Annotated in this window: 45 protein-coding genes and 2 pseudogenes (2 of these 47 only partly in view); 28 read left to right on the top strand and 19 right to left on the bottom strand. The window is 57.0% G+C overall.

The window, feature by feature from the left end:
- The 3 genes from AC1MEE_RS22125 to AC1MEE_RS22115 form a co-directional block, all read left to right on the top strand.
- On the top strand, window positions 1–675 hold the 3' portion of the coding sequence (locus AC1MEE_RS22125) for an efflux RND transporter permease subunit (RefSeq protein ID WP_480411674.1). The gene continues 2,400 nt to the left of window position 1, outside the view; only the last 675 of its 3,075 coding nucleotides appear in the window; the start codon falls outside the window, past its left edge; its stop codon occupies window positions 673–675.
- A 24-nt stretch (window positions 676–699) separates the two neighbouring features.
- Window positions 700–2,001, top strand: a complete 1,302-nt coding sequence (locus tag AC1MEE_RS22120) for a sensor histidine kinase (protein ID WP_480416299.1) — start codon at window positions 700–702, stop codon at window positions 1,999–2,001.
- A 188-nt stretch (window positions 2,002–2,189) separates the two neighbouring features.
- The gene (locus tag AC1MEE_RS22115; RefSeq protein WP_480411673.1) at window positions 2,190–3,386 is read left to right on the top strand and encodes a Fic family protein; all 1,197 of its coding nucleotides are present in this window, start codon (window positions 2,190–2,192) and stop codon (window positions 3,384–3,386) included.
- A 90-nt stretch (window positions 3,387–3,476) separates the two neighbouring features.
- On the opposite strand, the gene AC1MEE_RS22110 is transcribed toward AC1MEE_RS22115, so the two are convergent.
- Complete coding sequence (locus tag AC1MEE_RS22110) at window positions 3,477–3,821, bottom strand: cupin domain-containing protein (RefSeq protein ID WP_480411672.1); 345 nt, start codon at window positions 3,819–3,821, stop codon at window positions 3,477–3,479.
- Between the two features lie 298 nt (window positions 3,822–4,119).
- Between AC1MEE_RS22110 and mdaB the strand changes: the two genes are divergently transcribed.
- The 4 genes from mdaB to AC1MEE_RS22090 all read left to right on the top strand — a co-directional run bounded on the left by mdaB (window position 4,120) and on the right by AC1MEE_RS22090 (window position 8,059).
- Window positions 4,120–4,704: an NADPH:quinone oxidoreductase MdaB gene (gene mdaB / locus AC1MEE_RS22105; protein WP_480411671.1), complete on the top strand. Its 585-nt coding sequence runs from the start codon at window positions 4,120–4,122 to the stop codon at window positions 4,702–4,704.
- A gap of 187 nt (window positions 4,705–4,891) precedes the next feature.
- Window positions 4,892–5,788 carry a LysR substrate-binding domain-containing protein gene (locus AC1MEE_RS22100; RefSeq protein WP_480411670.1) on the top strand — a complete coding sequence of 299 codons (897 nt, stop codon included), beginning with the start codon at window positions 4,892–4,894 and terminating at the stop codon, window positions 5,786–5,788.
- A gap of 112 nt (window positions 5,789–5,900) precedes the next feature.
- On the top strand, window positions 5,901–7,040 hold the full coding sequence (locus AC1MEE_RS22095; protein WP_480411669.1) for an alpha/beta hydrolase: 1,140 nt from the start codon (window positions 5,901–5,903) through the stop codon (window positions 7,038–7,040).
- 125 nt (window positions 7,041–7,165) lie between these two features.
- Window positions 7,166–8,059: an NAD-dependent epimerase/dehydratase family protein gene (locus AC1MEE_RS22090; RefSeq protein WP_480411668.1), complete on the top strand. Its 894-nt coding sequence runs from the start codon at window positions 7,166–7,168 to the stop codon at window positions 8,057–8,059.
- An 80-nt stretch (window positions 8,060–8,139) separates the two neighbouring features.
- Here AC1MEE_RS22090 and AC1MEE_RS22085 read toward each other — a convergent pair whose 3' ends face one another.
- A complete protein-coding gene (locus AC1MEE_RS22085) occupies window positions 8,140–9,474 on the bottom strand; it encodes an IS110 family RNA-guided transposase (protein ID WP_480411667.1) in 1,335 nt (444 codons plus the stop codon).
- A gap of 591 nt (window positions 9,475–10,065) precedes the next feature.
- The gene (locus AC1MEE_RS22080; protein WP_480411666.1) at window positions 10,066–11,649 is read right to left on the bottom strand and encodes a peptide chain release factor 3; all 1,584 of its coding nucleotides are present in this window, start codon (window positions 11,647–11,649) and stop codon (window positions 10,066–10,068) included.
- Between the two features lie 332 nt (window positions 11,650–11,981).
- On the opposite strand from AC1MEE_RS22080, the pseudogene AC1MEE_RS22075 reads away from it, so the two are divergent.
- The 12 genes and pseudogenes from AC1MEE_RS22075 to AC1MEE_RS22020 form a co-directional block, all read left to right on the top strand.
- Window positions 11,982–12,694, top strand: a pseudogene (locus AC1MEE_RS22075) (ABC transporter permease).
- 15 nt (window positions 12,695–12,709) lie between these two features.
- Entirely contained in the window at window positions 12,710–13,642 is a 933-nt protein-coding gene (locus AC1MEE_RS22070) for a glycine betaine ABC transporter substrate-binding protein (RefSeq protein ID WP_480411665.1), read from the top strand.
- Window positions 13,639–14,292, top strand: a complete 654-nt coding sequence (locus AC1MEE_RS22065) for an ABC transporter permease (RefSeq protein WP_480411664.1) — start codon at window positions 13,639–13,641, stop codon at window positions 14,290–14,292. The genes AC1MEE_RS22070 and AC1MEE_RS22065 overlap by 4 nt, the downstream gene beginning before the upstream one ends.
- A gap of 14 nt (window positions 14,293–14,306) precedes the next feature.
- Window positions 14,307–15,479: an osmoprotectant ABC transporter ATP-binding protein OsmV gene (locus AC1MEE_RS22060; protein WP_480416298.1), complete on the top strand. Its 1,173-nt coding sequence runs from the start codon at window positions 14,307–14,309 to the stop codon at window positions 15,477–15,479.
- Window positions 15,480–16,162: 683 nt separating this feature from the next.
- Complete coding sequence (locus tag AC1MEE_RS22055) at window positions 16,163–16,915, top strand: sulfite exporter TauE/SafE family protein (RefSeq protein ID WP_480411663.1); 753 nt, start codon at window positions 16,163–16,165, stop codon at window positions 16,913–16,915.
- 34 nt (window positions 16,916–16,949) lie between these two features.
- Window positions 16,950–18,476 carry a 4-hydroxyphenylacetate 3-hydroxylase family protein gene (locus tag AC1MEE_RS22050; protein WP_480411662.1) on the top strand — a complete coding sequence of 509 codons (1,527 nt, stop codon included), beginning with the start codon at window positions 16,950–16,952 and terminating at the stop codon, window positions 18,474–18,476.
- Window positions 18,477–18,566: 90 nt separating this feature from the next.
- Complete coding sequence (locus AC1MEE_RS22045; protein ID WP_480411661.1) at window positions 18,567–19,616, top strand: aromatic ring-hydroxylating dioxygenase subunit alpha; 1,050 nt, start codon at window positions 18,567–18,569, stop codon at window positions 19,614–19,616.
- 15 nt (window positions 19,617–19,631) lie between these two features.
- Window positions 19,632–21,002, top strand: a complete 1,371-nt coding sequence (locus AC1MEE_RS22040; protein WP_480411660.1) for a diaminobutyrate--2-oxoglutarate transaminase family protein — start codon at window positions 19,632–19,634, stop codon at window positions 21,000–21,002.
- Window positions 21,003–21,011: 9 nt separating this feature from the next.
- Window positions 21,012–22,319 (top strand): SidA/IucD/PvdA family monooxygenase, encoded by a 1,308-nt coding sequence (locus tag AC1MEE_RS22035; protein WP_480411659.1) that lies wholly within the window; start codon window positions 21,012–21,014, stop codon window positions 22,317–22,319.
- A 17-nt stretch (window positions 22,320–22,336) separates the two neighbouring features.
- A complete protein-coding gene (locus AC1MEE_RS22030) occupies window positions 22,337–22,966 on the top strand; it encodes an FMN-binding negative transcriptional regulator (protein WP_480411658.1) in 630 nt (209 codons plus the stop codon).
- A gap of 31 nt (window positions 22,967–22,997) precedes the next feature.
- Window positions 22,998–23,393, top strand: coding sequence for a tautomerase family protein (locus AC1MEE_RS22025; RefSeq protein ID WP_480411657.1), 396 nt, complete (start codon window positions 22,998–23,000; stop codon window positions 23,391–23,393).
- A 44-nt stretch (window positions 23,394–23,437) separates the two neighbouring features.
- Window positions 23,438–23,695 (top strand): annotated as a pseudogene (locus tag AC1MEE_RS22020) (CBS domain-containing protein); the annotation flags it as partial.
- A 119-nt stretch (window positions 23,696–23,814) separates the two neighbouring features.
- On the opposite strand, the gene AC1MEE_RS22015 reads toward AC1MEE_RS22020, so the two are convergent.
- Entirely contained in the window at window positions 23,815–24,984 is a 1,170-nt protein-coding gene (locus AC1MEE_RS22015; protein WP_480411656.1) for a YbfB/YjiJ family MFS transporter, read from the bottom strand.
- On the bottom strand, window positions 24,981–25,874 hold the full coding sequence (locus tag AC1MEE_RS22010) for a LysR family transcriptional regulator (RefSeq protein ID WP_480411655.1): 894 nt from the start codon (window positions 25,872–25,874) through the stop codon (window positions 24,981–24,983). The genes AC1MEE_RS22015 and AC1MEE_RS22010 overlap by 4 nt, the downstream gene beginning before the upstream one ends.
- Window positions 25,875–26,395: 521 nt before the next feature.
- Between AC1MEE_RS22010 and AC1MEE_RS22005 the strand changes: the two genes are divergently transcribed.
- Window positions 26,396–27,559 carry a type III PLP-dependent enzyme gene (locus AC1MEE_RS22005; protein WP_480411654.1) on the top strand — a complete coding sequence of 388 codons (1,164 nt, stop codon included), beginning with the start codon at window positions 26,396–26,398 and terminating at the stop codon, window positions 27,557–27,559.
- A gap of 109 nt (window positions 27,560–27,668) precedes the next feature.
- Here AC1MEE_RS22005 and AC1MEE_RS22000 read toward each other — a convergent pair whose 3' ends face one another.
- Together AC1MEE_RS22000 and AC1MEE_RS21995 are read right to left on the bottom strand one after the other, a co-directional pair.
- The gene (locus tag AC1MEE_RS22000) at window positions 27,669–28,418 is read right to left on the bottom strand and encodes a tetratricopeptide repeat protein (protein ID WP_480411653.1); all 750 of its coding nucleotides are present in this window, start codon (window positions 28,416–28,418) and stop codon (window positions 27,669–27,671) included.
- 3 nt (window positions 28,419–28,421) lie between these two features.
- On the bottom strand, window positions 28,422–29,102 hold the full coding sequence (locus tag AC1MEE_RS21995; RefSeq protein WP_480411652.1) for a Fe2+-dependent dioxygenase: 681 nt from the start codon (window positions 29,100–29,102) through the stop codon (window positions 28,422–28,424).
- Window positions 29,103–29,318: 216 nt separating this feature from the next.
- On the opposite strand from AC1MEE_RS21995, the gene AC1MEE_RS21990 reads away from it, so the two are divergent.
- Window positions 29,319–31,613, top strand: coding sequence for a TonB-dependent receptor (locus tag AC1MEE_RS21990; RefSeq protein WP_480411651.1), 2,295 nt, complete (start codon window positions 29,319–29,321; stop codon window positions 31,611–31,613).
- A gap of 208 nt (window positions 31,614–31,821) precedes the next feature.
- Here the strand turns inward: AC1MEE_RS21990 and AC1MEE_RS21985 are convergent, their stop codons facing one another.
- The 12 genes from AC1MEE_RS21985 to AC1MEE_RS21930 all read right to left on the bottom strand — a co-directional run bounded on the left by AC1MEE_RS21985 (window position 31,822) and on the right by AC1MEE_RS21930 (window position 49,661).
- Window positions 31,822–33,156 carry an IS110 family RNA-guided transposase gene (locus AC1MEE_RS21985; RefSeq protein WP_480410955.1) on the bottom strand — a complete coding sequence of 445 codons (1,335 nt, stop codon included), beginning with the start codon at window positions 33,154–33,156 and terminating at the stop codon, window positions 31,822–31,824.
- Window positions 33,157–33,810: 654 nt separating this feature from the next.
- Window positions 33,811–34,782: a peptide ABC transporter ATP-binding protein gene (locus AC1MEE_RS21980; protein WP_480411650.1), complete on the bottom strand. Its 972-nt coding sequence runs from the start codon at window positions 34,780–34,782 to the stop codon at window positions 33,811–33,813.
- Complete coding sequence (locus AC1MEE_RS21975) at window positions 34,782–35,750, bottom strand: ABC transporter ATP-binding protein (RefSeq protein WP_480411649.1); 969 nt, start codon at window positions 35,748–35,750, stop codon at window positions 34,782–34,784. The genes AC1MEE_RS21980 and AC1MEE_RS21975 overlap by 1 nt, the downstream gene beginning before the upstream one ends.
- A 10-nt stretch (window positions 35,751–35,760) precedes the next feature.
- The gene (locus tag AC1MEE_RS21970; RefSeq protein WP_480411648.1) at window positions 35,761–36,672 is read right to left on the bottom strand and encodes an ABC transporter permease subunit; all 912 of its coding nucleotides are present in this window, start codon (window positions 36,670–36,672) and stop codon (window positions 35,761–35,763) included.
- A 9-nt stretch (window positions 36,673–36,681) separates the two neighbouring features.
- Complete coding sequence (locus AC1MEE_RS21965) at window positions 36,682–37,692, bottom strand: ABC transporter permease subunit (protein ID WP_480411647.1); 1,011 nt, start codon at window positions 37,690–37,692, stop codon at window positions 36,682–36,684.
- Window positions 37,693–37,767: 75 nt separating this feature from the next.
- Window positions 37,768–39,363, bottom strand: a complete 1,596-nt coding sequence (locus tag AC1MEE_RS21960) for an ABC transporter substrate-binding protein (RefSeq protein ID WP_480411646.1) — start codon at window positions 39,361–39,363, stop codon at window positions 37,768–37,770.
- 93 nt (window positions 39,364–39,456) lie between these two features.
- A complete protein-coding gene (locus tag AC1MEE_RS21955) occupies window positions 39,457–40,833 on the bottom strand; it encodes an OprD family porin (RefSeq protein WP_480411645.1) in 1,377 nt (458 codons plus the stop codon).
- Window positions 40,834–40,998: 165 nt separating this feature from the next.
- The gene (locus AC1MEE_RS21950) at window positions 40,999–42,597 is read right to left on the bottom strand and encodes an ABC transporter substrate-binding protein (RefSeq protein WP_480411644.1); all 1,599 of its coding nucleotides are present in this window, start codon (window positions 42,595–42,597) and stop codon (window positions 40,999–41,001) included.
- 303 nt (window positions 42,598–42,900) lie between these two features.
- Entirely contained in the window at window positions 42,901–44,529 is a 1,629-nt protein-coding gene (locus AC1MEE_RS21945; RefSeq protein ID WP_480411643.1) for an ABC transporter substrate-binding protein, read from the bottom strand.
- A gap of 267 nt (window positions 44,530–44,796) precedes the next feature.
- Window positions 44,797–46,395, bottom strand: coding sequence for an ABC transporter substrate-binding protein (locus AC1MEE_RS21940; RefSeq protein ID WP_480411642.1), 1,599 nt, complete (start codon window positions 46,393–46,395; stop codon window positions 44,797–44,799).
- A 104-nt stretch (window positions 46,396–46,499) separates the two neighbouring features.
- Window positions 46,500–48,083: an HET-C-related protein gene (locus AC1MEE_RS21935; protein WP_480416297.1), complete on the bottom strand. Its 1,584-nt coding sequence runs from the start codon at window positions 48,081–48,083 to the stop codon at window positions 46,500–46,502.
- Between the two features lie 864 nt (window positions 48,084–48,947).
- Complete coding sequence (locus tag AC1MEE_RS21930) at window positions 48,948–49,661, bottom strand: SIMPL domain-containing protein (protein ID WP_480411641.1); 714 nt, start codon at window positions 49,659–49,661, stop codon at window positions 48,948–48,950.
- 208 nt (window positions 49,662–49,869) lie between these two features.
- On the opposite strand from AC1MEE_RS21930, the gene AC1MEE_RS21925 reads away from it, so the two are divergent.
- From AC1MEE_RS21925 to AC1MEE_RS21895, 7 genes are all read left to right on the top strand, one after another.
- Window positions 49,870–51,132: an ATP-binding protein gene (locus tag AC1MEE_RS21925; protein ID WP_480411640.1), complete on the top strand. Its 1,263-nt coding sequence runs from the start codon at window positions 49,870–49,872 to the stop codon at window positions 51,130–51,132.
- Window positions 51,125–51,685: a response regulator transcription factor gene (locus AC1MEE_RS21920; RefSeq protein WP_480411639.1), complete on the top strand. Its 561-nt coding sequence runs from the start codon at window positions 51,125–51,127 to the stop codon at window positions 51,683–51,685. Before AC1MEE_RS21925 ends, AC1MEE_RS21920 begins: the two co-directional genes overlap by 8 nt.
- Window positions 51,686–51,783: 98 nt before the next feature.
- Window positions 51,784–53,520 (top strand): ABC transporter ATP-binding protein/permease, encoded by a 1,737-nt coding sequence (locus tag AC1MEE_RS21915; RefSeq protein ID WP_480411638.1) that lies wholly within the window; start codon window positions 51,784–51,786, stop codon window positions 53,518–53,520.
- A gap of 97 nt (window positions 53,521–53,617) precedes the next feature.
- The gene (locus AC1MEE_RS21910; protein ID WP_480416296.1) at window positions 53,618–54,367 is read left to right on the top strand and encodes a FadR/GntR family transcriptional regulator; all 750 of its coding nucleotides are present in this window, start codon (window positions 53,618–53,620) and stop codon (window positions 54,365–54,367) included.
- Window positions 54,368–54,654: 287 nt separating this feature from the next.
- Window positions 54,655–55,566 carry a 5-dehydro-4-deoxyglucarate dehydratase gene (gene kdgD, locus AC1MEE_RS21905; protein WP_480411637.1) on the top strand — a complete coding sequence of 304 codons (912 nt, stop codon included), beginning with the start codon at window positions 54,655–54,657 and terminating at the stop codon, window positions 55,564–55,566.
- Window positions 55,567–55,643: 77 nt separating this feature from the next.
- The gene (locus AC1MEE_RS21900; RefSeq protein ID WP_480411636.1) at window positions 55,644–57,089 is read left to right on the top strand and encodes an aldehyde dehydrogenase family protein; all 1,446 of its coding nucleotides are present in this window, start codon (window positions 55,644–55,646) and stop codon (window positions 57,087–57,089) included.
- Between the two features lie 175 nt (window positions 57,090–57,264).
- On the top strand, window positions 57,265–57,671 hold the 5' end (the start) of the coding sequence (locus AC1MEE_RS21895; protein ID WP_480411635.1) for an MFS transporter. The gene runs 967 nt beyond the window's last position; the window shows 407 of its 1,374 coding nt (coding positions 1–407); its start codon is at window positions 57,265–57,267; its stop codon lies off the right edge, out of view.

Below are 57,671 nucleotides of genomic sequence, written 5' to 3'. Positions count from 1 at the left end.
CCGGCGATCACGCTGTCGTTCGACCTGGCGCCGGGGCATGCCTTGAGCGAGGCCGTTACAGCGATTCAACAAGCATCACTGGCGGTGGCGCTGCCCGACAGCGTCGTGGGCAGTTTCCAGGGGGCCGCCCAGGCGTTCCAGGACTCGCTCAAATCCCAGCCATGGCTGATTCTCGCGGCGATCTTGACTGTATATATCGTGCTGGGCGTGCTGTACGAAAGCGCGATCCATCCGCTGACGATCATCTCGACGTTGCCATCGGCGGGCTTCGGCGCACTGTTGGCGTTGATTATTTGCGGACAGGACCTGTCGGTACTCGGGATGATTGGTATCATCCTGCTCATTGGCATCGTCAAAAAGAACGCGATCATGATCGTCGACTTTACCCTGGCGGCGGAAAAGCAGGGCTTGTCGCCTCGCGAAGCCGTACGTGAGGGTTGTCTGTTACGCTTGCGGCCGATCCTGATGACTTCGCTGGCCGCGTTGCTGGGCGCAGTACCGCTGGCGTTCGGTCATGGCGCAGGTTCTGAGTTACGTCAGCCGCTGGGTATCGCCATCGTCGGCGGTCTGGCGGTCTCGCAATTTTTGACGCTGTACACCACACCGGTCGTTTACCTCTGGTTCAACCGCCTTCGAACTCGACCGGACGTTCTCCCCGCACTCGTAAAAGTCTGAATGTCTCTAGAATTCTGGAAGTCGATGGACATCAAGCACAGCCTGAAGCAGCGAATCGTCATGGTTTTCGCGCTGATGAGTGTCTTGGTGGCCGGCGTTTTTGCCGTTGGCATTATCGTGACCGTACACGTGGTCGAGAAAAAACTGAACACCGTCAGCCTTGGGCGGGATCTGCACCGACTGTTGATCATGGACTATGTCTCTAACTGGAGTCATAAGCCGGAAAAAGAAGAATTGTTCTATGTCGAGGGCGGCATGGGCGATCTCGCTATGGACGAAGATTTGACAGAGCTGACAACGGGTTTCCACGAAGTGCACCGTGGCGAAAAGGCGTACTACGCCATGGTGGAGTCGGTTTCCGGTCGCAAATACGTATTGCTGCGCGATCAGCGCAACTTTGAAAAGCGCGAGCGAATTCTGCTCTCGATTGTGTTCGTTGGTTTCATTCTCAGTATTCTGCTGGCCATTCTGTTGGGGAGGCTGTTGGCGCGCCGAGTCATGGCGCCTGTCGTGCGCCTGTCGCAGCAGGTCCGATACCGCGATCAAATACTGGAGCTTGCCCCGGCGTTGTCTCCCGATTATGCCCGTGATGAAGTCGGGGAACTCGCCGTGGCATTCGATGCCACTCTGGGGCGCCTGCGTGCGGCGCTTGTTCGCGAAAAAATGTTCACCAGCGATGTCAGCCATGAACTGCGCACCCCGTTGATGGTGCTGGCCAGTTCCTGCGAACTGTTGCTGGAAAACCCTGGCCTCGACGAGCGTTCTCGCGGTCAAGTGACACGCATTGCGCGAGCCAGCACAGGCATGAGTCAGCTGGTCGAAACGTTCTTGATGCTGGCGCGAGTGGAGGGAAACGAAAGTCGCCATGGTCCGCGCGCCACCCTTTTGGAGGTCGCAGACGAGTTGGTCGACCTCTGGAAAAAGCCAATAGCGGAGAAGGGGCTGGAGCTGATCTATATCCCTGGCAACCCATTACCGACCCTTTACAACGTGACGCTTTTGCATTCGGTGATGGGTAATTTGCTGCGCAATGCCTGGCATTACACCGACTCGGGCTTTATCCGTCTAACCTTGAGTGCGAGCGGTTTTTCGGTCGAAGACAGCGGCATCGGCATCCCGGAGGAGTGGCATCAAGCGATGTTCCAGCCTTTTGTTCGGGGTGACGAACAGCGTGGAGAAGGACTCGGGCTTGGCCTCTCACTGGTACAGCGCATCTGCGAGAACCAACGCTGGCGTGTAGCGCTCAGGAGTCTGGAGCCGAATGGGTGCTGCTTTGAGGTGGCGTTGGACCCCATGCCGATATTTGCCCTTGCAGGTCCGCTGTGAGGGCTGTCTTGCTTTAGCTGTTTTGCTTCAGAAACGCGCAACGCGACTTCAATCAGTTAGACGACAATTTCGCAAAAAAATCCGCATTAATCGTCGATAAATAGGTACGATTAATCGCAGAGGCCTTTCGGTGTGGGGTTTCCAGGCGGATTTAAATCCGCGAAAAAATCCGCTGATTTGGAGTAGATATGGCCGTCGCATTGGTCGCGGGAATTAACTGGCTTGAGCCTCTCATGCCTACCTTTCCCGCTGAAATTTTGAAGCTGGCCGAGGAGGTTCCATTTCAAGCCGGCAAACTGACCGGCATGATCCCGCCGGAGATGGCTTCCCGCGTTGGTGGTTTGCTGCGGGTGACCAGCAGCTTTTACAGCAACTTGATTGAGGGACAGTTTACTGAGCCGGTCAAGCTGGCGCCTTCCGCACCGAAGCGAAGTCGCAAGGAGCTGTCAGAATTGGCCATGACCCATATCGGCGCTCAAGAAGCATTCGAGAGGGCTCTTGCTGTTCACGGCGACACTCAATGGAGCGCGGTTTTCGATCCCAGGTTTATCTCTCGCGTGCATAAGCGTCTTTTTGATGGTGTCACCGAAGACCAGTTGCGAATTGCAGACGGTAGTTTATTGGTTGCTGGTCAATTGCGTGACGAAGCGGGAAAAGACGTCATGGTCGGTGACCACGCAGCTCCTTCGTGCACAGTTGTCACTCCAATGCTTACGCGCATGCAGCAGGTCTATGGGCGATTCCCCGATTCGCGTAGTCGCTTACTGGCGACCATGGCTTATCACCACCGTCTTGCATGGGTTCACCCATTTGTTGACGGTAACGGACGCACAATCAGGCTAATCACTCACCTTCAGCTCCATAAGCTTGGCTTGGCATCGCCACTATGGTCACTTTCACGAGGGTTGGCTCGGCAGCAAAATGAGTACTACGCCCGCCTGTCAAACGCGGACAAACCTCGGCGTGGCGATCTTGATGGCCGCGGCCAGCTAACTCAAGCCGGGCTGTTTGAGTTCGTGGGATTCATGCTTGAAACGTGCCTTGATCAAATGCGCTACACAGAACAGGCAATGAATGTTTCCAGCATGAAGGAGCGTCTCGACATCATCTTCAAATGGGAGCCGCGTGTTCGACAGTCCGGATTGAAATTAGAATCCGCACGGGCTCTCCAAATCCTTCTGTCGCAAGGGACGGTGAGCCGTGCTGACTTCAAAGTTTTTACGGGTCTTTCTGATCGAGTTGCGACCGATCAACTAAGAACGCTGGTTGAGCTAGGGTTGGTAGAGAGCCTGACTCCTAAGGCGCGGGACCTGTATCCCGGCTTGCCGATCTGGTTTGCTCAACTTCTATTTCCGGATCTGCATCAGCGAATGGTGCAGGTCTAAGTGACAGGTGCACTTTACCCAGCCACCAGTTTTCGGGTGGCATAGGCGGAATGGAAACCGCCATGCGCTTTTATGTTGAAAAAATAGCTGTCAGGCAAAAACGAAGTACTTACGCACCGTCTCGACCACTTCCCAAGTTCCTTTCATGCCCGGTTCAACGATAAAAATGTCACCGGCTCTAAGGTGGATCGGCTCCATGCCGTCCGGGGTGATGATGCAGTAGCCTTCCTGGAAGTGGCAGTACTCCCACTTCACGTAGTCCACTCGCCACTTGCCTGGGGTGCAGATCCAGGTGCCCATGATCTTGCTGCCGTCTTCGGAGGTGTAAGCATTGAGGTTGACGGTGTGCGGATCACCTTCGAGCTTTTCCCATTTGCAGGCATCCAGCACAGGGAGCGGGTGAGTATCGCGAAGGACGGTAATCGGCATAGTCATGACAACTCCAAAAGGTGGGCGCGCGGTTATCAGCGCGCGGACACCATAGGGCTGTTGCGCGAAGGTCAGTTGTCTGTGCTCGACACTGGGGTATCCAGAAGCGCATCTCAAATGAAAGCTTGAAAATTCTACGGCAACAATCCGGGCGCTATTCGTGCGTTTGGATCAAATGTATTTTGCCCGCCTGCGGCTTATTCATCCGTTCGCTCATCGATATTCTGCGGCCACTGAATTTCTAACCTTCTCAATCAAGCCAGTCTGCACAGCGGCTTGCCATTGAATGCTGATGAGACCTGTGATGAAAAAAATTCTGTTGCTGAACGGCGGCAAAAAATTCGCGCACTCCGAAGGCCTGTACAACGCCACCTTGCATGACACCGCGCTGGCCTTCCTGGACCGTACCGGGTTCGACGTCAAAGAGACGCAGATCGGTGCCGGCTACGATGTAGCGGAAGAAGTGGCCAAGTTTGTCTGGGCCGACGTGATCATTTACCAGATGCCGGGTTGGTGGATGGGCGCGCCGTGGACCGTGAAGAAATACATCGATGAAGTGTTCACCGAAGGCTACGGCAGCCTGTATGCGAACGACGGCCGCACCCGTTCCGATGCGTCACAGAAATACGGCAGCGGTGGTCTGTTGCAGGGCAAGCAGTACATGATTTCCGCCACTTGGAATGCTCCGCAACAGGCGTTTGATGACCCGACGGATTTCTTCGAAGGCAAAGGTGTGGACGCGGTGTACTTCCCGTTCCACAAGGCCAATGAATTCCTTGGTCTGACCGGCTTGCCGACCTTCCTCAGCGTCGACGTGATGAAAGTCCCGGCCATCAAAGCTGATGTGGCGCGTTATGAGGCGCATTTGGCGAACATGTTCAGCGTCTGAACTGCAGAAAAGCACGGCCGCTTTGCGCCCGATCGCAGCCTTCGGCAGCTCCTACAAGGTATGCATTGAAGCGCGATCGTGTAGGAGCTGCCGAAGGCTGCGATAAGGCCGGAACGGCCTTCAAAAGGTGACTGTCCTTTGCTCAAAATGTGGCTAATATCCAGTCTGTTTTGAGCGGAGGACAAAAGTGAAAGCCAGATCAGATGAGTTGCAGGTATTCGTTTTGGTGATCGAAAGCGGTTCGATTTCAGCGGCTGCCGAGCAAGTGGGGCAAACCCCGTCGGCCATCAGCCGGACCTTGTCGCGGCTTGAGGCGAAGCTGGAAACCACGCTGATCAACCGCACCACGCGACGCATGGATCTGACCGAAGAGGGCAAGTTCTTCCTCGAAAAAGCCAAGCAGATTCTGGCGCAAATGGACGACCTCGAAGAGCGCTTGTCCCTGCGCCAACAGGCTCCCGCCGGGCGATTGCGGATCAATGCGGCGTCACCGTTCATGTTGCACGCGGTGGTGCCTTATATCGCTGAGTTCCGCGCGCAGTACCCGGACATTCAGTTGGAGCTGAACAGCAACGACCTGATTATCGATTTACTCGAACAAAGCACCGATGTGGCGATTCGCATTGGCACCCTGGCCGATTCCACGCTGCATGCGCGCTCGTTGGGCAGCAGCCCGCTGAACATTCTCGCCAGCCCCGCTTACCTCAAACAGCACGGCACGCCGACCACGGTGGAGGCGCTGGCCGGCCACGCCTTGCTCGGTTTCACCCAGACCGAAAGCCTGAACCATTGGCCGTTGCGTCATGCCGAGGGCGATCGGCTGCAGATCCAGCCGGCAGTGTCCGCCTCCAGTGGCGAAACCTTGCGTCAGTTGGCGCTGGCCGGGGAGGGCATCGTCTGCCTGTCTCACTTCATGACCCACGAAGACATCCGCCTCAAGCGCCTGCACGTGATCCTGGCTGAAGCCAACAGCGGTTATCGGCAGCCCATCCACGCGGTGTATTACCGAAACTCGCAGCTGGCGCTGCGCATTCAATGCTTCCTTGATTTCATCCAAAAGAAACTCGCGAGGTATGCGGCGTGAGGATGAGCCTTTACCCATTCTTTACCGAACGCTGCTCCATGCTGGACCCCAGCCCGGTTAGGCTTGCCCGTTATAGCCCGAGCCAACTGATAGGGATGAACCTGTGAGGCGTATGAACTTCCAACCTGGAAACTGGCTTGCTGCCGCTGTGTTACTCGGCACCATCGGACTGATTTCGGGCTGTGCTGGCGACCCGCCGGACCCGCGTATCAAATTTGCCGAACAGATCAATCTGGATCTGGCCACCGCCTATCAACCGTCCCACAGCGCTATTTCCGACTGGGACGCGACGTGGCAGTTGGGCAAGCAATCGGTCGATGTCTCCTGGCTGGCACCGGCCACCCATGAACGTTTGCCGCTGATCATTTACCTGCCGGGTCTTGGCGAATCGGCCACTGCTGGAGAGGAGTGGCGCATCGCCTGGGCGAAAGCCGGGTACGCGGTGCTGTCTATTCAAGGACAGGCCTACGGCCCCTCGATCTATTCCACTAGCCAGGCCCAGGCAGGCGTCTTCCGCGAGCTGGCGAGTGACCGTTACTCCAGCAATGCCCTGCACGACAGGCTGGCCACCTTGCAGAAGGTCCTGACCGAAGTGCGGGCGCGTGCGGCGAAAGGGGACGCGCAACTGGCCTCCATCGACTGGGATCAGGTCGTCGTGGCCGGGTTCGATCTGGGGGCGCAGACCGCAGCGGCGGTGGCCGGGGCATTGGAACCCGGTACGACCTCGGGCGTCGCCGTGCAGCCCAAGGCCGTGCTTTTGCTCAGTCCTTACGTGGAGCCCGGGGCCAGGCCGGAAGTGTTCGCACAGATTTCTTCCCCGGTACTGTCCATGACCGGCCCGGATGATGAGGACCCCTTCAATTGGGTCAGTTCCTACCACCAGCGACAGATACTGGGTGAGTCGGTGACGGTTGCGGGCAGTTATCAACTGGAGCTGACCAGGGCCACCCACAAGACCTTGTCCGGCTCTGACCTGGTCGATCGCCCCAAAGCGTTCAAGGCTGAAAGCAAGCCACCAGGCGATGAACACACCCCAGGTGGCAAAGCGCATGCGAAAGGAAAAGGCTCCCATTCCGAAGGCACCCATGGTCCGACAGCCGCCGAACCCCCGACAGACCCGAAACAGGTCGCTGCCATCCAGGCCATCAGCCAGGCCTTCCTTGATAGCTACGTCAAGCACAGTCCTGCCGCCAGCGAATGGCTGCAAAAAGGTGCCCCGGGCTGGTTAGGTCAAGCGGGTCGGCTGCAATAACGGCTGTTGAACGGCGATCATTCGTGATCTCGGCGCAACAGTCATTTGGGCAACGCCGCCTTTTTCATGGGTAATAACTCCTCAATACTGGGTCTACAGTTTTCACACCCATTCAGGAGTTACCCATGAATATCTTCATCACAGGTGCCGCAGGTTTTATCGGTGGCTCCATCGCTACCGGTCTTGTCAAAAAAGGCCATCACGTCACCGGTCTGGTGCGCAGCGCCGGGCAGGCTGAAGAAATGATCACACTGGGTATCACGCCCGTCGTCGGCACTCTGGACGACAGCGCGCTGTTGACCGAGCAAGCGCGCAAGGCCGATGGCGTGATCAATGCCGCCAGCAGCGACCATCGTGGTGCAGTCGAGGCGTTGATCGCCGGCCTCAAAGGCTCGAACAAGCCCTTATTGCATACCAGCGGCTCGAGCATCGTCGGTGATGCGTCCGGTGGTAAATCCAGCGATGTGATTTATTACGAAGATCAACTGCCTGAACCGACGGTCGACAAGGCCGCTCGTGTGGCCATCGACAACCTGGTGCTGGACGCAGCGAAACTGGGCGTGCGCTCAGCGGTGATCTGCAACACGCTGATCTACGGTCACAGCCTGGGTGTGAAACGCGACAGCGTGCAACTGCCACGGTTGCTGAAACAGGCACAAAAAAGCGGCATTGTTCGCCATGTAGGGCCGGGCCAGAACATCTGGTCCAACGTGCACATCGAAGACGTGGTTGAGCTGTATGCGTTGGCGCTGGAGAAAAATCCGGCCGGTACTTTCTATTTCGTGGAAAGCAGCGAAGCGGCGTTTGTCGACATGAGCAACGCTATTGCCCAGGCATTGGGTCTGGGCCAGGCGCAGGACTGGCCGCTCAAGGATGCCGAAGCCGAGTGGGGTTATGAAATGGCCAACTATGGCTTGGGTTCCAACAGCCGGGTGCGCGGCAAGAATGCCCGTGAACTACTGGGCTGGGTGCCGAAGCGCACTTCGGTGATTGATTGGATCGTCAATGAAATGATCTGATGGGGTCAGTTAGACCGTATCAGGGCATTCGCAAGCCTGCTCTCATCAAACAAAAAATAACGCATTGTTTTTTATGCCTTTTATTTGGCCATAACTAACTGCATCCCAAGCTTGTGTGCCTTGCGTTCCAGGGCACGCAGTTGACGGTGTCGACTCTCGGCTTCATAGGCTTCCATACCTCGCTCCACGTAGGGTTGGCCTTTGGTCAACATGACGTAGATCAGGCGGGCCAGTTGATGCGCGGTGGCTTTGATGGCGCACGCGGTATCCATGCGCGCCAACCGGGCTCGATGGCTGGCGCCGATGAAGCTCTTGTCGTTGCGCGCGTTGGACGCGGCCTGCTTCAAGGCCTGCGCGGTTCGATTCGAGACCTTTGGCGGACTACCAGGCAGCTGCCTGCCGCCGGATATCCGGGTCGCAGGTGCCAGGCCGAGCCAGGAACAGAAGTGTTGTTGCGTGGGAAATCGCGATAAATCAGGCCCGATTTCGCTCGCCAGTGCCAAAGCGGTTTCGACGCCGATGGTGGGAATAGCGGTCAAATCAACGCCCATTATTTTTCCCAGCGCACGGTGCAAACGGGCTTGCTCGGCTGACGAGCGGTGCGGGCTGCGCAGTGTCTTGGCCGGCGGCATAGGTTCATCGTTCAATACCGGCAGTCGATCAATGGCGTGAGCGATGGCCTGATCGCATTCGGCAATTTGCTGTTCCAGAAAATCATGCGTCGCCATTTCCTGAGCCAGGGCATGCAGATGCTCGGTTCGCCAGTTACCGCGCAGGCTGCGGGCAATGGTTTCATGATCGGCCTTGATGTGACCGTTTCGAAAACCGGCCAATACGTACGGATCACGCTCGCCGCCGATGATCGCGTTGAGGATTTTCTTGCCCGTCAGGCCGGTGATGTCACTGATGACAGTGGCTAGCTGGATGTTCATCTGGGTCAAGGCTTTCTGCATGCGATTGACGCTCTTGGCCTGATCGCGAACTTTCATTGCGCGCTGGCGAACCAGAGAGCGCATCGAGCAAATGTCGTCGGCGGGCCGAAAGGCGCCTCTGAGCAAGCCGTGGGTCATGAGCTGCCAAATCCACTGGCAGTCCAGCACATCGGATTTGCGCCCGGAGGTCTGGCGGGTGGCGCGGGAGTTCACCAAATACACCTCGAAGCCCCGTGCATCGAGGATTTCAAACAGCGGTATCCAGTAGACCCCGGTTGCCTCCATGGCCACGACATTGATCTTCAACGCTTCGAGCCAATCGGCTAATGCGAGCAACTCGTCGGTGAACGTTTTAAACGAGCGGACAGGGGTGTCGCTCTGGTCGGGGTTGACCCCCACCCAATGCTCGCGACTGCCAATATCGATACCCGCACAATGAGGGTGAACCACTTCAAAACGTTTCTGCTGGTTCTTGCGCGCCATGACAATTCCTCGCAGGATTGAGGGGCGCGCGGGGAGCACGGTGGCGAATGGATTCACTCTCTCATACGTGGTCACAGCTTGCTGTGCCGACAACGACTCCACGCCGATACCGTGCGGACCACTCTCCCATGCGGGTGCGTACACACCAGTGATGGCTACGGTCTTGGTCCCCGCGCGCACTTCGATTCTACGACGTGCCCCTGTTTGCTGCGCGACAGCGCGGCGTCGAAGACGCGGCGAGGCCTCCCATCAAACAACGCATAAATCATTGAAAATAAAGCATAATTTTTATGCAATTTTCAGCCTAACGCTGACCCCCTGTAGGAGCTGACTTGTCTGCGATCCAGTGCGAAGCGCTGGCAAAAATGGTGAATCCACCATCGTCGGAAGGTCCTTCGGCCCTTTTCGCAGACAAGTCAGCTCCTACGCCCTCCGGGCAGAATCGCGACCGAGTTTGCTGCGCGACAGCGCGGCGTCGAAGACGCGGCGAGACCTCCCACAGAGATTTGCATCAGTCACAGATCATGTGTCTGCCACAAATCCCCTGTGGGAGCAGGCTTGCAACTACGCGTCCCGCTGCGAACAGCGGTCTTAATGATGCTCGCGAGTCGCGCGGAATTTCACGTCGGGCCAGCGTTCTTCCATCAAGGCCAGGTTGACCCGGGTCGGTGCCAGGTAGGTCAGGTGACCGCCGCCATCGACTGCAAGGTTTTCCACGGCTTTGATCTGGAACTCTTCGAGCTTCTTCTTATCGCTGCAGTCAATCCAGCGGGCTGACCACACGGTGATCGGCTCGTAGGCGCATTCGACCTTGTATTCCTCTTTCAAGCGGCTGGCGACCACATCGAACTGCAGCACGCCGACGGCGCCGAGGATGATGTCGTTGCTGCGCGTCGGGAAGAACACCTGGGTGGCGCCTTCTTCAGCCAGTTGCTGCAAGCCCTGACGCAGTTGTTTGGACTTGAGCGGATCTTTCAGGCGTACGCGACGGAACAGTTCCGGGGCGAAGTGCGGGATACCGGTGAAGCCCAGGTTCTCGCCTTCGGTGAAGGTGTCGCCAATCTGGATCGTGCCGTGGTTGTGCAGGCCGATGATGTCGCCGGCGAAGGCCTCTTCCAGTTGCTCACGCTCGGAAGAGAAGAACGTCAGCGCGTCGCCGATCCGCACTTCTTTGCCCAAACGCACATGGCGCATTTTCATGCCCTTGTCATAGCGGCCCGAACAGATACGCATGAAGGCGATACGGTCGCGGTGCTTGGGGTCCATGTTCGCCTGGATCTTGAACACGAAACCGGTGAATTTTTCTTCGACCGGCTCGACTGTGCGCTCATTGGCGACTCGCGCCAATGGCTTCGGCGCCCAGTTGACCACGGCGTCGAGTACGTGATCGACACCGAAGTTGCCCAACGCAGTACCAAAGAACACTGGGGTTAACTGGCCGTCGAGGAACTCCTGCTGATTGAATTCGTGGCAGGCGCCTTGCACCAGCTCAAGCTGATCGACGAAACGGTTGTACTCGTCACCCAGGTGGGCGCGGGCTTCGTCCGAGTCGAGCTTTTCGATGATCTTGACGTCGGTACGTTCATGGCCGTGACCGGCGGTGTAGACAATGATGTAGTCGTCGGCCAGGTGGTACACGCCCTTGAAGTCGCGGTAGCAACCGATGGGCCAGGTGATCGGCGCAGCCTTGATCTTGAGGACCGCTTCGATTTCGTCGAGCAATTCAATCGGGTCGCGGATGTCACGGTCGAGTTTGTTGATAAAGCTGACAATGGGCGTGTCGCGCAGGCGGCAGACATCCATCAACGCGATGGTCCGTGGCTCGACGCCTTTACCGCCGTCGAGGACCATCAATGCCGAGTCCACTGCCGTCAGGGTGCGGTAAGTGTCTTCGGAGAAGTCTTCGTGGCCCGGGGTGTCGAGCAGGTTGATCATGTGGTCGCGATACGGGAACTGCATGACCGAGGTGGTGATGGAAATCCCGCGCTGTTTCTCCATCTCCATCCAGTCGGACGTCGCATGGCGGTCGGATTTACGTGATTTCACCGTGCCGGCGATGGAAATGGCCTTGCCCATCAACAATAGTTTTTCAGTGATGGTGGTCTTGCCCGCATCCGGGTGGGAAATGATGGCGAAAGTGCGGCGTTTCGCGACTTCGGCGGCCTGGTTGGTCATGGGAAATCGCCTGGCAGGTGATCAAAAAAAGGGCGCAGATTATAGCTCAAGTGGATGCAATAACCGAACCGTTCAGTCGATCAAGGGTGGCCAAATAGTGTCTTACGTGGGAACCTTTCAGACCGTGGAGACGTCCACTCCCCTGTAACAGCTAGTATCAGGGGCTGATAAATCAGCAAGTTAGCTTGACGAAGCTGCGCTTATGGCTTGTGTTTTCGCCGAGGTTAATTCCTTACCGGCGACCACCCGCTGCTCTTCGCGAACGTTAATAAAGGCTGCCAGCAATGGCCAGTCACGCAACGCGTTCGCCGACTGAAATAAGGAGTCCGCCTGTGGCTAATCGCTATGGCAAGGGGCTATTGGGAGGTGCGGTTGTCATTGCACTTCTGGCCCTGCTGGTCCATTGGATCGGCATCAATACCCTCTCACAGTACCAAGACGATCTGTTGTTCTATCTGCAAGCGCATTTGATTCTGGTTGTAGTTTCAATGTTGGCGGCCCTGGTGGTTGGTATCCCGGCCGGCATTGTTCTAAGTCGACCAAACATGGTTGGCCGCGCCGAACGCTTCATGCAGATCTTCAATATTGGTAACACCGTTCCACCTCTCGCCGTACTGGCCATTGCCCTGGGGATTCTCGGGATTGGCAGCGGACCGGCCATCTTCGCTCTGTTCCTCGCCCGCTGTTGCCCATCGTGCGCAACACTTACGAAGGCCTGAAAAACGTCCAGGGTTCACTCAAGGAAGCCGCCAAAGGCATCGGTATGACACCGACCCAGGTCTTGCTGCGCGTCGAGTTACCCAATGCGGTGCCGATCATTATCGGCGGCGTGCGTGTGGCGCTGGCGATCAACGTCGGCACTGCACCGCTGGCGTTCTTGATCGGTGCCAACAGTCTGGGCAGCCTGATTTTCCCCGGCATCGCCCTGAACAATCAGCCGCAACTGCTGCTCGGCGCGGCCTGTACTGCCTTGCTGGCATTGCTGCTCGACGGCCTGGTGACACTGGCCAGTCGCATCTGGCTGGAACGCGGTCTGACCCGCTGAGCGAAAGGAATTCCAATGAAAAAATTATGCTTATTTATAGGCTTTGCCTTGCTGTTCTCGGGTTTTGTCCAAGCCGCTGAGCCCACCCCTGAAAATCCGGTCATCCGCATCGGCGCCCGGGTGTTTACCGAGCAGACGATCCTCGCGGAAATTACTGCGCAGTACCTCAAAACCAAAGGCTACGACGTTCGCGTCACCGGCGGTCTGGGCAGCAATCTGGCACGCAGCGCCCAGGAAAGCGGGCAGCTGGATCTGCTCTGGGAATACACCGGTGTGTCGTTGGTGGCTTACAACCATGTTGATGGAAAGCTCGACAGTGCGCAGACCTATGCGCGGGTCAAAGTGCTGGACGTGAAGAAGGGGCTGGTCTGGCTGGCGCCGTCGAGGTTCAGCAACACCTTCGCGCTGGCACTGCCGAAGAACGTCGCTGATGCCTATCCGCAGATCAACAGCATCAGTGATCTGACCAAGGTCCTGAAGGATGAGGCGAAGGAAAAGCACATCGTCGCGCTGGACACCGAGTTCGCCAACCGTTCCGACGGGCTGGTGGGTATGGTCAAGCAATACGACATGAACCTGAACCGCGAAAGCATCCGCCAGATGGATGCCGGGCTGGTCTACACCGCACTGCGCAACGGGCAGGTCTTCGCCGGGTTGGTCTACACCACGGACGGGCGCTTGAACGCGTTCCATCTCAAGCTGCTCGAAGACGACACGCATTACTTCCCGGACTACACCGCCGCGCCGGTGATTCGCAAGGACTACCTCGACGCCCATCCGGACCTCGCCGCGCAGCTCAAACCGCTGGCCGAACTGCTGGATGACAGCACCATGCGTGCGCTTAACGCGCGGGTCGATGTCGATCACGACAGCCCATCCGTGGTGGCGGCCGATTTTCTGCGCGATCACCCGCTGAGCGCTGCACCGCAAACCAAGGAGAAGACATGAACATCCTGAGTACCTTCTCCCACCTGGACTGGCCGCTGGTCCTGCACCTGACCTGGCAACACATCACGCTGGTCGGGATCGCCGTAACCCTGGCGATTCTGGTCGGCGTGCCGCTGGGCGTATTGATGACGCGCTTCTCGGCGCTGGCCGGTCCGCTGCAAGCCAGTGCCACCGTGCTGTTGACCGTGCCGTCGATTGCCCTGTTCGGGTTGTTGCTGCCGTTCTATTCGAAGTTCGGTCAGGGCCTGGGGCCGATGCCGGCGATCACTGCAGTGTTTCTGTACTCGCTGCTGCCGATCATGCGTAACACCTATCTGGCGCTGACTGGCGTCGAGCCGGGTATCCGCGAAGCCGCCAAAGGCATCGGCATGACCTTCGGCCAGCGCCTGCGCATGGTTGAACTGCCCATCGCCGTGCCGGTGATCCTCGCCGGGGTGCGTACCGCCGTGGTGATGAACATCGGCGTCATGACCATCGCCGCGACCATCGGTGCCGGTGGTCTGGGTGTCCTTATTCTCGCTTCAATCAGCCGCAGCGATATGTCGATGCTGATCGTCGGCGCCGTGCTGGTCAGTCTCCTGGCCATCTTCGCCGACCTGCTTCTGCAATGGCTGCAACGCACGCTGACTCCAAAAGGGCTATTGAAATGATCAATCCAAAGCAAATGATCGAACTGCAGAACCTGACCAAGGTTTTCAAGCAGAGCAACGGCAAAGAAGTCCGCGCGGTGGATTCGGTGAACCTGACCGTCAACGAGGGTGAGATCTGTGTCTTCCTCGGGCCTTCGGGGTGCGGCAAGAGCACCACGCTGAAAATGATCAACCGTTTGATCACACCGTCCTCCGGCAAAGTATTGATCAACGGCGAAGACACCACCGGCCTGGATGAAGTGACCCTGCGTCGCAACATCGGCTACGTGATTCAGCAGATCGGTCTGTTCCCGAACATGACCATCGAAGAAAACATCACCATCGTTCCGCGCCTGTTGGGCTGGGACAAACAGAAATGCCACGACCGTGCTCGGGAATTGATGAGCATGATCAAGCTGGAGCCCAAGCAATATCTGACTCGCTACCCGCGTGAACTGTCCGGTGGCCAGCAGCAGCGAATCGGCGTGATTCGCGCACTGGCCGCCGACGCGCCACTACTGTTGATGGATGAGCCGTTCGGCGCGGTCGACCCGATCAACCGCGAGTCGATCCAGAACGAGTTTTTCGAGATGCAACGGGCCCTGAACAAGACCGTGATCATGGTCAGCCACGACATCGACGAGGCGATCAAACTGGGCGACAAGATCGCCATCTTCCGCGGCGGCAAGCTGATCCAGTTCGATCACCCGGACACCTTGCTTGCGCACCCGGCGGATGACTTCGTCAGCAACTTCGTCGGCCAGGACAGTACCCTCAAGCGTTTGCTGCTGGTGAAAGCCGAGGATGCAGCGGACAACGCTCCGTCGGTCAGCCCGGAAACCCCAGTGGCCGAAGCGCTGGAACTGATGGATGAACTTGACCGCCGCTATGTAGTGGTAACCGATGCCGAGAACAAAGCGCTGGGCTACGTCCGCCGCCGCGACCTGCATCGCCAGCAGGGCATGTGTGGGCAATACCTGCTTGAATTCAACGCCACCGCCGCGTTCGACGAACACCTGCGCATCCTGCTGTCGCGCATGTACGAGTTCAATCGGTCATGGCTGCCGGTGATGGATGCCGAGCGGGTATTCCTCGGGGAAGTGACGCAGGAATCGATTGCCGAGTACCTGAGCTCGGGGCGTTCGCGGGGTGGGAAGACCAGTATTATTTCGCCTGCGGAGTTGGCTGAACAGGCTGGCGCGGTGTGATCTGACGCTTTCATCGCGAATAAATTCGCACAGATGCTTCGCCGGTTTCTGTGGGGGCGAATTTATTCGCGAATGAGGAGGCGCGGTTTTCCTGAAAAAATCACTATCAGAGATTTTAGATTTATAAGGTGGAAAACCTGTTTTGTTGTTGGGAGTGGTGTCAATAATTAATATTTAAATCAAGGGATTATGTATGTTTAAGTTTTGACATTTTATGCGCATAGGCGCCGGAAGAGGATGTTTCCTACAGTGTTTTGAGAAGGCATCCTACGGTCTATTCCTTGACCGATAAAATGTTGGCTGATATTAATGAATGCAAGAGATGAGTAGATTTTTTGATGTTCGTAACCCCGGAGTTATTTGATGCTGAGTGAGGCTGGGTATCTAAATGCTCTAGGAAGTTAATCGTCCATCGTCAGGTGGTTGACTATTTTTTGATGTTTGGTTTGTAGTGAGGTCGCGGTTTTGAGTGCTTGTATATGAGCGCTTTAATGAATGCTGTTAATAATAAGTAAAACTCGGCATCGCGGATGGTGAAAGGTGGCATCTGGCGGTGTCTCGTTGGAGAGATTGGCGCGAGCATTTCTGTAATATACATGCTGTCGTTATTTTTTGGCAAAAATAGAGGTGTTTATTTCTTGCCTTTACATGCTTTGAGTCTCTATTCAAATGGATGCCTGACGATGCCTGACTTCATGGGGTTAAGCTTTTTAAGCTACGCTATTGTTTTTTGCACTCTGCTATTGGCGTATATCATTTTCGGTATGGCCGGTTTCGGCACCGCGCTGGTGGCTAGCCCAATAATGGCGCTGTATTTACCTATTGTTCAAATTGTCCCGCTGCTTGCTTTAATGGACATGTTTGCGGCCTTGGTCAATGTCAGCCGCGATGGCCGTAAAGCCAATTGGAGTGAGCTCAAGCGTTTAGTGCCGCTGATGGTCATCGGCTGTCTAGTTGGCGCAGCGATATTGCTCCAAACCAAACCTAAGCAACTGCTGCTGGTGCTGGGATTATTCGTTGTTTTCTATGCGCTTTACTCTCTGAGTGGAATCAAATCCAAACGTACTTTCACACCTTCAGCGGTACTGCCATTTGGCTTGGTCGGAGGGGTGTTTGGCGCTTTGTTCGGTAGTGGCGGCTTCCTGTATGCCATTTATCTGAGTGGGCGCCTTAAGGATAAGGAGGCCCTACGTGTCACGCTAACGACCTTGATCGGCTTGAGCACACTAACCCGAGTAATATTGTTCGCTCTGGCCGGCATTTATCTAAACACAGATTTGTTGTTCCTTGCCTTAATGCTAGCTCCGGCCATGCTATTGGGGATTACTATTGGGCGGCATATCACCTTGAAAATGGATCGTGAACAGTTTTTAAAAATAATAAATTTGATTATATTGGTATCGGGCATCATGTTGATTGCTAGATATTTTTACTAAAACAATAAAAATAAAATAATAAAGGTGGTCGGCTGTGGATGATATTGGTCGTAATGAAATGATGACTTCCAAAGACTATATTGAGAATCTGGATGATGGTCGTGAAGTGTATATTTATGGCCGGAAGGTTAAATCCGTCAGTGAGCATCCGGCACTGCGAAATAGCGCGTTCTCAATATCTCGTTTGTACGATGCCTTGCATGACCCAGCGACAAAAGAAGTCATGACCACTATCGATCCCGATGGCTATCGCACCCATCGTTTTTTTATGCCGGCACGCTCTGCCGACGATCTGCTTAAGGCCCGCGACGCCATCGCCCACTGGTCGCGCCTGTCGTATGGTTTCATGGGGCGTACGCCGGACTACAAAGCAGGCTTCACCGCCACTTTGCATTCCGACCCCAGCCTGTATGCGCCTTTCCATGACAACGCTATGGCTTGGTATCGAAAGACTGCACGCAAGGTTATGTTTCTCAACCATGTGCTAGTTAATCCTCCGGTCGGCAAGGCTCGTCACATCGCCGACATGCGCGACATTTATCTGCATGTAGAAAAAGAAACTGACGGCGGCATCATCGTTAGAGGTGTGAAAATGGTGGCGACTAGCGCAGCGCTCTCCAATGCCACCTTTGTCGCACAGAACAGCGCAACGCATCATCAGCATGGCCACGAAGAAGATTTTGCCTTGTGTTTCATTCTGCCGATGAACGCACCTAACCTAAAAATCATGTGTCGACGCTCGTTCGAAGCTTCTGCGCTAAGCCCGTTCGATCATCCATTGTCCAGCCGTTTCGATGAGAACGACTCCGTGCTGATTTTTGACGGTGTGTTCGTACCATGGGAAAACCTGCTGATCTACCGCGACATCGAGCGCGCGCGCAATTTCTATTCAGCCTCCGGATTCCTCAACCGCTATCCCCTGCAATCCGGCACTCGGCTGGCCGTGAAGATGGATTTTCTCTGCGGTTTGTTGGCCAAAGTCCTAGCGTCCAATGGTTCTGGTCAGTTTCGAGGGGGCCGGACGAGGCTAGCCGACGTCATCGCTTTGCGCAATTTGATGTGGTCATTAACAGAAAATCTTTGTCACGCCCCGGTAAGTCGCGGTGATGGTTCCGTGGTGCCGCGCCTGGAGGCCGCTGCTACGGTGCGCTATTTCGGAACGCAAATGATGAGTCAACTCAAACCGGTATTTAATACCATCCTTGGCGGTTCGCCGATTATGCAAGTAGCCAGTTGGTTAGATATGGAAAATCCGCAAATCCGGGACCTGATCGACAGCTACTACCAAGGTACCGATCAGAGTGCCCTTGAGCGCATGAAGTTGATCAAGCTGTTATGGGATGCACTGGGAAGTGAGTTCGCCGGACGCCATGAGCTGTATGAACATAACTACGCAGGCAATAACGAGCAGGTACGACTGGATATGCTCAAGCACTGTGAAGCCGCCGGTGTACTGGGTCAGTGTACCGATTTGGTCGACCAGTGCCTGAACGATTACGACTTGAGCGGTTGGTCTAGACAAGGCTGGCGCTTCGAGCCGCACCAGCGTGAAACCTTTTAATTCCACGAGCGACCTATGAGTAAAAGCCAGTAGAAGGCAGTGAGCTCATTTCACTGTCCGGCTTTCATTGTCTGAAGAAAGGAGAAGCCGATGTTGTATAGCGGTGAATGGAGTCGAGACGAAATAGACTACCGGGCGCTTGTCAATCAATGGCATGTAGTGGCTAGATCTGAAGAGGTTGATTTGCTACAACCTAAAGCTATTCGCCTGCTTGGTGAGGAGCTAGTGTTATGGCGGGATTCGCAGAACAGAATTCAGGCGTGGAAGGACTACTGCGGTCACCGTGGTGCACGCTTGTCATTGGGCTGTGTGAAGAACGGTGAAATCGAATGCCCGTACCACGGCTGGCGCTATGACGCCCAAGGTTATTGTACTTTGGTGCCCGCTCACCCGGATCGCGTTACGCCGTCATCAGAACGCCTGATCTTCAGGCACTTCGCCGAGGAGAAATACGGGTTTATTTGGGTCAGCCTAGAAAAGCCCCTGCGCCCTCTGCCGCACTTCCCTGAATGGGCAGACGCGGCCTATCGCAAGGTTTATGCTGGCCCTTATCACTACAAGGCCAATGCTCTTCGCGCGCTTGAAAATTTCATAGACGCTGCACACTTTCCTTTCGTGCATGCAAATCTCAACGGTCTACCCGATGCCCCTGAGCCACTGAAAAAATACACAGTAAGGGAAGATATAACGGGGTTGCACTCGTCACAGATCAGCGTTTTTCAGCCTTACGGCGATCATCGTGGCATCCCGGTCATGGCCCAGTACAACTATTCGGTACTGAACCCTAGCACCGCATACTTTAAGAAAAGAACCGGGGAGGTCGAACGCTTCTGCACATTCTTCAACGCAACACCTGTGGATGAGGCGCAATGCACGATTTGGCTGATTGTGGCGATCAACTTCGGGTTTGACCTGAGTCGGGAGCAGATCCTGGCACGGCAAAATCTTGTATTCGAACAGGATCGCCATATCGTCGAATCTCAACGACCTGCGCGCCTACCGCTGGATCTCAAGGCCGAAATGCATGTCAGCAGTGATCGAATGGGGGTGAAGTATCGACGGTGGTTACGAGTCCTGGGCGAACGCGGTGTCACTGAACGTAGTAATCAGCCCGCGCTGATCGAAACCATCAACGTATGATGCAGGAGCGAACTAATGAACACTTCTCATGACATCTTGAGCCTGCTGAGCAAGCGTGAATCTAATGCTCGCACCTATTCGCGTAACATCAAAAAAATTTTGAGTCTGGGGTATCTAGCGGAAGTTGAAGATAGTGAGGGACGACGTTATATCGACTGCTTGGCCTGCGCAGGAGCGTTGCCGCTAGGCCACAACCACCCTTTTATTCAACAGCGTGTCATCGAGTTTCTGCAGTCGGGCCAGTTGCAACAAGCTCTAGACTTGGCGACCCCCGCCAGAATTAACTTCATGGATGAGCTGTTCCAGGCTTTACCGCAGAACTTTTCCAACCAGGCTAAGGTACAGTTTTGCGGCCCAAGCGGGGCAGATGCTGTTGAGGCGGCCCTCAAATTGTTCAAGACTGTAACTGGGCGCAGATCGGTAATCGTGTTTCAAGGCGCCTATCACGGCATGACCCATGCGACGCTAGGGATGATGGGGAACCTTATGCCCAAGCAGGCAATTAGCGGCGTGCCTGCCGAGATCCACTTTCTTCCTTACCCCTATACGTTCCGAAGTCCCTTCGGCGTCCAGGTAAATGCCTGCGACACCGAGCGTTTGAGCTTGGCCTGTCTGGAAAACCTGCTCAACGATCCGGAAAGCGGTGTCGGTAAACCAGCCATGCTGCTGGTCGAGGCGATACAAGGGGAAGGTGGATGCATACCCGCTAGCGCCGAATGGTTACGCCAAGTTCGGGAGATCACTGCGCGCCATGACGTGCCGATGGTTATCGACGAGATTCAAACCGGCATAGGACGCAGTGGCGACATGTTCGCCTACGAACAAGCTGGCATCGTACCGGACGCCTTGCTGCTATCTAAGGCCATAGGCGGCGGCTATCCCTTGTCGTTACTGGTGTACCGCAGTGAATACGATAAATGGGAGCCCGGCGCTCACGCGGGCACCTTCCGTGGCAATCAGATCGCGCTGATCAGCGGTGCCGCCACCTTGCACTACATGCGCAACGAAAACTTGCTAGAGCATGTCAGGGAGGTCGGTGATTTGCTGCGCAATTCGCTGCTGCAATTGCAGAGTCAGTACCACTGTATCGGCGAGGTACGCGGCAGAGGGTTGATGCTCGGCATGGAGCTGATCGATCCGCTGTGCGCTCCGGATGCCTTGGGACACCCGCCAGCCGACGGGGTATTAGCCCGGCGGATAAAGAAGGCCTGCCTGGATGAAGGGTTGATTATCGAAACCGGTGGTCGTCACGGTGCCGTATTGCGGTTACTGCCGCCCCTGATTATTACGCCAGCAGAAGTGCTGGCTATTACCGAGCGACTGGAACGCGCTTTCGCCAATGTCTGCCCAACTACATCCCCCACTCGGCCGAACACCCCAGCCTAAGGACCACGCATGAACACCTCATTGACACCGCTTTATGATGTTCTGGGTATCGGTTTCGGGCCTGCGAATATTGCTCTGGCCATTGCTCTGCAAGAGGTGGCTCCGCATCTGTCAGCACATTTTATCGAGCGCCAGCAGGGCCCTTGCTGGCAACCCGGTATGTTGTTGTCGGGTTCAGACATCCAGAACCATCCACTGCGGGATCTGGTTACTCCACGTAACCCGCGCAGTCGCTATTCGTTCACCAATTTCCTGTTCGAGAATCAGCGGTTGTATGAACATTTGAACTTACCACTGCATTACCCGCTTCGCCTGGAGTACGCCCATTATGTGAGTTGGGCCGCAAATTTCTTCAGCGCTCAAGTCGACTACAGCTGCGAGGCCCGGAGCGTTGAGGCAGTCTTGGATGTCGGTACCCACCAGATCAGCCACTATCGCGTAACTACCGAGAAAGGAGAACAGCTTCAGGCCAGATGTATTGTTCTTGCACCGGGTCGTACGCCATTCATCCCGTCACCCTTCGACCATGTGGACGACCCGCGAGTCGTCCACATGAATCATTATCTGCCAGCCTTGGAAAAGGCCAAGGCTGACAGTCGTACTTTGCGTTTGGCTGTCATTGGCGGCAGCCAGAGTGCGGTAGAGATTCTCTTGCACGCCAGTTCCCAACCCGAGGTGCAAAGACTGGTCGGCATTACCCGTAATTTCGGCTATCGCCAAAAAGATACCAGCCCCTTTTCCGATGAGGTTTATTTTCCACAGTTCGTCGATACTTTTTATAATGCTTCGCCAGAACAGAAGGCGCGACTGCGCCGTGAGTTGATGCATACCAACTATTCGTCGGCTGACATTGATGTGTTGAACCAGCTCTACGTCAGACGCTATGAAGATAAACTACTTGGCCGTCAGCGAATTGAGCTGTTGACCTGCCACGAATCGCAGCGATGCGAACCCAGTAATGACTGCATGCACTTGGAGAGCAGTAACTTTCTTACCGGTGAGATTCAACGTAACTCTTTCGACCTGATAGTGTTAGCGACAGGATTTTTCGACCTGGGCACGGCTGAGCGTCAAGAACCCTGGCCGCGTCTGTTGGCACCGGTAGTGCAATATCTTGCAGGCGTAGGCACAGGCTTAGCCATCGATAAAGATTATCGTGCCAGATTTGAAGCAGACATGGATGGCGGCTCGCCGCTTTATCTCAACGGCTTGTGCGAGTCCACGCACGGGATGGGTGACGCTGGTTCCTTCAGTCTATTGGCATTGCGCTCACAGGCAATTGTCCATTCGTTGAGTCAGCAATTGCGTACCCCCTAAATTTAAAGGTATTTAAAGTGACACATTGTCCCTTTCATTATTCTGAATACACCTGCACTGATCCAGATTTGCTGAATGATTTCATTGATGCTTTTGCCTTGGCGCTGATTACCCGCTATATGGACCGGCGCTTCATTAGTAGTCATGTGCCCTTGCTGCGTAATCCAGACGGTACATTGTTAGGGCATGTGGACAAGCGCAATAAGCAATTCAGCAATCTTGAGAGCTTTGATGCCGAACTTGTTTTCATGGGGCCAGACAGCTACATCCCTCCTGAAGCTTACTGCAATTCTCAACTACCAACTTGGAATTACTTGGCCGTACACATGCACGCCAAGGTAGAGGTCATTTGCGATACTGCAAGCAAGCTCGACATTCTTCGTCAGAGTGCCGAGCGTTTTTCCGAACGTGGATCCAGTTATCGAGTAGAGGGTACTGATCCGCGAGTATTAAAAAATCTCGATCATATTCTCGGCCTGCGAATATACCCTTCATATGTGGAGGGACGCTTTAAAATGTCTCAGGACAAATCCAAGAATGATCATGAGGCAGCGATGAGTTGGTTTGCCGAGCAGCATGATCTTGGTCGTCAGAAACTATTTCAGCGCCTGAAAATTTTCCTATCCCCTGATACAGAGCGTGTTTGACTGAATATTCAAAAAAAGCGAGGTCGCCACCATGCCCATAGTTTGTATTGAAGAAGTCACCGGCCGGACAGATGACGAAAAACAGGCCATTATCGAAACTACTTTTGATTGTTTGAAATCCGTACTGGGTGTCAGCGATGAGGAACTCCAAGCTCGTTACCGGGCTTTTACTTCGGAGGACTTTCGTCCGCCGAAAAATATGAAACACTACCTCCATATCCATATCCAGATCACTTTATTCGAAGGGCGAGAACTCCACACCAAAAAACAGCTTTATTGCCTAATCACCGAACGCCTTTCATCGTTGCTAGGCATCCTTCCCGGTTCGATCTTGATTTTATTAAGCGAACATAGGGCCGAGAACTGGGGGATGCGGGGAGGGATCCCTGCCTGCGATATCGATTTTGGTTACCCCATATTGGTTTGATCTACTGCCTTATGGATTAGCCTCTAAACACATTGGCGACAGCTGATTGGAAAAGCCAGCAAGGCACCTGCGTGCAATACCTGTGCGAGTTCAACGCCACCGCCGCGTTCGACGAACACCTGCGCATCCTGCTGTCGCGCATGTACGAGTTCAATCGGTCATGGCTGCCGGTGATGGATGCCGAACGGGTATTCCTCGGGGAAGTCACTCAGGAATCGATTGCCGAGTACCTGAGCTCGGGGCGTTCGCGGGGTGGCAAGACGAGCATTATTTCGCCGGCTGATCTGGTAGCGGAAGCCTGAAGGTGACGGTACCCCTGTAGGAGCTGACTTGTCTGCGATAAGGGCCGAAGGACCGTCCTGCGATATCGTGTCCAGCCCGTTTACGACTACTTCGCAGCCGATCGCAGACAAGTCAGCTCCTACAGCCATTTACCTCGTAAACGCACGCAAAGAATGGCCGCCAGTGCCAGTGCTGCGCTTGCTACCTGCAATGAAGCCGAGAACGATTGGCTACCGGTATACAGTGCGCTGGCGACTAACGGGCCGATGATTTGGCCGACGCCGAAAGAGGCGGTCATGGCTGCCAGGATATTGGAGCGCACGGTATGGGCGACGCGCCGCGCCGCGAGCATGGCAATGGTGGCCGTGCCCATGAAGGTTCCGCCGACGATCAGTGCGCTACCGAGGTAGCCCATGGCGTTTGGACTGATCACCGGCAGGATTACCCCGACAGCCTGCAGGGTCAGATTCAGGAATAGCGCGCGGTGGGTGCCCAGGCGCATGTGTACGGCGTGCCAAACGAAGCAGGATGGCACGGCGCCCAGGCCGAACAGCGCCCAGACCTGAATGGGATTGACAGGGCCGAGCGCCCCTTTGACGAACAAAGGCAGGTAGGTCGCGGTAATAATGTAGCCAAAGCCTGCAAGGCCATAGAGCGTAATAAGGCGGCCAGCCCCGAGCGGCGCAAGCGTAGGGCTTTCCGACGGAGCGGCTGGCTGGAGGTCTTCATTTACCGGACGAGCATCCAGCCCCGGGATAGCGATCGCGCTCAGTACCAACGCCCCGCCAGCGAGCACGAGCCAGAGTCCTTGGCTGTGCAGTCCGAAGGCCTGGCCTGCGGTCAGCAATTCGGATGACATTACAATACCCAGGCCCACGCCCGCGTAGAGCAAGGGTGCCCCGCGCGTATGTCCCCGATGTTGCAGCAGCCATAGCGATGCGGCGACCATCGCCAGCGCACTGACCGCTCCGGTCAGGCCCCGAACCACGATGATTAGCCAGGGAGTGTGTAGCAGCGCCAGCACGGCCACACAAACCACCGTGGCCACCAACGCCCATAAGCACAGCCGATGCGAATCTTTGGAGTGAATGCGGGTCGCCAGTAGCGCCCCCAACAGGTAGCCCGCATAGTTGGCCGAAGCGGCCAAGGTGCCGTCATGCACTGTCAGTAGACCATCGCTCACCATCACCGGGTAGATTCCCGTGAAGGCGAAGCGCCCGAAACCCATACCCACCGCCATCACCAGCGCGGCAACCAGCGCCGACGCTCCATGGCTGGCGCTTGGCGAAAGGGGGCGGTCATTGCTCATGCCAATGTCCCCTCTATTGTCGGCCGCGCCAATACCTCGCGCAGTGCGGTGAAGGCGGCTGTGTCGTAGCCGTGGCGCCAGACCAGCCATGTATCAACCTCAGCCACCGAATGGACTTGGATATCCGGCAGCTCGCGCAGTAATTCCAGAACGCTGCGCGGTAGCAAACACACGCATGTGCCAGAAGCCACGCAGGCGAGCATGGTGTGATAGGACCCCACTTCTTGGGCGGCGAAAGACGAGGCCTCGGCGCCTAGCCAGTCCTCCACCAATGCCCGGTAGCTACAGCCCTGCGCGAAAGCGGCAAGCGAACGCACGATCACGTCCGCAGGCCTTTGAACAGGTGGGTGACCGGGGGGGAGAAGCAGCACGAGCTCCTCGCGGAATACTGGTTCGCCGTGCAGCCCCATTGCTTCCAGATCGGACGCTGATGCCATATTGCCGCATGGGGGAAGCGCCACCAGCGCGCAATCCAGCAGACCACTGAGTACCTGCTCCAGCATTGGCCGCGAAGGCGCGGTGGATATCTTGAGTTGTACCTGCGGCCACTGACGGTGGTAGCGCGCCAAGGGTTCGGGCAGTCGGCTGGCGGCCGTGCTTTCCATCGTGCCCACCCTCAGGACGCCCACCGGCGCCTGCGGGTGTAGCACCTGGCGGGCTTCCTCGGCCAAGGCCAGCAAACGATTGGCGTAATCCAAAAAGCGCTCGCCCTCGGCGCTCAGGCTCAGACGGTTGCCATCGCGCCGGAACAGCGCCACGCCCAACTCTTCCTCCAACTGCTGGATACGGGTGGTGACGTTCGACTGCACTCGGCCCAGGCGCTTGGCCGCACGAGTGATGCTCAGTTCCGCAGCCACGGTGCGGAAGATATCCAGGGTTATGTGGTCCATCTGAATTCTCAATTAAAGAATATATAGATAACTATATTCCTTTTTTGAGATTGTTTTCCAGCGCTCTTTACTTCCACCCCAGAGATTGGCGATGACCCCCATAGGTCCGCATAGGCCTTTGTGGGAGCAGGCTTGCAACTACGCGTCCCGCTGCGAAGAAGGTAACGGTCGTCCAAATTTTCCCCGGCCAGGGAACATCAACCTGTCATGTAAGGTCCGTTACATAAGCCTGTAGTCCTCGTCTGGCGACGGGCGTGTGCAAAAACGCGACATTTTTTGTTGATCTCAAGCCCCTCAGGTCCTAAAGTTCGCGCCGAACGTCCACGCTGGAAACGATCCATCCGGCTCAAGTACTGACGACGAGACAGCAAGGTCACTCCAAAGCCCGCTGACAGGGCCTCGGCTGACCTTTTTTGCTTTCGGCGGAACAGCCTTGGGAAGTAGGCGAACCAAAGTGGGGATACGGAGGGCGTTCATTTGCACCCATTGATAATTTCAGTTTGCCAGTAGGAGTTCCCAGCATGCCGATCCAGGTCGAAGACTATTTCGCGCGCGATACCTTCAACAAAATGAAGGCGTTCGCCGACAAGCAAGAAACCCCGTTCGTGGTCATCGACACCGCGATGATCAGCAAGGCTTACGATGACCTGCGTGCAGGCTTCGATTTCGCCAAGGTCTATTACGCCGTCAAAGCCAACCCGGCGGTGGAAATCATCGATCTGCTCAAGGAAAAGGGCTCGAACTTCGACATCGCCTCGATCTACGAGCTGGACAAGGTGATGAACCAGGGCGTTGGCCCGGACCGCATCAGCTACGGCAACACCATCAAGAAATCCAAAGACATTCGCTACTTCTACGAGAAGGGCGTGCGTCTGTTTGCCACCGACTCCGAAGCCGACCTGCGCAACATCGCCAAGGCCGCGCCGGGTTCGAAAGTCTACGTGCGTATCCTGACTGAAGGCTCGACCACCGCTGACTGGCCGTTGTCGCGTAAATTCGGCTGCCAGACCGACATGGCCATGGACCTGCTGATCCTCGCCCGTGAACTGGGCCTGGTGCCTTACGGCCTGTCGTTCCACGTCGGTTCGCAGCAGCGCGACATCAGCGTCTGGGATGCCGCCATCGCCAAGGTCAAAGTGATCTTCGAGCGTCTGAAAGAAGAAGACGGCATTACCCTCAAGCTGATCAACATGGGTGGTGGCTTCCCGGCCAACTACATCACCCGTACCAACAGCCTGGAAACCTACGCTGAAGAAATCATCCGCTTCCTCAAGGAAGACTTCGGCGATGACTTGCCGGAAATCATTCTGGAACCGGGCCGTTCGTTGATTGCCAACGCTGGCATCCTGGTCAGCGAAGTGGTGTTGGTAGCGCGTAAATCGCGTACCGCCGTCGAGCGATGGGTGTACACGGATGTGGGCAAATTCTCCGGCCTGATCGAAACCATGGACGAAGCCATCAAGTTTCCGATCTGGACCGAGAAGAAAGGCGAGATGGAAGAAGTGGTCATCGCTGGTCCTACTTGCGACAGCGCCGACATCATGTACGAGAACTACAAGTACGGCTTGCCACTGAACCTGGCCATCGGTGACCGCCTGTACTGGCTGTCGACCGGCGCCTACACCACCAGCTACAGCGCCGTTGAGTTCAATGGCTTCCCGCCGTTGAAGTCTTATTACGTGTAAAGGCTGTTTGCCCGCTTTTTTTGTAGGAGCGCGCTTGCCCGCGATCAGCTTGACGCGGTGTGTCAGGCCTGACGCCATCGCGGGCAAGCGCGCTCCTACAGGATTGGCGTCAGCTCAATTCCGCTGCTCGTTGCTGATACGCTGAAGCCAAGGCACAAATGTCCGGGTGTTTGGCCTCCAACAACGCCTGCCCACTGACCCGCAGGAAATTCAGATTCCCTCCGTCGAGTGCGGTCTTCAGCCAGCCTCGTGCTTCTTTGATCCGCCCCTGATCGGCCAACACCGCCGCATAGCTGAATTGACCACGAAAGTCGCCACTCTCGGCCGAGCGCCGATACCAGTCGTAAGCGGTAGGCAGGTCCACCTCGCAAAACTGGCCTTCTTCCAGATACCGCCCCAGCAAATTCATCGATTTGGCATGGCCCATCTCGGCCGCCTCGCGATAACACGTCATCGCCCGGTTTTGATCTTGGGTAATGCCGCGCCCGGTCGCGAGCAGGTTGGCCAGGTTATACAAACCCCAATCCAGTCCGGCGTCAGCAGCCGCTTGGTAGTACGCGGTCGCTTTCGATGAGTCGGCGATGCAACCCCAGCCATGTTCATGGCAACGACCGAGCATGTTCTGCGCCATGACGTGGCCGTTTCTGGCGGCGATCTGGAACCAGGTCACCGCCAGCTCCGGGTCGCGCTCGATGCCGTTGCCGTCGAGCAGGATCTGCCCCAGCAACGCTTGGGCGTCAACGAGGTTGGCACTTGCCGCGCTGAGGATCGCCTGGGCCGCGCGTGTCGGGTCTTGTGCGAGCAGAGCGCTGAGCCGGTCGCCGTCGAGAATCTCTTCGCGTTGCAGGATGAAGGTCATGGCTCAGACCTCGACCCAGCGCCGCAACAGGTTGTGATAGGTGCCGGTCAATTGGATCAGTGATGGATGATAGGGCACGTCTCGGGTCAGTTGCTGGATCGCATTGTCCATCTCGAACAGCAGGGCGCGCTGGCTGTCCTCCCGGACCAGGCTTTGCGTCCAGAAAAACGAGGCGTAGCGCGCGCCGCGCGTCACCGCATTGACCTTGTGCAGGCTGGTACTCGGATAAAGCAGCAGATCACCGGCAGGCAGTTTGATCTGGCGCGTGCCGAAGGTGTTCTGAATCTCCAGCTCGCCGCCGTCGTAGTCATCCGGGTCGCTGAAAAACAGGGTGGACGACAAGTCGGTGCGCACCCGTTCTGGGTTGCCCTTGGCCTGACGCACGGCGTTATCGATATGAAAATCGAAGCTGCCACCCGCGGTGTAGCAGTTGAGCAGCGGTGGAAACACCTTGTTCGGCAGGGCGGCTGACATGAACAGCGGGTTGGCCCACAAACGTTCCAGCAGCGCGGTGCCAATCTCGAGCGCCAGTGGATGACCTTCAGGCAACTGCAGATTGTGCTTGGCCTTGGCCGATTGATAGCCGGCGGTGATCTTGCCGTCTGCCCAGTCCGTCTGCTCCAGAGCCTCACGGATGCGCAGAACTTCTTCGCGGGAGAACAAGCCGGGAATGTGCAAAAGCATGGCGCAGCACCAAAAAACCAGGAGGGTCGAGATGATAGTGATTCTTATTGTCGCTGTAAAACGTTCTGCGCAGACGGGAGACGAAGGAAGATGAAAATGACGGAATGACAAGTGTAAAGAATGAAAATCCGTATCAAATAGAAATGTATCGCAATTGATACAGATACCTATTTACCCTATATTTCGCGGCCTTAACTTCTGGGGAAGGAATTCACCATGTCGCGCCAACACTTGCAATCACCAGCTCACTCACCGCGTTTGCTCGCTTCGGCGATTGGCGTTGCCATAACGGCAATGTCCGCTTCGCATATGGCTCAAGCCGCTGAAGACACTGATAGCAAGCCGCAAGGCAACGCGATCTCCCTTGATGCCACCCGCGTAACGGGTGAAGCCCAGGACCGCACTTCCTACCAGGTCGAAAAGGCTTCATCGCAAAAGTACACGGCGCCACTGGTCGACACGCCTCGCTCGGTAACGGTGGTCCCCCAGCAAGTGCTCAAGGACACCGGAGCAACCTCGTTACAGGACGCTTTACGCACTGTTCCAGGCATCACATTTGGCGCGGGTGAAGGCGGCAACCCGCAGGGCGACCGTCCGTTCATTCGCGGTTTCGATGCCCAGAGCGATACCTATCTGGACGGTGTGCGCGACACGGGGTCGCAGACCCGCGAAATATTCGACATTGAGTCGATTGAAGTCAGCAAGGGCCCGAACTCAGCCTTTGGTGGTCGCGGCTCGGCTGGCGGCAGCCTGAATATAGTGAGCAAGGCGCCCAAGGACGCCGATTTTCTCAATGGCGGTTTCACCTATGGCTCCGACCAGACCCGCCGTTACACGCTGGATGTGAACCAAAAATTTCTCGACACTGCCGCGTTTCGGCTGAACCTGATGAGTCATGAACAGAACGTAGCCGGTCGCGACGCAGTCAACTACGACCGGTGGGGTGTAGCGCCGTCGGTGACCTTCGGTTTGGGCACGACGACCCGGGTCAACGTCAATTACTACCATCTGGAAAGCAATGACCTGCCGGACTCGGGCATTCCCTATGGTTACGGCTCCGCTTCGGCAACCGCTGCGCATGTGCACGACAAGCCGGACGATGGTGGCAACAGCAGTAACTTCTACGGTCTGAAGGACCGTGACTTCCGCAAGACACGTGCGGACATCAGTACCGTCTCGATCGAGCACGACCTCAACGACGCGATGACCCTGAAGAACACCTTTCGTCACGGCAGCACCAGTCAGGACTATATCCTCACCCAGCCGGACGACAGCCAGCACAACGTCAATCAGTACGGCACCGTGTGGCGTCGCGCCAACACGCGTGTCAGCAGTACTGAAACCACCACCAACCAGACCGATCTGTTTGGCGAGTTCCGCGCACTGGGTTTCAAGAACAACTACTCGACCGGCATTGAAATCACTCGCGAAGAAAGCGAGGTCACCGGCTATACCGTCACGCCAAACAGCAACCCGGCGGGGGGCGGCTGTCGTCCGGGTGTGATCGCCAGCGGTACCTGTACTTCCCTGAGCAATCCCAACCCTGATGACGATTTCACCGGTTCCATTGCGCGTAACTACGCCGGTACCAATACCATCGGCAATACGCGTGCGGTCTATGCCTTCGACACCATCGAACTGGACCCTCAATGGCTGTTGAACGTTGGCCTGCGCTACGACACCTTCGACACCAAGGCGAATAACACCACCGCCGGTAAAACCAGCAACGACAGCAGCTTTTGGAACTGGCAGGGCGGGCTTGTCTGGAAGCCAGTCGAAAATGGCAGTGTCTATGTGTCCTACGCCACCTCGGCGACCCCACCGGGCGCCATGCTCAATGAGGGCGTCGATGGCAACCCGCTGACCCCAGGCAACAGTACGTTGCTGAGCCCTCTGGAGCCGGAAACCACCAAGAACTACGAGTTGGGCACCAAGTGGGATGTGTTCCATGATCGCCTGTCGCTGACGGCTGCCGTTTTCCGTACCGAGAAAGAAAACACGCGGATTCTGGTACAGAGCAATACCTATCAAAACGTCGGTGAGTCCCGTGTCGACGGGCTGGAACTGTCGGCCAGCGGCAAGATCACCGAAAAGTGGCAAGTGTTCGCCGGCTATAGCTATCTGAAAAGCGAACTGGTCGATCCTGGCCTGACCGGTCGCAATGGCAGCATCACCGTGGGCGGTATCTCGGCCAAAGGCAACGAAATGCCGAACACGCCGAAGAACAGTTTCAGCCTGTGGAGCACCTATGACGTGACCAATAAGCTGACCGTCGGCGGCGGGGCGTTCTATGTCGATGATGTTTATGGCGATACGGGCAATACCGTTTACGTCCCGTCCTACACCCGCTATGACGCCATGGCCAGCTACAAGTTGACCAAGAATGTGGACCTGCAACTTAACCTGCAGAACCTGACCGACAAGACCTATTACGACAAAGCCTATGCGGCTCACTTCGCCAATCAGGCCGCCGGTCGTACCGCGCTGATGGGTGTCAATTTCCACTTCTAAGCCACGCTGGCTCAAAGCCCTGCTCATTGACGTGAGCGGGGCTTTTGTCTGTGTAGATGAGAACGTTTTCTGTTTGGGTGCATGATGCGGCAGAGGTTCAGCGTTTGGTCGAACAGAGGCGTTATCGGCGGGATGTGTATTGACTGAAAGATTCGCAGGCAAGCCTGCTCTCATCAAACAAAAAATAACGTATTGTTTTTTATGCCTTTTATTTGGCCATAACTAACTGCATCCCAAGCTTGTGTGCCTTGCGTTCCAGGGCACGCAGTTGACGGTGTCGACTCTCGGCTTCATAGGCTTCCATACCTCGCTCCACGTAGGGTTGGCCTTTGGTCAACATGACGTAGATCAGGCGGGCCAGTTGATGCGCGGTGGCTTTGATGGCGCACGCGGTATCCATGCGCGCCAACCGGGCTCGATGGCTGGCGCCGATGAAGCTCTTGTCGTTGCGCGCGTTGGACGCGGCCTGCTTCAAGGCCTGCGCGGCTCGATTCGAGACCTTTGGCGGACTACCAGGCAGCTGCCTGCCGCCGGATATCCGGGTCGCAGGTGCCAGGCCGAGCCAGGAACAGAAGTGTTGTTGCGTGGGAAATCGCGATAAATCAGGCCCGATTTCGCTCGCCAGTGCCAAAGCGGTTTCGACGCCGATGGTGGGAATAGCGGTCAAATCAACGCCCATTATTTTTCCCAGCGCACGGTGCAAACGGGCTTGCTCGGCTGACGAGCGGTGCGGGCTGCGCAGTGTCTTGGCCGGCGGCAGAGGTTCATCGTTCAATACCGGCAGTCGATCAATGGCGTGAGCGATGGCCTGATCGCATTCGGCAATTTGCTGTTCCAGAAAATCATGCGTCGCCATTTCCTGAGCCAGGGCATGCAGATGCTCGGTTCGCCAGTTACCGCGCAGGCTGCGGGCAATGGTTTCATGATCGGCCTTGATGTGACCGTTTCGAAAACCGGCCAATACGTACGGATCACGCTCGCCGCCGATGATCGCGTTGAGGATTTTCTTGCCCGTCAGGCCGGTGATGTCACTGATGACAGTGGCTAGCTGGATGTTCATCTGGGTCAAGGCTTTCTGCATGCGATTGACGCTCTTGGCCTGATCGCGAACTTTCATTGCGCGCTGGCGAACCAGAGAGCGCATCGAGCAAATGTCGTCGGCGGGCCGAAAGGCGCCTCTGAGCAAGCCGTGGGTCATGAGCTGCCAAATCCACTGGCAGTCCAGCACATCGGATTTGCGCCCGGAGGTCTGGCGGGTGGCGCGGGAGTTCACCAAATACACCTCGAAGCCCCGTGCATCGAGGATTTCAAACAGCGGTATCCAGTAGACCCCGGTTGCCTCCATGGCCACGACATTGATCTTCAACGCTTCGAGCCAATCGGCTAATGCGAGCAACTCGTCGGTGAACGTTTTAAACGAGCGGACAGGGGTGTCGCTCTGGTCGGGGTTGACCCCCACCCAATGCTCGCGACTGCCAATATCGATACCCGCACAATGAGGGTGAACCACTTCAAAACGTTTCTGCTGGTTCTTGCGCGCCATGACAATTCCTCGCAGGATTGAGGGGCGCGCGGGGAGCACGGTGGCGAATGGATTCACTCTCTCATACGTGGTCACAGCTTGCTGTGCCGACAACGACTCCACGCCGATACCGTGCGGACCACTCTCCCATGCGGGTGCGTACACACCAGTGATGGCTACGGTCTTGGTCCCCGCGCGCACTTCGATTCTACGACGTGCCCCTGTTTGCTGCGCGACAGCGCGGCGTCGAAGACGCGGCGAGGCCTCCCATCAAACAACCTATAAGCCGTTGAAAAATAAAGAGTATATTTTATGGAATTTTCAGCCTGACGCTAATTCCTTGTAGGAGCTGACTTGTCTGCGATCCAGTGCGAAGCGCTGGCAAAAATAGTGAATTCACCACCGCTGGAAGGTCCTTCGGCCCTTATCGCAGACAAGTCAGCTCCTACGCCCTCCGGGCAGAATCGAGCCCGTGTTTGCTGCGCGACAGCGCGGCGTCGAAGACGGGGCGGGCCCTCCCACAGGATTGGGGTCTCAGTAAATGTTGCATGAGACACAAAATCTGTGGGAGCAGGCTTGCCTGCGAACAGCGGTGTATCAGATGGATCGGCAGCAGGAGGGGACAGATTAATTTTCGGTGAAGCGTTGAAAATAAATCAGTCCCCTCACAGCCAATCACACGATGAACTGCTCCGCGTGGTGACAGGCAACCTGACGGTTGTCCAGCACGCGCAGGGCCGGTTCTTCGGTGGTGCAGCGGGCGGTCGCGTAGGGGCAGCGCTTGTGGAAGGCGCAGCCGCTTGGCGGGTTGAGCGGGTTGGGCAGTTCACCGACGATCTTGATCTTCGGCTTCAGGGGGTCCGGGTGAATAGTCGGGGTCGCCGACAGCAGCGCCCGGGTGTACGGGTGCAGAGGGCGGTTGTAGATTTCTTCCTTGGGGCCCATTTCTGCCGGACGGCCGAGGTACATCACCAACACGGTATCAGCGACGTGACGCACCACCGACAGGTTGTGGGAGATGAACACGTACGCGGTGTTGAACTCCTGCTGCAAATCCATGAACAGGTTAAGCACCTGAGCCTGAATCGATACGTCCAGCGCCGACGTCGGTTCATCCGCCACCAGCACTTTGGGTTGCAGCATCATGGCCCGGGCCAACGCGATACGTTGGCGCTGACCGCCGGAGAACATGTGCGGGTAACGCTGGTAGTGCTCAGGGCGCAGACCGACCTGTTGCATCATCGCCTGGACTTTTTCCCGGCGCTCGGCCCGCGACAGATTGGTGTTGATCAACAGCGGCTCGCCCAGTTGATCGCCGATTTTCTGCCGTGGGTTGAGTGACGCGTAGGGGCTCTGGAACACCATCTGCACGTCTCGTCGCAATTGCTTGCGTTCAGCCTTGCTGGCACCGGTGACTTCCTGACCGGCGATTTTCAGCGAGCCGGAGGAAGGCTCCTCGATCAGGGTCAGGGCGCGGGCCAGGGTGGACTTGCCACAACCGGATTCACCCACCACGGCCAGGGTCTTGCCGGCTTCCAGCTCGAAGGACACACCGTTGAGGGCGCGAACCAGCGCGTGACCCTTGAACAGACCACGGGATACTTCGTAATGACGGGTAAGGTCACGGGCGGTAAGAACGACGCTCATTACGCCACCTCCTGATTCAAGGGGTAGAAACAGCGAACAAGGCTGTGGGCTTTAGGGTCCAGGGCTGGACGTTGTTGCCGGCACTTGTCTTGTACGTACGGGCAGCGCGGTGACAGCAGGCAGCCTTGCGGACGGTCATAGCGACCGGGGACGATGCCCGGCAGTGTGGCCAGACGCGCAGCGCCCATGCTGTGTTCCGGAATCGCCGCCAGCAGCGCTTCGCTGTACGGATGAGCGGGGACATCGAATAACCCGGGCACCTGACCGACTTCAACCGCTTGGCCGGCGTACATCACGCATACACGCTGAGCGGTTTCGGCCACTACAGCCAGGTCGTGGGTGATCAGGACCAGCGCCATGTCCTGCTCTTTTTGCAGGGCCAGCAACAGCTCCATGATCTGCGCCTGAATGGTCACGTCCAGCGCGGTGGTCGGTTCGTCGGCGATCAGCAGTTTCGGTTCGCCGGCAATCGCCATGGCAATCGCCACGCGCTGGCTCATGCCGCCGGACAATTGATGCGGGTAGGCATTCAAACGGGCAGCAGCGCCAGGGATTTCCACTTTCTCAAGCAGTTCCAGGGCGCGTTGACGAGCAGCTTTGCCAGACAGGTTCAGGTGTTGGCGCAGCACTTCCTCGATCTGGAAGCCCACGGTGTAGCTGGGGTTCAGCGCAGTCATCGGGTCCTGGAAAACCATCGCCAGGTCTTTGCCGACAATGCGCCGACGCTGACGCGAGCTGAGCTTGAGCAACTCTTTGCCGTCGAAGTTGAGGGAGTCAGCGGTGACGATGCCTGGGGCGTCGATCAAGCCCATCAGCGCCATCATGGTCACCGATTTACCGGAACCCGATTCGCCAACGATGGCCAGTACTTCGCCCTTTTCCACGCTGAGGTCCAGACCGTCGACAACCGGCACGGCCTTGGCGTCGCCGAAGCGGACGTTGAGATTCTTGATTTCTAAAAGTGGCATACGAATCTCCTCAGGCGGCATTTTTGAGTTTCGGGTCCAGCGCATCGCGCAGCCCGTCGCCCATCAGGTTGATTGCCAGCACGCTGAGCAAAATGGTCAGACCGGGCAGGCTGACGACCCACCAGGCGCGTTCGATGTAGTCACGGGCCGAGGCCAGCATGGTGCCCCACTCAGGGGTTGGCGGTTGCACGCCCAGGCCGAGGAAGCCCAGTGCCGCGGCATCGAGAATTGCCGAGGAAAAGCTCAAGGTCGCCTGCACGATCAGCGGTGCCATGCAGTTAGGCAGCACGGTGATGAACATCAAGCGCGGCAGAGTGGCACCGGCCAGACGCGCAGCGGTGACGTAGTCGCGGTTCAGTTCGCCCATGACCGCAGCACGAGTCAGACGCACGTACGAAGGCAGGGACACGACGGCAATGGCAATGATGGTGTTGATCAGGCCAGGGCCGAGGATCGCGACGATGGCAACGGCCAGCAGCAGCGAAGGCAGGGCCAGCATGATGTCCATCAGACGCATGATCGACGGGCCGAGAATGCGCGGGAAGAACCCGGCGAGCAGGCCCATCAGAATCCCCGGAATCAACGACATGACCACCGAGGACATACCGATCAACAGCGACAGGCGCGAACCATGGATCAAGCGCGACAACAGATCGCGGCCCAATTCATCGGTGCCGAGCAGGAATTGCCATTGTCCGCCTGCGAGCCAGACCGGTGGGGTCAGCAGGAAGTCGCGGTATTGCTCGCTGGGATCGTGGGGTGCGACCCACGGGGCGAACAGGGCGCAGAACACCACCAGAATCATGAACATCAGGCCGGCAACGGCGCCTTTGTTATGTGCGAACGCTTGCCAGAATTCTTTGTACGGCGAGGGGTAAAGCAGGCTTTGATCAACTGCTACCGCGGGAGTAATTGTGTTCATAGGATGATCTCAGCGCTGGTGACGAATGCGTGGGTTGGCAAAGCCGTAGAGGATGTCCACCACGAAGTTGACCAGAATCACCAGGCAGGCGATTAACAGGATGCCGTTTTGCACCACGGGATAGTCCCGGGCACCAATGGCTTCGATCAGCCATTTGCCGATACCCGGCCAGGAGAAGATCGTTTCGGTCAGTACCGCACCGGCCAGCAACGTGCCGACTTGCAGACCAAACACGGTCAATACCGGGATCAGGGCGTTACGCAGGCCGTGGACGAATACCACGCGTGCCGGCGACAGGCCTTTGGCCCGGGCGGTACGCACGTAGTCTTCACGCAGCACTTCGAGCATCGAGGAGCGGGTCATCCGGGCGATGACCGCCAGTGGGATAGTGCCCAATACGATGGCCGGCAGAATCAGGTGGTGCAGGGCGTCGAGGAACGAGCCTTGTTCATCGCTGAGCAATGTATCGATCAGCATGAAGCCGGTTCTCGGCGGTATGTCGTACAGCAGGTCGATGCGTCCGGACACGGGGGTCCAGCCGAGCGTCACCGAGAAGAACATGATCAGGATCAGGCCCCACCAGAAGATCGGCATCGAATACCCCGCGAGGGAGATGCCCATGACCCCATGGTCGAACAGGGATCCTCGTTTGAGTGCCGCGATCACCCCGGCCAACAGGCCCAGGATGCCAGCGAAGATCAGCGCCGAAGTCGCCAGTTCCAGCGTGGCCGGAAACAGCGCTGTGAACTCCGTCCAGACGCTTTCGCGCGTACGCAACGATTCACCAAGATCGCCGTGGGCGAGCTTGCCGACATAGTCGAGGTACTGGGCATAAAGGGGTTTGTTCAGGCCAAGACGTTCCATGGCTTGGGCGTGCATTTCCGGATCGACCCGGCGCTCCCCCATCATCACTTCCACGGGGTCGCCCGGAATCAGGCGAATCAAGGCAAAGGTCAGCAGGGTGATGCCGAAGAAGGTGGGTATCAACAACCCCACGCGGCGGGCAATAAAACTAAACATCTTCTTGTGTACCTCATCAGCCGGTTAGGCGTGCCCCAGTGAAGCTCGGGTTACGAGCGACACTGGTGTTTTTATCTACTTCACCTGAGTGGTGGCGAAGTTGTTATTAGTCAGCGGGCTGATTTGAAAGCCTTCGACGTTCTTGCTTACAGCGCTGAACAGTTTGGGGTGAGCCAGACTGATCCACGGCTGATCCTGGTGGAATATTTCCTGAGCTTGTTCATAAAGTGCTGCGCGCGTGGCCGGCTCAGTGGTTTCACGCGCCTTGGTCAGCAGCTCATCGAATGCTTTGTTGCACCAGCGTGCGGCGTTTTCTCCGTTTTGCGCTGCCTCGCAGCTCAAATTGGGGGTCAGGAAGTTGTCCGGGTCGCCATTGTCACCGGCCCAGCCGTAAAACAGCAGGTCATGCTCGCCACTCTTTGCACGTTTGACCAATTCACCCCATTCAAACGTGTGAATGTCGAGCTTGATGCCCACTTTGGCCAGGTCTGCTTGCAACATCTGCGCCCCCAGCAGCGGATTCGGGTTGGTCGCGCCACCGCCGTTACGGCTGAAGACAGTAAAGACCTGCCCGTCAGGAACGCCAGCTTCTTTCAACAACGCACGGGCTTTATCCGGGTCATGCGGCAGATTCTTGATCGCCGTGTTGAAACCCAGCAGCGTCGGCGGATAAGGGTTGATCCCAATCGTTGCCTTGCCTTCACCGAACATGGCCTTGATGTACGCCTCTTTGTCGAACGCCATATTGATGGCTTGTCGCACCCGCACATCGCTGAGGAATTTGTGCGAGGTGTTGATGGCCACGTAGCTGGTCATCAGGGCTTCCATTTCCTCGATCCGCAAGTTTGGATCGGCCTTGATGCTGGCGATGTCCTCAGGCTTGGGGTACACGGCGATCTGGCATTCGTTGGCTTTGAGCTTTTGCAGGCGCACGTTGCTGTCGGTGGTGATCGCGAAAATCAGCCCTTCGCTTGGCGGTTTGCCCTTGAAGTAATCCGGGTTGGCTTTATAGCGTATCTGCGCGTCTTTGCTGTAGCGCGAAAAGATGAACGGGCCAGTGCCAATGGGCTTTGTGTTCAGATCGGCAGTCTTGTCAGCCTTGAGCAACTGGTCGCCATATTCGGCGGAATAGATCGAAGCGAAGGCCATGGCCAGATCGCGCAGGAAAGGCGATTCCGGGCGGTTGAGGGTGAACGTGACCGTGGAGTCGTCGAGCTTATCGACGCTGACGATCAGATCCTTGAGGCCCATGGCCTCGAAATACGGGAAGCCCATGGTCGATTTTTCATGCCATGGATGCTTGGGGTCGAGCTGGCGGTGGAAGCTCCAGAGCACATCGTCGGCGTTCATCGTCCGGGTCGGGGTGAAGTATTCAGTGGTGTGGAACTTGACGCCTTTACGCAGGTGGAAGGTGTAGGTTTTGCCGTCCGGGCTGATCTCCCAGCTCTCGGCCAGGTCCGGCTGGATTTCGGTGGTGCCCGGTTTGAACGTTACCAGGCGGTCGAAGAGGGTCTCTGCCGAGGCGTCGGCCGTTGTGGCCGCCGTGTACTGCACGATATCGAAACCTTCAGGACTGGCCTCGGTGCAGACCACCAAGGGTTTGGCTGAAGCGCTGACGGCGACACTGAACAACGCCAGCGCAATCGAAGTTCGTAGAGAAAGCAATTTCATATAAACCCTCCGTAAACACATGAGTGGTGATGGCTTGGGCGGCTGATTGCGGATCGCTCCGGGCAATCAGCCGTACGCGGCGCTATCGACGATTTAAAGAATGTTGAATGGAATCGTGGTCACGACACGCAGCTCGTTCAAGCTGCCATCGACCTGGTTCGCACTGGCACGGTGGGTGGTGTAGGTCGCACGAACGCTGCTCGCTTTAAGCGGACCGTCTTGCAGGGTGTAGCTGGTGCCGATGCCGTATTCCTGGTGTTTTTCGCCATTCATGTTTTTGACGTCGTAAGCAGTACCTGTGTAGTGGGTACCGTCGATGCCGAAGCCACGGGCCTCGTAGACGTTGAATTTCAGACCCGGTACGCCGTACTCGGCCATGTTCAGCACATAACCGATCTGGATCGACTTCTCGTTCGGTCCGTTGAAGTCCGAGAGCAAGGAGTTGGCCAGGAAGATGGCGTTGGTTTCGGCGGCGTAGTCAAAAAACTCGTTACCTTCTACTTTCTGGTAAGCCAGGGTCAGGCTGTGCGCCAGGTGAGTGACGGTGAACGACAGGCTGTAGGTGTCGTTGTCGATCGCGCCGAGCTTGCTTTGGCCTGAGTCTTTGGTCTTGTAGTAGTTGAAGCCGGTGGTCAAGCCCAGGACCGAGGTGTCACCCAGATCGTGGTTGATGCCGACGTAGTACTGCTTCCAGAAGTCTTCCAGGTCCGACGCGTAGAAACTGGCGGTCAGGGCCTTGGATGGTTTGTAGTCGAAACCGGCCATGCTCAGGCGGTCAGCGGTGGCGGAGGTGGTGGCGTACGAGGAGCTGAACCGGGTCATGCTTTCTTCGGTACGCGGGGATACGCGGTCGAAGCTGCCTGCCTGGAACGACAAATTGTTGAACTCTTCGCTGAGCAGGCTGAAGCCGTTAAAGCTCGACGGCAACGCACGGTTGCCGATGTAGGCAATGACCGGCGTATTCACGGACTGGCGACCAACGGTTAAGACGCTGTTGGAAACACGCAGTTTGACATTGCCCAGGCCCATTTTGCTCCACTGGCCGACGGCATCACCGTTGCTGTCGGTGAGGGTACGGGATCCACCACCGGCGATACGCGCATGGCCACGCTCGAGCGCGACTTCGTTGTAAACGGCAGCTTCAGCGCCGATGCCGACCGTACCTTCGGTGAAGCCCGAGGCGTAGTCGAGGATAGTGCCTTGGGTCCAGGTATTGCGCGTGTCAGTCGGAACCTTTTGGCCGTCCTTCTGGTAACTGAAGAGGTTGGCGCGCGTGCTGCGCTCCTTTGCGAAGAAGTTTTTGGTGGAACCCCCCAGATGCTGATTCTCGAAAAAGCCTTTGGCTCCGTCTTGGGCGCTAGTGGTACTCAATGTAGTAGGAACGAAGTCCTGACTGACTTCTTCTGCCTGAGCCATGGCCCCCATAGTGGCGATGGACAAGGCTAATAGAGCGGTACTGGCTTTTTTCACGTGTTGAAGCTCCCTTACTGCTTTTGTTAGAGGCCAGTCTTATGGTTGATCTGGCTTGGGTGGTGCACGGTTGCCGTCCAGCTCGACCTCTTGGTGCATGCAACGCATCAAATCGCTGGAACGGCTTTGCCGGGGAGCGAGGATCTCCCCCCGGTGTGAAACGGGTTATTCGGCGATGCTGACGCCGGAAAAGCTGTTGCGTCCGAAGGGGCTGACCTTGAAGCCTTCGACTTCAGCCCGAAGGGGCTGATTGACCGTCGAATGGGCAATTGGGGTAATCGGTACTTGCTCTTTGAGGTAGTGCTGAGCCTGTTTGTACAGCTCGACGCGCTGGGCGTGATCGGCAGTGGCGACGGCCGACTTGACCAACTTGTCGTATTTCTCGTCGCACCACATGGAGTAGTTGTTGCCGCCAATCGCATCGCAGCTGTAGAGCGTGCCGAGCCAGTTGTCCGGGTCGCCGTTATCGCCGGTCCAGCCGATCAGCGAGATATCGTGCTCGCCATTCTTGACGCGCTTGAGGTACTCGCCCCACTCGTAGCTGACGATCCTGATCTTGAGGCCGACCTTGGCCCAATCGGACTGGAGCATCTCGGCCATCAATTTGGCGTTGGGGTTGTAAGGGCGCTGGACGGGCATGGCCCACAAGGTCAGCTCGGTGCCTTCCTTGACGCCGGCGGCGCGCAGCAGCTCTTTGGCTTTTTCCGGGTTATACGGCGCGTCTTTGACGGTCTCGTCATAAGACCATTGGGTGGGCGGCATGGCGTTTTGCGCCAGTTGTCCGGCGCCCTGGTACACCGCATTGATGATGGCTTGCTTGTTCACCGCCATGTCCAATGCCTGGCGTACTTGCAGGTTGCCCAGCGGCGCGTGCTGCACGTTGTAGGAGATATAGCCGAGGTTGAAGCCGGCCTGTTCGATCACTTGCAACTGCTTGTCGTTCTTCAAGGATTGGATGTCGGCCGGGCGCGGGTTGAGCGTGACCTGACATTCGTTTTTCTTGAGTTTCTGCATGCGCACCGAGGCGTCGGTATTAATGGCGAAGATCAATTGGTCGAGCTTCACTTTGCTCGGGTCCCAATAGTCCTTATTGCCTTTGTAACGAATCTGCGCGTCTTTCTGATAACGCTGGAATATGAACGGACCGGTGCCGATCGGCCGTTGATTGATATCGCGCATTTTGCCGGACGCCAGCAATTGATCGGCGTACTCAGCGGACAGAATGGAAGCGAAGTTCATTGCCACATTCTGGATAAATGCGGCATCCACTTTATTCAGGGTAAATACCACGGTCATCGGATCGGTTTTTTTCACCGATTTGATGTTCTTGTCCAGGCCCATTCCGCTGAAATAAGGAAACTCGGTCGGGTACGCGACGCGGAATGGATGGTCCGCCTTGAGCATGCGATTGAACGTGAACAGCACGTCGTCAGCGTTGAACTCGCGGGTCGGGGTGAACGTTTTGTTGCTATGGAATTTGACGCCTTCCCGCAGATGGAAGGTGTAGACCAGGCCATCCTCTGAGACGTCCCAGTGCGTTGCCAGCGCCGGAAGCGCTTCGGTTCCACCGCTTTCGAATTCGGTCAGGCGGTTGTAGATCGGTTCGGCGGCATCGTTATCGGTACCCGCCGTGTATTGGGCGATATCAAACCCCGCGGGGCTGCCTTCGGCGCAGAACACCAGGCTGTTGGCAGCCTGAGTCAGTGGCGCACCGGCCAACAGGCCGACGCTCAGCAACGATGACATGACGAAAGTCTTACGCATAAATCCTGTCCCTTCAAAGCGTGATCAATGAGCAAACGATTGTGTCGTGAACACGGAAAGCCTCCGATCCAGAAGTTTTCTCGATCACTCAGTTGTTTTTGCGAATAGCAATACCGCAAGCCCTCGAAGGTATGTCCGTCGGGCCGTACAGTAAATAGTTCGGAGTGCTTCAGAACTTGTAGGAAAAGTGCGCGACGGAAGTAGGAAGCTGCTTGTTAAGCAGTTGCCCAACTAATGTGCGCTTCTTTAAGTCTCAGAAATTAATATAACTGCGCTGTGTTTATCAGCGCAGTTACACAGTCCTTACTTGCTAACGCTCACGCCGTAGAAGGAGTTCAAGCCAAACGGGCTGATCTTGAAATCCTGCACGTTGTTACGCATCGGTTGATAGACGGTCGAGTGCGCGATTGGCGTAATCGGCACGGCGTCTTTGAGGAGGTGTTGCGCCTGTTTGTACAGTTCGGTGCGCTGAGCCTGATCGGGTGTTGATTTGGCCTTCTTGATGATGGCGTCGTACGGCTTGTCGCACCACTTCGAGAAGTTGTTGCCGTTGATTGCGTCGCAACCGTACAGCGTGCCCAGCCAGTTGTCCGGGTCACCGTTGTCGCCGCTCCAGCCAATCAGCATGGCGCCGTTTTCACCTTGTTTGGCGCGCTTGATGTACTCGCCCCATTCGTAAGTGACGATCTTGGCCTTGATACCGACCTTGGCCCAATCGGACTGGAGCATCTCGGCCATCAACTTGGCGTTAGGGTTATACGGACGCTGAACCGGCATCGCCCACAGGGTGATTTCGGTACCGTCCTTGATGCCGGCTTCCTTGAGCAGCGCTTTCGCTTTCTCAGGGTTATAGCCCGCATCCTTGATGCTGGTGTCATAAGACCATTCGGTCGGCGGCATGGCGTTAACGGCCAGTTGGCCAGCGCCCTGGTACACAGAATCGATGATCTGCTGCTTGTTCACCGCCATGTCCAGCGCCTGACGGACCTTCAGCTGGGCCAGTGGGTTCGGCTGGTCGCTGCCTTTGATCTTGTCCATGACGTTGTAAGCGATGTAGCCAAGGTTGAAGCCAGCCTGGTCAGGCATCTTCAAGTCTTTGTCGGCTTTGAGCACGGCAAGATCGGCTGGACGCGGGAACAGGGTGATCTGGCATTCGCCTTTCTTCAGTTTTTGCATACGCACCGACGCATCGGTGGTGATGGCGAAGATCAGGTTGTCGATCTTGACGTCTTCAGGCTTCCAGTAATCCTTGTTGCCGGTGTAACGGATGTTGGAGTCTTTCTGATAGCTCTTGAACACGAACGGGCCAGTGCCGATTGGCTTCTGGTTGATGTCCGTAGGTTTGCCTTCTTTGAGCAGTTTCTCGGCGTATTCAGCGGACTGAATGGACGCAAAGCTCATGGCCATGTCCTGGATGAACGCGGCATCGACGGTGTGGAGCGTGAACTTGACCGTGTGATCGTCAATCTTCTCGACCTTGGCGATGTTCTTATCCATGTCCATGTCGGTGAAGTACGGGAACTCGGTCGGGTACGCTTTGCGGAACGGCATGTCTTTATCAAGCATGCGATTGAACGTGAACAGCACGTCATCGGCATTGAAGTTACGCGTCGGCTTGAAGTAGTCGGTGGTGTGGAACTTCACACCTTCACGCAGATGGAAGGTGTAGGTCAGGACGTCAGGGGAGATATCCCAACTGGTCGCCAGACCTGGAACCACAGCAGTGCCGCCACGTTCAAACTGGGTCAGGCGGTTGAACATGGTCTCGGCTGATGCGTCGAAGTCGGTTCCGGTCGTGTATTGGCCTGGGTCGAATCCGGCAGGGCTGCCTTCGGAGCAAAACACCAGTGAAGAAGGGGCTGCTTGGGCGAAGGGTGCGCTGGCGATCAAACCTGCGCTGAGTAAAAACGGAATGACCGCTTGTTTGAGCATGGTGGCCTCAGTTGTTGTCATTTATTAATAGAGGGCGCGACCTCGTGAGTCGACCCTGCAGATACTTATGCAGGGGTCATACCCAAAGCAAGATGGTGGCGCCAAGGAAGTGCCCAAAAGTGGTACGATCGTACAGGAATGTCGCATCGGTATAATTTTCGTCGCATTTGATCGTTTGCGCGTCTTATTGCGAATCATTTCGTGCACCAAGGCTGCACAGCCGAGCGTGTGGAATGCACCCGGTTGGAGCAAGAGTGTTACTGATGGCTATTTGCTCAGGCTGACGCCGTAGAACGGAGTAAGGCCAAATGGGCTGAGTTTGAAGTCTAGTACTTCCTTGCGCACAGGCTGAAATACCTTGGAATTGGCAATCGGAGTGATCGGCACCTGCTCCTTGAGAATGTGCTGAGCCTGTTGATAGAGCGCGATTCGTTTTTCTCGATCACTGCTCAATTTGGCCTCCTGCACCAGCTTGTCGTAGGCCGGGTCGCACCATTTGGCGAAATTGCTGCCCTTGACCGCCGCGCAGCTGTAGAGCACGCCAAGCCAGTTGTCGGGGTCGCCGTTGTCGCCGGTCCAGCCGTAGATCATCACGTCATGCTCGCCGTTCTTGGCGCGTTTGATGTACTCGCCCCACTCATAGCTGACGATATTGGCCTTGATTCCGATCTTCGCCCAATCGGCCTGGATCATTTGCGCCGACATGCGCGCATTGGGGTTAGATGCACGCTGTACGGTCATCGCCCACAAGCTGATCTCAGTCCCCGGTGCGATACCGGCTTCCTTGAGCAATTGTCTGGCCTTGGTCGGATCGTACGGCGCGTCCTTGATCGTCGGGTCGTAACTCCATTGGTTCGGCGGAAGGGCGTTTTGCGCCAGCTGTCCGGCGCTCTGGTACACCGCCTTGATGATCGCCGGCTTGTCGATGGCCATGTCCAGCGCCTGACGTACCTTGAGCTGGTCCAGCGGTTTGTGGGTGACGTTGTAGGCCAGAAAGCCCAGGTTGAAACCGGGCTGGCTGAGCACGTTGATGTTCGGGTCTTTTTCCATCAGCTCGATGTCTTGCGGCCTTGGATAACCGCTGACCTGGCATTCGCCGGTCTTGAGTTTTTGCAGGCGCACGGCGGCATCGGTGTTGATCGAGAAGATCAGGTTGTCGAGCTTCACATCCGCCGGTTTCCAGTACGCCGGGTTGGCGCTGTAACGGATCTGCGTGTCTTTCTGATAACGCTTGAACACGAACGGCCCAGTGCCGATGGGCTTTTGATTGATGTCGGCAGCCTTGCCTTCCTTGAGCAATTGCGCGGCGTATTCGGCGGACTGAATCGACGCGAAACTCATGGCCAGGTTCTGTACAAACGCCGCATCGACGTTGTTCAGGCTGAAGCGCACAGTCTGATCATCGATCTTGTCGACGCTCTTGATCGTGGTGTTCAGGTCCATGTCGTTGAAGTACGGTGACTCCGACGGGTAAGCCTTGCGAAACGGATGATTCGGGTCGAGCAGGCGATTGAAGGTGAACAGCACATCCTCGGCGTTGAAATCCCGGGTCGGCGTGAAGTAGTCCGTGGTGTGAAACTTCACGTTCGGGCGCAGGTGAAAGGTGTAACTCAGGCCATCCGTGGAAACATCCCAACGGGTCGCCAGGCCCGGTTCGACGTTAGTGCTGCCGCGCTCGAATTGCGTCAGGCGATTGAACACGGTTTCGGCCGACGCATCGAACTCCGTGCCGCTGGTGTATTGGCTCGGATCGAACCCCGCCGGGCTGGCTTCGGAGCAGTACACCAGGGTGCTGGCTGCTTGAGCGAAAGGTGCGCAGGCCAGCATGGCGGCGGCGAGGAGCAGGGGTTTGACGGTGAGTCCCATAGAAACCTCAAAAGAGTGCGGCATTCGCGCTGGCTGACAGGATAGTCAAACGCATCGACAACGAAGGATGCCGCACGATTTACTTTTGCTACAAGGCCCGGCTTTTACGTTCTGACGTTCACAAAATCGGTAACGAATCCGATCAGATGATCAAGAGGCGATCGAGTCAATAGACTGAGCGCGCTCATTACCGCTTGCGCATCGCCGTCACCGGAAAGAATCTTCTCGAGGGCTTTGCCTTCCTTGGCCAACCTTCGCAGGCTCTGTTCTCGAACGTCTTTTAAGCGGTGATGCACGGTATCCAGCTCGGTTTTAAGGGTGCTGCGACGAACGAGCGAGGGGTTTTTTATGGCCCATTGCGCAACGGTTTCGCCTTGCCAGTCACTGTCCATGGGGTGGACGAAGTAGGCGGTGGCGACCGCAACGGGATTGGCTCCCGGCTTGCCTTCCCAAAAACCGAGCATGGCCTGTGCGACGCGCATGACCGCCTCCTCTGCCAGCGTTGCCGCCAGCCGATGAAGCGGGTGTTCGGCATGATCCTTGGCCAGTTGCGAGTGAGACGGATCGGTGGAGCCGCTGGTATTGGGGTTGTCATCGACCAGGGTCTGAAGATCGTCGATGCTGTTTCCCAGCACCTTCAGTGCGCCTTGCATGACCGTTCCAAAGGCATTGCCCAGCAACCGGGCCGGCGTTCCAGTGACCCAATTGAATTTTTCGACATATTCGGACACCGGCAAGTCAGCCCATCGGTCGCGAGTGAAGAGCAGTTTCTCGAATATCTCCAGCAGGCTCGGATCCTGATGCTCCCCGAGCAAAATAAGCATCACTTGGTCTCGCTCGGAGCGGAAACCCGCCTGGGTGGGTTCGAAGCCGATGTCTTTGGTCGAGAACAATATTTCGCCAATAGGCGCCGCCAGGCTGGCAATCACATCCGTGGAGCCAAACATACCGGTGACCAGGGGCAGCCCCCATTTGCAATCGGCTTTCGAGGTCCATGGCAGCACATTCACATGCCCCTCTTTGATCAAGCTCAGCTCGACGAAATTGGAGTGAGCGAAAAAGTCTTCCAGAATGTGCAGCGCTGCGCCGAACGAGCGGTGACTTTCGAACGTTCGACCCTCGAACATTGCGCGCTTGAGTTGTGCCTGCATGACCTCGACCGAGCGCTGTATGTAGCGTTTCGTCGACGTCTCAAAATCGATCTTCAACGATTCATCGTCGGGCAGTACCCAGGGCTCGAAGTCCGCGTCGCGAGTCTTGGGGTCTGCCGGTTTCGGGTTGAGCACTTTCGGATTGTCAATGTGTTCACTGGGGCGATAGACGCCCAGCAAGTCCGGCGTCACGGTAAATAACTTAGGTTGTATCCTCCTCAGCCAAGTGAATTTACGCACGGCCAATACGTCCACTATCCGAGTCAGCGCCTCACGAGAAAGCACGTCCGGGAAATTTTTAGGCATGGTACTGGCCCGCACGATCTTGGGGTCGAGCAATTGTGAGTAGTCGCGCAACCAATTGCCGAAGTAGACGGCATTCACTTCATCTTCGATAAAGCCGAGCTGCGAGAGCACGGCTTCAATGGTTTTGTGTGTGAATCTACCTTCGCCGCCGTCTCCGGCCTCAAACGTCTCTTTGTCGCCATAGGCGGTCGAGGTGCCGTCGTCGTCCTGTGTCTGACGGACCCGTCGCATGGCGCTCGAGTAATGAGCTCTGATGGAAATGGCGTCCGCGCCGTGGGGATGGTAAGTGGCGATCTCGACATCACCCTGGCCCCTGTTCAGCGACTCGTAGAGTGCCATTCGATAGGCGTGCCGAGAGCCTTCCTCCAGCGGCGAGTCGTCGGCCACGGTAGCGCTACCATCGGGATTGCGGTCGGCCAGGTCCTGGCGCAGCACGTTGTCCAGGTGATGCCCGAACTCGTGTAGCAAAATCGCCAGCAATTCCCAGGTGGTGTCCTGATTGTCGAGTACGTGTTCCAGCGCCGCGGGGTGAATACGGATGATGCGCTCTTGATTGTCGTAGTCGGCAGGGTAAGTCGCGGTCGTCGTAAGCCGCAGTTCAGGGTTCTGCACCTCGCCCGAGTGTAGGGCGTCATGCAGCTTGAGGTAGGTGTGTTCCGGAATGTCGAAGCCGAAGGTCAGCGGCATGCTTTGGGTGAATTGCTTAGGCGTACAGCGTTTGGCCAGGGCCGTCATTTGATCCAGGGCAACAGTACTGCGCAGTTGGCCATCTAGCGGGCCGGTATGTTTATGGATGTGAAGCGGGCTCTGTGGGTTCGCGCTCTCCAAAAAATGAAGGGATTTACTGTGTGGGCGAATGACAGGATTCATCCGTGATTCCTTAAAAATAGCGCACGGCGATACATCCAGGTTTCAGGGCTGTTCGAGGCGTGCAAAGTGGAGTGGGGTGTTGCAGGGCTGGAGTTTACGGGCTGTGCAAACGGTGCAAATCAGGCAGATCAGCGGGCGCGGTAGGGCGATAGTAGGGCGGTAAGACGGGATGTCGACAAACGGAGGTGGAAACGGCGGTAACCCAGGATTACCGCCGCGTGAGCGTTATTGCATCAACACTTCGATCACGCCATCGGCATTGACGCTGACCTGGCTGGTGCCGGCTTCGATGTCCGGCGTTGGTGCTGCGTCAGCACGGGCGGCTTTCATCATCATTACCGGCGCACGCGGGTAGGGCTGTGGGTAACCCGACGTATTGAGGTTCAGGTTGACCAGTTTGTAGCCCTTGCCACCAAGGGCGTCGGTCACCAGTTGCGCGCGGGTTTTAAAGGCGGCAACGGCGTCTTTAAGCAGGGTGTCTTCGCTGGCTCTGCGCGTGGGTGGGGAGATGGAGAAATCCATGCCGCCCATTTTCAAATCTTCCAGCAGTTCGCCGGTCAGTTTGGACAGTGCGGCAAAGTCAGCGCTCTCCAGGCGCAATTCGGAGCGTTCGCGCCAGCCAGTGATCTTCTGCCCCTTTTCGTCGTAGATCGGGTAGCTGTTGCGACTGCCCTGACGAATGGTGATGCCCTGGACCTGACGCGCCTGGCCGAGCGCCTTGTTCAGGGTTTCAGTAATCTGCGCGGCCAGCTTGGCTGGGTCGTTGTTCTGCGCTTCGCTATAAAGGGTGACCATCATCAGGTCGCGAGGGACTTCCTGGCTGACCTCGGCACGTACGGAAACCTGGTTGTAATGAACCTCTTCAGCCAACGCAGGCAGACTGACAAGCGTGGCAACACCGAGGGCGAAGAGGGCGGCAGTGGGGCGAAGGCTGAACATGAAAACTCCTTGTTAACGAACCGTCAGGCGGAAAACCATCAGACTGTTGAGGACCCATTCCGGTTCCGGGCATCTTGTTCGCAGGCAAGCCTGCGAACGGCTTGATGCGGTCTGTCAGATCTGTGGCGGTTTGACGCAGTTTCGCTGTTTTCGCCATTGCTTGGTTATACTCGCTGCGATCCGCCTGGAGCACTCATCAGGAGAGCTCATGCTCGCCCCCGTTCAACTGCTTTCTGCTACACGCCAGAACCTGTGGCGCCTGACTCTTATTCGTACTTTGGTGCTGGCCGCACAAGCGGGCTCGGTGGGCGTTGCCTATTTGCTCGATCTGCTGCCCCTGCCGTGGCTGCAATTGGCTATCACGATCGGGTTTTCCATGGTGCTGTGCGTGATGACGGCCATCCGCCTGCGTGCATCATGGCCGGTCACCGAGCTGGAGTACGCGGTGCAGCTGGCTTTCGACATGCTGATCCACAGCGTGCTGCTGTATTACTCAGGCGGTTCGACCAACCCGTTCGTTTCCTATTATCTGGTCCCGTTGACCATCGCTGCGGTGACCTTGCCGTGGCTGTATTCGCTGATTCTCTCGGGCCTGGCGCTGGTCAGCTACACATTGTTGCTGGTGCAGTTTTATCCGATGGGTACGTTTCCCATCGCCCGCGAGAGCATGCAAATTTATGGTATGTGGCTGAGTTTTGCCCTGGCGGCGGCGGTGATTACCTTTTTTGCGGCAAAGATGGCCGAAGAACTGCGCCGACAAGAGCAACTGCGCGCCGAGCGTCGAGAAGAAGGCCTGCGCGATCAACAATTGCTGGCGGTCGCGACCCAAGCGGCTGGCGCGGCCCACGAATTGGGTACACCCTTGGCAACCATGAGCGTGCTGATCAAGGAAATGCGTCAGGACCATAACGACCCGCTGTTGCAGGAAGACCTCGCGGTGCTGCAAGAACAGGTCAAGCAGTGCAAGCTGACCCTGCAAAGTTTGGTGCGAGCTGCCGAAGCCAATCGGCGTCTGGCGGTGGATGAGCAAGACGTGACCGACTGGCTGGACGAAGCCCTGAACCGTTGGCACCTGATGCGCCCCGAGGCCAGCTATCGCTTCCAGCGTCTGGGTCAGGGTTCGGTGCCGCGTCTTGCGCCGCCGCCGGATTTGACCCAGGCGTTGCTCAATTTGCTGAACAACGCTGCCGATGCCTGCCCGGAAGGTCTGGAAGTGCATCTGAACTGGGATGCCGAAGAAATCTGCATCAGTATTCGTGACCACGGCGCCGGTGTGCCGTTGGCAATCGCCGAGCAAATCGGCAAACCGTTCTTCACCACCAAAGGCAAAGGCTTCGGCCTGGGTCTGTTTTTGAGCAAGGCCAGCGTGACCCGCGCGGGTGGCTCGGTAAAACTCTACAGTCATGAAGAAGGCGGAACGCTCACCGAGCTACGCCTGCCCCGTGACGCCCGAGGAGACAAACATGAGTGACGAGATCCAAGTCGAAGGCGAAGAACTGCCGCATTTATTGCTGGTGGACGATGACGCCACCTTCACCCGGGTGATGGCGCGAGCCATGAGCCGCCGTGGTTTCCGCGTCAGCACTGCAAGTTCGGCCGAAGAAGGGTTGATCCTGGCCCAGCAGGACGTGCCCGAATACGCCGCCCTGGACCTGAAAATGAATGGCGACTCCGGCCTGGTGCTGCTGCCCAAGTTGCTGGAAATCGATCCAGAAATGCGTGTGGTGATCCTCACCGGTTATTCGAGCATCGCCACCGCCGTCGAAGCGATCAAGCGCGGCGCCTGCAATTACCTGTGCAAACCGGCCGATGCCGACGATGTGCTGGCGGCCTTGCTGTCCGAGCACGCGGATCTGGATACGCTGGTGCCGGAAAACCCGATGTCGGTGGATCGTCTGCAGTGGGAGCACATTCAGCGCGTGCTGACCGAGCACGAAGGCAACATTTCCGCGACCGCGCGGGCGCTGGGCATGCATCGCCGGACCTTGCAGCGTAAATTGCAGAAACGACCCGTACGGCGCTGAACAGGGGCTGAACGAATGTCTTCGGACTTCGCGAAGAGGCGGGTCGATCATCTATGATCGGTTCGACGCGTGTTCTCTATCCCAAACGAGCTTGAATAATGAATCGCAACGCCGAGTATTCCGCGGTCAATGACGCCGTACGAGGAGAGTTCTTCCGCCGCGTCTGGAAGCTGATAACGCCATACTGGCGCAGCGAAGAAAAGGGCATAGCCTGGCTGTTGCTGGTCTCCGTGATCGCGCTGTCGCTGTTCAGCGTGGCGATCTCGGTGATGATCAACAGTTGGTACAAAGACTTTTACAACGCTTTGCAAGAGAAAGACCTCGCAGCGTTTACCCACCTGATTCTGTACTTCTGCGGCATTGCCACGGTGGCGATTCTGGGCGCGGTGTACCGTCTTTATTTGACGCAGATGCTGACCATCCGCTGGCGTCGCTGGCTGACCGAGCAGCATTTCGCGAAATGGCTCGCTCACAAAAACTACTATCAGCTTGAACAACACGGCTATACCGATAACCCCGACCAACGGTTGTCCGAAGACCTCAACAGTTTTACGTCCAGCACTCTGAGCCTGGCGCTGGGCTTGATCCGCACCGTGGTCAGCCTGGTGTCGTTCTCGATCATCCTGTGGGGTGTCTCGGGCAGTATCGACCTCTTCGGCATCACGATTCCCGGCTATATGTTCTGGGCCGCGCTTTTGTATGCACTGGCCGGCAGCTGGCTGACCCACAAGATCGGGCAGCGTCTGATCAAACTGAGCAACCAACAGGAACGTTACGAAGCCGATTTGCGTTTCGCGCTGGTGCGGGTTCGCGAAAATGCCGAAAGCATCGCCTTCTCTAACGGCGAGCCCAATGAAAATCAACGGTTGAGTACGCGCTTCGGCATGATCTGGAGCAACTACTGGAACATCATGAAGGTCTCGAAGCGCCTGACCTTCTTCACGGCGGGTTATTCTCAGATCGCCACCGTTTTTGCCTTCGTCGTGGCGTCACCGCGTTACTTCTCCGGTGCCATCGAACTCGGCGGTCTGATGCAGATCAACTCCGCGTTCGGCAACGTGCAAGAGAACTTCAGCTGGTTCATCGACGCGTACACCACCTTGGCCTCCTGGCGCGCTACTTGTGATCGTCTGCTGAGTTTCCGTCAGGGCATGACTGACAACGAAGCGCATGCCTCGGATATCAAGGTGAAGCGTGACGGCGACGCGCTGCATTTCGACAACCTGGCGCTAAAACTGGCAGACGGTCGCGACCTGCTGAACGGTGCCAATCTGGATATCGAGCCGGGTGATCGGGTGATGCTCAGCGGTCGTTCGGGTAGCGGCAAAAGTACCTTGCTGCGAGCGTTGGGCGGGTTGTGGCATGACGGGCATGGCAGTGTAAGGCTGCCCTCCGAGCGTTATCTGTTTCTGCCGCAGCGGCCTTATTTGCCGATCGGCACCCTGCGCGAGGCCTTGAGTTATCCACAGGCGCCCGAAGCGTATCCCGCCGAGCGCTTCGCTCAAGTGCTGGAAACCTGCCGCCTGGGCCATCTGGTGCCACGTCTGGACGAGAGCGATCACTGGCAGCGCATGCTGTCTCCCGGCGAGCAGCAGCGTGTAGCCTTCGCCCGTGCGCTGCTTTACGCGCCGAGCTGGCTGTATCTCGACGAAGCGACCTCGGCCATGGATGAAGAAGACGAGTCCGCGCTGTATCAGGCATTGGTCGACGAATTGCCGGGCGTGACCCTGCTCAGTGTCGGCCATCGCAGCAGCCTCAAGCGCTTCCATCGTCGGCATGTGCGCATCGATGGTGGGCACTTGCGCGAGCAACCGCATTCAGAGGTTGTCGCTTAAAATAGATGCCTGAAACCGACCGGGTTTTTACGAATGTTATCGTACAACCCGGTTGCGTTATCATGTGTTCTCAATTGCCTTGAGATGTATGTTCGATATGGAAAACCAGAGCCCTGCGCCGCGTGTCCGCAGAAAGCACCGCAGTCTCGCCCAGGAGTTGGTCACCGAACTTTCCGAACGGATTCGCGATGGCCATCTCAAACGCGGAGACAAGTTGCCGACCGAATCGGCGATCATGCAAGAGCAGGGCGTGAGCCGGACGGTGGTGCGCGAGGCGATCTCGCGTTTGCAGGCGTCCGGTCTGGTGGAAACCCGGCATGGTATCGGCACCTTTGTGCTGGATACGCCAAGCCCTAGCGGTTTTCGGATCGATCCGGCAACCATCGTCACCTTGCGCGATGTGCTGGCGATTCTCGAATTGCGCATCAGTCTTGAAGTTGAATCCGCCGGGTTGGCGGCGCAACGTCGCACCCCGGAGCAACTCGCTGCCATGCGCGCTGCGCTGGACGCGCTGATTGAAAGCGCGTCCCAGGCCGGCGATGCGGTGGCTTCGGACTTCCAGTTTCACCTGCAGATTGCCTTGTCCACCGGCAACCGCTACTTCGTCGACATCATGACCCACCTGGGCACCAGCATCATTCCGCGCACCCGGCTCAACTCGGCGCGTCTGGCCCATGATGATCAGCAGCACTACATGAACCGCCTCAGCCGTGAGCATGAAGAAATCTACGAAGCCATCGCCCGCCAGGACTCCGACGCCGCCCGCGCCGCCATGCGCCTGCACCTGACCAACAGCCGCGAACGCCTGCGCCATGCCCATGAAGAGGCTGAACAGCAGCAGGCTTAGCACGCTGCTCGCAATCCCTGTAGGAGCTGCCGAAGGCTGCGATAAGGCCGGAACGGCCCTCACACGATCAACCGTCGCAACCGGTCCCCGGTTGATCGCAGCCTTCGGCAGCTCCTACACTTGAGTCGACACGGTCTCCCTGACCGCTGATCGGCCTTCACACCCCCAAATCAAAATCCCGCACATCCCTCTTGAGTAATTTTATTTTCAGTTGTACGATGACGTACGACATCAGTTGAGAGCTGGTGTGCTTCCTTCCACATTTGGCTATCCAGGGTGTTCGAATAATGAATCCACAAGAACTGAAGTCCATCCTTTCCGCAGGTCTCCTGTCGTTCCCGGTGACCGATTTCAATGCTCAGGGCGATTTCAACCGCGCGGGCTATATCAAGCGTCTTGAGTGGCTGGCCCCGTACGGCGCCAGCGCCTTGTTCGCCGCAGGCGGTACCGGTGAGTTCTTCTCCCTGGCGGCCAGCGAATACTCCGAAGTGATCAAGACTGCCGTAGACACCTGCGCCACCAGTGTGCCAATCCTGGCGGGTGTCGGTGGTTCTACCCGTCAGGCCATCGAATACGCTCAAGAAGCCGAGCGCCTGGGTGCCAAAGGTTTGCTTCTGCTCCCGCACTACTTGACTGAAGCCAGCCAGGACGGCGTTGCCGCCCACGTTGAAGCCGTGTGCAAATCGGTCAAAATCGGTGTGATCGTTTACAACCGTAACGTCTGCCGCCTGACCGCGCCGCTGTTGGAACAACTGGCCGAGCGCTGCCCGAACCTGATTGGTTACAAAGACGGCCTGGGTGATATCGAGTTGATGGTGTCGATCCGTCGTCGCCTCGGTGATCGTTTCAGCTACCTGGGTGGCCTGCCGACCGCCGAAGTCTACGCCGCTGCCTACAAGGCACTGGGCGTTCCGGTCTACTCCTCGGCGGTGTTCAACTTCCTGCCGAAAACTGCGATGGACTTCTACCACGCCATTGCTCGCGACGATCACGCCACCGTCGGCAAGCTGATCGATGACTTCTTCCTGCCTTACCTGGATATCCGCAACCGTAAGTCGGGTTATGCGGTGAGCGTCGTCAAAGCGGGCGCAAAAATCGCCGGTTACGATGCAGGCCCGGTACGGACCCCACTGACTGACCTGACGGCTGAAGAGTTTGAAATGCTGGCTGCGCTGATGGACAAGCAGGGCGCCCAGTAAAAGACCGCATGAATCAAGGCCGCTGAGCAATCAGCGGTTTCTTACCTTTAGGTTTCTTGGTCATCAGGAGAGTGTTCGTGTCTGATTCAACGCGTTTTGATAACTACATCGGCGGCGAGTGGGTTGCCGGTGCGACTTACTCCTCCAACATCAACCCGTCCGATCTGTCGGATGTGATCGGCGAGTACGCCCAGGCTGACGTGGCGCAAGTCAACGCCGCCATCGACGCAGCCCGTAGCGCATTCCCGGCCTGGTCGACGTCCGGTATCCAGGCGCGCAGCGACTCGCTGGACAAAGTCGGCAGCGAAATCCTCGCCCGTCGTGAAGAACTCGGCACCTTGCTCGCCCGTGAAGAAGGTAAGACCTTGCCTGAAGCGATTGGCGAAGTGACCCGCGCCGGTAACATCTTCAAGTTCTTCGCCGGTGAATGCCTGCGCATGTCTGGCGACTACATCCCGTCGGTGCGTCCGGGCGTCAACGTCGAAGTGACCCGCGAAGCGCTGGGCGTGGTCGGTCTGATCACGCCGTGGAACTTCCCGATCGCCATTCCAGCCTGGAAAATTGCGCCGGCACTGGCCTACGGCAACTGCGTGGTGATCAAGCCTGCTGACCTGGTACCGGGTTGCGCCTGGGCGCTGGCTGAAATCATCTCCCGCGCCGGCTTCCCGGCTGGGGTGTTCAACCTGGTGATGGGCAGCGGCCGTGTCGTCGGTGACGTGATCGTCAAAAGCCGCAAGGTCGATGGCATCAGCTTCACTGGTTCGGTGGGCGTCGGTCGGCAGATCGCGGTCGATTGCATTGCGCGTCAAGCCAAAGTGCAGCTGGAAATGGGCGGCAAAAACCCTCAGGTCATTCTCGACGACGCTGATCTCAAGCAAGCGGTCGAGCTGTCGGTACAGAGCGCGTTCTACTCCACCGGTCAGCGTTGCACGGCATCCAGCCGCTTCATCGTCACCGCTGGCATCCACGACAAGTTCGTCGAAGCCATGGCCGAGCGCATGCGTTCGATCAAGGTCGGTCATGCGCTGAAATCGGGTATCGATATCGGCCCGGTCGTGTCCAAGGCACAACTGGATCAAGACATGAGCTATGTCGCGATCGGTCAGCAAGAAGGCGCGCGTCTGGTCACCGGTGGTGAGCTGGTGACCTGCGACACCGAAGGCTACTTCCTGGCGCCGACACTGTTCGCCGAAAGCACCGCCGAGATGCGTATCAGCAAGGAAGAAATCTTTGGCCCGGTCGCGAACATCGTGCGCGTGGCGGATTACGAAGCGGCACTGGCCATGGCCAACGACACCGAGTTCGGTCTGTCGGCGGGCATCGCCACCACCTCGCTGAAGTACGCCAACCATTTCAAACGTCATTCGCAAGCCGGGATGGTGATGGTCAACCTGCCAACCGCTGGCGTCGATTACCACGTGCCGTTCGGTGGTCGCAAAGGTTCTTCCTACGGTTCGCGTGAGCAAGGCCGCTACGCGCAAGAGTTCTACACCGTGGTTAAAACCAGCTACATCGGTTCGTAAATAGCTTGGATTAAATGTAGGAGCTGCCGAAGGCTGCGATAAGGTCCGAAGGACCTTCAGAGATTGCCAAATCAGCGACCGCATGCGGTCGATCGCAGCCTTCGGCAGCTCCTACACAAGCAACACGCAAAAAATGTTTACCCGCAAAAAAAATAAATAGTGGGAGTACATCTACATGCAACACGCCAAGCCGACCCACGTCCGCTATTTGATTCTGCTCATGCTGTTTCTGGTGACCACGATCAACTATGCCGACCGTGCCACCATCGCTATCGCGGGCTCCAGCCTGCAAAAAAGCCTCGGCATTGATGCCGTCACCCTCGGTTTTATCTTCTCCGCTTTTGGCTGGGCCTATGTGGCCGGTCAGATTCCCGGCGGCTGGCTGCTCGACCGTTTCGGTTCGAAGAAAGTCTATGCGCTGAGTATTTTCACTTGGTCGCTGTTCACCGTGCTGCAGGGTTATGTCGGTGAGTTCGGCGTCTCTACCGCCATCGTTGCGCTGTTCATGCTGCGCTTTTTGGTGGGGCTGGCCGAAGCGCCATCCTTCCCCGGCAACGCGCGCATTGTCGCGGCCTGGTTCCC

It is taken from the genome of Pseudomonas sp. ASL3, assembly GCF_056680425.1.
Note: the sequence above shows the minus strand (reverse complement) of the source record. Positions and strands in the feature narration are given on the sequence as shown.

Excerpts from the sequence above, each read along its gene's own strand:
- AC1MEE_RS22120 (WP_480416299.1), top strand. The coding sequence starts at position 700 with ATGGACATCAAGCACAGCCTGAAGCAGCGAATCGTCATGGTTTTCGCG.
- AC1MEE_RS22115 (WP_480411673.1), top strand. The coding sequence starts at position 2,190 with ATGGCCGTCGCATTGGTCGCGGGAATTAACTGGCTTGAGCCTCTCATG.
- AC1MEE_RS22110 (WP_480411672.1), bottom strand. The coding sequence starts at position 3,821 with ATGACTATGCCGATTACCGTCCTTCGCGATACTCACCCGCTCCCTGTG.
- mdaB (WP_480411671.1), top strand. The coding sequence starts at position 4,120 with ATGAAAAAAATTCTGTTGCTGAACGGCGGCAAAAAATTCGCGCACTCC.
- AC1MEE_RS22095 (WP_480411669.1), top strand. The coding sequence starts at position 5,901 with ATGAACTTCCAACCTGGAAACTGGCTTGCTGCCGCTGTGTTACTCGGC.
- AC1MEE_RS22090 (WP_480411668.1), top strand. The coding sequence starts at position 7,166 with ATGAATATCTTCATCACAGGTGCCGCAGGTTTTATCGGTGGCTCCATC.
- AC1MEE_RS22085 (WP_480411667.1), bottom strand. The coding sequence starts at position 9,474 with ATGGCGCGCAAGAACCAGCAGAAACGTTTTGAAGTGGTTCACCCTCAT.
- AC1MEE_RS22080 (WP_480411666.1), bottom strand. The coding sequence starts at position 11,649 with ATGACCAACCAGGCCGCCGAAGTCGCGAAACGCCGCACTTTCGCCATC.
- AC1MEE_RS22070 (WP_480411665.1), top strand. The coding sequence starts at position 12,710 with ATGAAAAAATTATGCTTATTTATAGGCTTTGCCTTGCTGTTCTCGGGT.
- AC1MEE_RS22065 (WP_480411664.1), top strand. The coding sequence starts at position 13,639 with ATGAACATCCTGAGTACCTTCTCCCACCTGGACTGGCCGCTGGTCCTG.
- AC1MEE_RS22060 (WP_480416298.1), top strand. The coding sequence starts at position 14,307 with ATGATCGAACTGCAGAACCTGACCAAGGTTTTCAAGCAGAGCAACGGC.
- AC1MEE_RS22055 (WP_480411663.1), top strand. The coding sequence starts at position 16,163 with ATGCCTGACTTCATGGGGTTAAGCTTTTTAAGCTACGCTATTGTTTTT.
- AC1MEE_RS22045 (WP_480411661.1), top strand. The coding sequence starts at position 18,567 with ATGTTGTATAGCGGTGAATGGAGTCGAGACGAAATAGACTACCGGGCG.
- AC1MEE_RS22040 (WP_480411660.1), top strand. The coding sequence starts at position 19,632 with ATGAACACTTCTCATGACATCTTGAGCCTGCTGAGCAAGCGTGAATCT.
- AC1MEE_RS22035 (WP_480411659.1), top strand. The coding sequence starts at position 21,012 with ATGAACACCTCATTGACACCGCTTTATGATGTTCTGGGTATCGGTTTC.
- AC1MEE_RS22025 (WP_480411657.1), top strand. The coding sequence starts at position 22,998 with ATGCCCATAGTTTGTATTGAAGAAGTCACCGGCCGGACAGATGACGAA.
- AC1MEE_RS22015 (WP_480411656.1), bottom strand. The coding sequence starts at position 24,984 with ATGAGCAATGACCGCCCCCTTTCGCCAAGCGCCAGCCATGGAGCGTCG.
- AC1MEE_RS22010 (WP_480411655.1), bottom strand. The coding sequence starts at position 25,874 with ATGGACCACATAACCCTGGATATCTTCCGCACCGTGGCTGCGGAACTG.
- AC1MEE_RS22005 (WP_480411654.1), top strand. The coding sequence starts at position 26,396 with ATGCCGATCCAGGTCGAAGACTATTTCGCGCGCGATACCTTCAACAAA.
- AC1MEE_RS22000 (WP_480411653.1), bottom strand. The coding sequence starts at position 28,418 with ATGACCTTCATCCTGCAACGCGAAGAGATTCTCGACGGCGACCGGCTC.
- AC1MEE_RS21995 (WP_480411652.1), bottom strand. The coding sequence starts at position 29,102 with ATGCTTTTGCACATTCCCGGCTTGTTCTCCCGCGAAGAAGTTCTGCGC.
- AC1MEE_RS21990 (WP_480411651.1), top strand. The coding sequence starts at position 29,319 with ATGTCGCGCCAACACTTGCAATCACCAGCTCACTCACCGCGTTTGCTC.
- AC1MEE_RS21985 (WP_480410955.1), bottom strand. The coding sequence starts at position 33,156 with ATGGCGCGCAAGAACCAGCAGAAACGTTTTGAAGTGGTTCACCCTCAT.
- AC1MEE_RS21980 (WP_480411650.1), bottom strand. The coding sequence starts at position 34,782 with ATGAGCGTCGTTCTTACCGCCCGTGACCTTACCCGTCATTACGAAGTA.
- AC1MEE_RS21975 (WP_480411649.1), bottom strand. The coding sequence starts at position 35,750 with ATGCCACTTTTAGAAATCAAGAATCTCAACGTCCGCTTCGGCGACGCC.
- AC1MEE_RS21970 (WP_480411648.1), bottom strand. The coding sequence starts at position 36,672 with ATGAACACAATTACTCCCGCGGTAGCAGTTGATCAAAGCCTGCTTTAC.
- AC1MEE_RS21965 (WP_480411647.1), bottom strand. The coding sequence starts at position 37,692 with ATGTTTAGTTTTATTGCCCGCCGCGTGGGGTTGTTGATACCCACCTTC.
- AC1MEE_RS21960 (WP_480411646.1), bottom strand. The coding sequence starts at position 39,363 with ATGAAATTGCTTTCTCTACGAACTTCGATTGCGCTGGCGTTGTTCAGT.
- AC1MEE_RS21950 (WP_480411644.1), bottom strand. The coding sequence starts at position 42,597 with ATGCGTAAGACTTTCGTCATGTCATCGTTGCTGAGCGTCGGCCTGTTG.
- AC1MEE_RS21945 (WP_480411643.1), bottom strand. The coding sequence starts at position 44,529 with ATGCTCAAACAAGCGGTCATTCCGTTTTTACTCAGCGCAGGTTTGATC.
- AC1MEE_RS21940 (WP_480411642.1), bottom strand. The coding sequence starts at position 46,395 with ATGGGACTCACCGTCAAACCCCTGCTCCTCGCCGCCGCCATGCTGGCC.
- AC1MEE_RS21935 (WP_480416297.1), bottom strand. The coding sequence starts at position 48,083 with ATGCGACGGGTCCGTCAGACACAGGACGACGACGGCACCTCGACCGCC.
- AC1MEE_RS21930 (WP_480411641.1), bottom strand. The coding sequence starts at position 49,661 with ATGTTCAGCCTTCGCCCCACTGCCGCCCTCTTCGCCCTCGGTGTTGCC.
- AC1MEE_RS21925 (WP_480411640.1), top strand. The coding sequence starts at position 49,870 with ATGCTCGCCCCCGTTCAACTGCTTTCTGCTACACGCCAGAACCTGTGG.
- AC1MEE_RS21920 (WP_480411639.1), top strand. The coding sequence starts at position 51,125 with ATGAGTGACGAGATCCAAGTCGAAGGCGAAGAACTGCCGCATTTATTG.
- AC1MEE_RS21915 (WP_480411638.1), top strand. The coding sequence starts at position 51,784 with ATGAATCGCAACGCCGAGTATTCCGCGGTCAATGACGCCGTACGAGGA.
- AC1MEE_RS21910 (WP_480416296.1), top strand. The coding sequence starts at position 53,618 with ATGGAAAACCAGAGCCCTGCGCCGCGTGTCCGCAGAAAGCACCGCAGT.
- kdgD (WP_480411637.1), top strand. The coding sequence starts at position 54,655 with ATGAATCCACAAGAACTGAAGTCCATCCTTTCCGCAGGTCTCCTGTCG.